The sequence below is a fragment of the Fulvivirga marina genome, assembly GCF_016775155.1.
Taxonomy (GTDB): domain Bacteria; phylum Bacteroidota; class Bacteroidia; order Cytophagales; family Cyclobacteriaceae; genus Fulvivirga; species Fulvivirga marina.
In genome coordinates this window covers 230,687-288,357 of sequence record NZ_JAEUGD010000064.1, presented here as the reverse complement: position 1 = coordinate 288,357, position 57,671 = coordinate 230,687, and the positions used below count along the sequence as shown (strand labels likewise).

Sequence of the window (57,671 nt, the reverse complement as noted above, 5' to 3'; positions counted from 1 at the left end):
GTACTTTGATCTAAAAGTCACGGGTAACACAATACAGCATGATACTATCATTACCTATGACTACAATGATGATTTCGAGAAAGTAGAAGTCAAAACTGTTAATAAAACAAAAGTGCCCGGCGTTAGGGTATTGATCAAGGGAAAAGCAAACCATATGCTGGACCTTTTAAGGAAGAACAGAATAGCGATCAACAATAAACTCAACAGAACTATTCTCCCGTTGCTGGACTTAAGTATCATAGAAAATGACTCTTCAGAACTGTTTTTGACCAACTTGGATAGCGTCCCAGCCCCGCGTTATACTAACTCACCGGACTTCTTCATGCTCCACACCAATTTTCAAAGGCTGGGTCTTCAAAATTCGCTGTTTGTGCAACATAAATATCTCAAAAATCTAAATACTTTAAATATACAAGCATCAAGAGTAGGGAAGGCCGTTAGTATCAAGGGGCAGCTGTTGTTAAACAATGAAGACATCAATGCTTTGATACAATTGATTCGCAACTAAGCACTCACGATAACCCATAGAACCATAAAGCCAAATAGATTAATGTTAAACCACCTCAGCACATTTGGAATACTTACTGATAGTGAAGTCAATCAGGTAAAGCAATACCTAACCTCAAGGACTATCCAAAAAGGGGAATACCTCATCACAGAAGGCAAGGTATGCCAGGAGATTGCGTATGTTGAAAATGGCACATTGAGATCGTTCTACACAAAAGATAATGGTGAAGAGGTCACTTATTGTATCACTTTTGCCGGTAATTTTACAACCGCATACTCTTCTTATATAACGGGTGAAAAAACTCCTGAAAGCATACAAGCGCTGAGTCATGCAGAACTCCTCATTCTAAAAAAGAGAGACATCGAAACAATGGCTGCAAACAGCACTAACTGGGTTAAACTTCTAAAGTTTTTAGCAGAACAGCAGTACGTGGAGATGGAAAAAAGGATTTTTTCCTATCAAAAGGAAAGTGCCAACGAAAGATATCTGGAATTGGTAAAAAACCATCCTGATTATATTCAAAATATACCTCTGCAATACCTGGCATCCTACTTAGGGATTACCCCACGGCATTTGAGCCGAATTCGCAAAGAGTTGAGTTTATAGACATATGTCCTGAAGAAAGAGTAAGCTCGTCCATATTTTTGCCTGCAAAAACAAACAGGTAAAATGAAAAATATTCTAATTATCAACGGGCACCCCGATAAGGAAAGTTTTAACAAGGCATTGGTGGAAAGCTATAAACAGGGAGCGCTTCAGACACATGCCCATGTAGAGGAGATAACCCTTTCGGGTTTAAATTTCAACCCCAACCTACAGCATGGATACCGGAAAAGAATGGAGCTAGAGCCAGACCTCATGGAAGCCTGGCTGAAAATTAAAAAGGCTGATCACTTAGTTTGGGTTCACCCGGTATGGTGGGGAGGGCTACCGGCTATATTAAAGGGCTTCATCGACCGATTATTTCTACCGGGAATGGCTTTCCAACCTAAAGAAGGGTCTGTCTGGTGGGACAAACTACTCAAAGGAAAAACGGCAAGGATTATTACCACAATGGATCAACCCAGCTGGTACTACTGGTTAGTATATGGTCGCCCAAGTATCAACATGCTAAAGAAAAGTACCTTGGAATTTTGTGGAGTAAAGCCAGTAGCTGTATCCTCCATTGGAATCGTCAAAACAGCTGATCAGGCTCAGCGCAATAAGTGGTTAAAAAAGGTGCACCAACTTGGAGTTAAATTAAAATAGCAATTCTGATTTCAAGAAACAAATCGGGGATGTACTGATCAATGTCCCCCTTAGCATCTCAGACCTAGCTAACGATTAAAGCCCGAAACCTTGTGTCGATATTGGCCATAAAGAACAGCGTTCTAAGCCACTTATTTCCCTATTGAAAGGTTAGCCAGCCCTATTTCAATAGCCATAAGTCGTTGTTTTATTTAACAAGTTTTCAACAGCACAAGAAATCATGAGCTTATTTTTTGGGTTTTAGCGGCCTTACCTCAATGTCCACATGATGATAATTGGCCTGAGACTCGAGGCAGTGAATAATAGTACTGGCAATATCCTCAGGCATCATCATACTATCATTAACCTCAACAGAATCAATTTCATCAAAGAAATTGGTCTTAACGGATCCTGGGTAAATGCAAGTTACTTTGATACCAAAGCTTCTTAACTCTTTGTACATGGAGTGAGACAGGCCAGTAACTGCGTGCTTTGTAGCGCAATAGGCAGACATACTGGGTATACCTGTATTTCCTGCAATGGAAGAGATATTAATAATATGCCCTTCATCATTTCTTTTCATTTTAGGGATAACCAGTCTGCTACAGTAAAATATACCATCCACGTTGGTTTCAAACATCTGTCGCCAAAGCTTTGGGTCGAGATCTTCGATCCCCCCTTCATAGCCCAAGCCAGCATTATTGACCAGTATGGCAATATCCTCACCGAGATCTTTAACCGTATTTTCATAGGCTAAATTAACCTCCTCAATATCCCTAACATCAGTTTTATAAAAATAGAAGTTATTATCCGCAATATCTGGAGCCGTTCTTCCCCAGCCTGCCACCTTGCAGCCCTTATTCAATAGCATTTTTACAGTCGCGAACCCTATTCCTTTACTTACTCCTGTAACTATAGCTACCTTATTTTCCAACCTCATTACTTATTTCTTTCAATAGTGAATTGAACTAGCTGACTCAACGATGTCTTATACTGAGAGTCCTCAAAACCTTTCAGAATGTCCATGGCTTCCTGATAATACCTCTGCATTACTTCCTGTGCATACTCCAACCCTCCTGAAGCTTTAACAAAGTCTATGATCTCGTTGATCTTCCGTGTATTATCATTATGATTTTTAACCAGGTTCAATATCCTGCGCTTCTCCATCCACGATGCACGCTCCAAGGCTTTAATCAGCGGAAGAGTCATTTTCTTTTCACGGATATCAATTCCAAGTGGCTTCCCTACTTCAGTTTCTCCGTAATCAAACAGGTCATCCTTAATTTGAAAAGCCATACCTACCTTTTCACCAAAAAGCTCCATTTTCTGAACAGTACCATTCTGATTCCCTGCTGAAGCTGCACCTACTCCACAACAAGAAGCAATCAGGGATGCTGTTTTTTGCCTGATAATCTCATAATATACATCTTCGGTAATATCCAGGCGGCGAGCCTTCTCCATCTGAAGTAATTCTCCCTCACTCATGTGTTTTACTGCATCAGAAACTATCTTCAGAAGATCATAGTCACCGTTATCCACAGACAATAATAACCCTCTGCTGAGCAGATAATCACCAACCAATACAGCTATTTTATTTTTCCACAGTGCATTTACTGAGAAAAACCCTCTGCGATAATTGGCATCGTCAACCACATCGTCATGCACGAGCGTTGCCGTATGTAAAAGTTCTATTAATGAAGCCCCACGGTAAGTGGATTCTGATATATTGCCACACGTACCAGCACTTAGAAAAACAAACATAGGCCGCATTTGCTTTCCTTTGCGCTTTACGATATAACTCATTATTTTGTCAAGCAACAATACTTTAGTCTTCATAGATGCTCGGAATTTCTTTTCGAACTCCTCCATCTCTGAAGCTATTGGGGCCTTGATATCTCGTAGTTTTAAAGCCATATGGACAAATGAGGTACAATTATACTGACGAATTAACCCTAATCAAAATATTAAAATGACTAACTCACTGAAAATACATGATGATATAGTTTTAAACAGTAAACATCATAAAAAAAAGATACTTGTTGATGCCCGGTATATCAGCAACCAGCATAAGAAACCTGTAATAATTTTTATTCACGGTTTCAAGGGATTCAAAGACTGGGGGCACTTCAATGTCCTGGCCGATGAGATGGCCAAAGCAGGCTATGTTTTTATAAAGTTTAACCTTTCACATAATGGCACTACGCCCGAACATCCTGTAGATTTTGTTGATCTTGATGCTTTTAGTGAAAATAATTTTAGCATAGAGCTGGACGACACGGGAACTGTAATAGATTATTTATTTTCTGAAGAATGTGTCATATCCTCTTCTGAAATGAATACCGATAATCTATTTTTGATGGGGCATAGCAGAGGTGGTGGTTTAGCCCTACTAAAAACTGCTGAAGATGACAGGGTAAAGGCTGTAGCCACCTGGGCAGCAGTGGCAGATTTTAACAGATGGACCAAAGCCTTATTAAATGAATGGCAGCAGGATGAAGTTATATATATTCTGAATGGGCGCACGGGACAAAAAATGCCTATGAAGTATCAGATTGTGGAAGATCTTGAAAAGAATCAGGATAGACTAAGCATAAGTAAGGCTGTAAGTAGCCTGGCAAAGCCTGTACTCGTTGTGCATGGTACAGAAGATGAAACTGTTAGCAGCAACGATGCTCAAAAAATTCATGAGCTGGCCAGAGACTCTGCTCTACTTCTGATTGATAAGGCAAACCATGTTTTCGGAGCTAGTCATCCATACAAGGGATGTAAGCTGCCCGCTCATGCTCAACTGGCTTTTGATCGTACATATGATTTTTTTGAATCTTTAAGAAGTATATGAATATAAAAACACTACTACTGGATAGCAATTCCAAATTAATAGAATATATTGTTATCCCCTTTTTGATCCTGGTTATCGCTTTCATTCTATCAAAAGTACTGAGAGCGATATTAAACAAATTTGTTACTGGAGCTTCTTCCAAACTGAATGTTGATCCAACAAAATATAACTTTCTCAAAAACGCAGTCAGCTTTGTAATCTTTACCCTCGCAATTGTAGTCATTTTTCAAACCATTCCCTCTTTACGTGCCTATGGAGTTACACTCTTCGCCAGTGCCGGTATATTGGCGGCTATTGTTGGTTTTGCCTCTCAATCGGCTTTTTCAAATATTATCAGCGGCATATTTATAGTTATCTTCAAGCCTTTCCGTGTTGGCGATCTCATTAACATTGGTGAGACACACTCAGGAACAGTGGAAGACATTACTCTGAGGCATACCATAATCAGGAATTTTGAAAACCGCAGAATAGTAATACCCAACTCTATTATCAGTGAGCAAACAATAACGAATTCAACACTTACCGACGACAAGACCTGCATGTTTGTCATTATGAGTATCAGTTATGATTCTGATATCGAACTGGCTATACGTATAATGCAGGAAGAAGCCATGGCTCATCCTTTCCACATCGACAATCGCACGCAGGAAGATATTGATAAGGGTACTCCGGATGTTATTGTCAGACTGGTCAGTTTCGGTGACAGTTCTGTCAACCTTAGAGCTTCCGTATGGGCAAATCATCCTACTGACGGGTTTGCGATGAAGTGCGACCTGCACAAATCTATTAAGGAACGATTTGACAAAGAGGGAATAGAAATACCATTCCCCTATCGGACCATTATTTACAAAGAGAAAAAGATAGCTGATGCAACTACCTCAAATAAAGAATCTCTCTAAACTTTTAGGTGTAAAAAACCCCAAAGCAAAAGCAGGCATGCCTCCTGGCACCCTTATTTTTATGGGTGATAAGCTGACGGAAAAGTCTCAAGTAGACCTGATTTCGTACAACAGTCAGGACGTTATTGAGTTTTGTAGCAAAAGCTCTGAAGATGTAATTAAACAGCTCTCCCCTGACCGGGTAAACTGGATAAATATTGATGGCCTGCACAACATAAAATTAATAGAGGAAATAGGTGAACATTTCAATCTACACCCTCTTTTAATGGAGGATATACTGAACACAGAACACCGCCCTAAATCTGAAGAATACGAGCATCAGATATTTTTCACGCTCAAAACATTATATAACCTGACTGATCAGGAAATTACTTATGAGCAGATCAGTTTTGTGCTTGGTAGTGACTACCTCCTCTCCTTTCAGGAGAAGGAGGGTGATCTTTTCGAAAGTTTACGTGAACGCTTAAGACAAACAAGCACGGCTAAAAACAGAGCTCGAGGGAGAGGCACAGACTATTTATTTTACAGACTCATTGATACAATAGTAGACAGCTATTATATCATCCTGGAAAGGGTAGGTGAACGGGTAGACGCTCTTGAGGAAGAGGTATATGATAACCCAAGCAAAGAAACTCTGCATAGCATACAACAGTTAAAAAGAGAACTCATTTTCTTAAGAAAAACAGTATACCCCCTTCGAGAGGCGTTAAGTAAGGTAACAAAAGGAGAGTATCACTTTATCAAAAAAGACACCTTGCCCTTCTTTTCGGATGTATACGACCACACTATTCATGTCATAGAAACTCTGGAAACTTACAGAGACCTGGTAACGGGCCTTACGGATATGTACATGACCAGCATCAGTAATAAAATGAATGAAGTAATGAAAGTATTAACCATTATGGCCACTATTTTCATACCTCTCACTTTCATAGCTGGTGTTTATGGTATGAACTTTCAGCATATGCCGGAGCTAAACTGGAAGTATGGATACCCAACAGTATGGGGTGTTATGATAATAACCTGCATTGGTATGATCGTTTATTTCAAGCGAAAAAAATGGCTGTAGTATTGTTAACCCTTCAGCACGCAATGAGGTCCCTATTTCTACAATGAAAAATCAGCCTGAGTCAACACCTCATAAGCAGAAACTTCATTAGCCAGTTTGGAGTTCGTCAGGTAATATTCATCTGGATAATAAATAAACATGCAACTCTTGTTAGCGAGTTTTTTTATGATCTCCTTGTGACCATTCATGGGTATAGACGGGCAGCCGAAGCTTCTTCCTATTCTACCATACAATTTGGTAAATGAAGCGTCTACATAATCAGCACCATGCATCACTATTGCTCTTGAACGCGCATTATTATTAAACCCATGCTCAATTCCGTCTAACCTTAAAGACAACCCATGCTTACCATAATATGTTTCTCCGGTTATATAAAAACCCAGACTACTGCTATTGGAGTTAGGTACATTAGAAAATTTTGTAGCATACTCATTGCCTGTATTGCGCCCATGAGCAACAAGCGAGTGATGGACCACCTTGTTTTGTTTCAGGTCAATGATCCAAAGACGTTTTTTATTGGAGGACAGTCGAAAATCAATAAGAGTAAGCAAGCCTGACCTGGAAAGCCTGTTTTGCTTTTTTAAATTCAGATACCCTACAAGACCCTTTTTATAAATATCGAAATCAGGTTTTTTGCCAACAAATTGTAGCTTACTGTAGCTATTTTGTATGAAGCTGCTTAAAGAAATGTTTTCGTTAAATTTGATGCTGTCTGAAAATGAATTGCTAGCAAGAAGAATTACCACCCCTGCAATAACTAAAACTTTCTTCATAAAGGAATAAGACTTTTCAATTGTTTATTAGGTTGAAACGATCCACCAACCTTGACTGCAACGGTTGCGGAATAAAAAAAATTTCCGTTAGGTGAAATATTTTAAAAAATACTGGATAAACATTCTATGTATACCCCTAAATACCTTAAGTATTTCGCATACTTCTCACTATAGACTTTGGAGATAATATGATGCTGACGCACACAAAGAAAGGGCATTGGAGTTGCTACAAAAAATCTAACAAAACAATTAATTTGATTATCAATCAAGCCTACGTTCTTCCCGCATTTTATATTGTAAGGCTGCTTGCTAATCTATGGCCTAAGTCTAAAACATGAGAAGGTTCAAATTTTGTGACCTTTAACTTGCAAAATGGAACTTCGTCATATATGATTTCAATAATCGTAAAATCAGTCCCGTAAAATTCATTAAAACCCTTAACCTCTTTTTCTAATAAATGAGGTTAAGTCACCATAATCCTAAGCTCTAATTTCTTATTTGACTCCATCTATCAATGTTATTTCAATATTCGGGAACATATCACTAAACCGTTGTATTACGCCCTAGCAGGAGGTACAATAAGGATTATCTTTAATGTTCCCATTATCTTGTCATCTCAAGAAAATAGAAACATGGATATGATATCTTTAACAATCCACATTTTGAAACGCTTTAAGTTGATCCTCCTTTAGGTACTATCCATTTTTCTGAAGGTAGTAACCTCCATTCTTGATAAATGGAGCCAAACTTAAAAATTTGATCTGGGGTACAATTGGCAGATTCAACAACACCAATACTTATCTCTGAATCATCATATTCAACAAGTTTAAAATCAGTTCCTGCCACGGTATTGATTTCATAAATACATACTTCTAATAATTCCTTTCGACCTACTATTGTAAGTCGTGTTTTTTTATTTAATTCCATCTATTAAAATAATTTCGATCCCGGGAAACATATTATTAAATTTCTGTATTATTCCCTGACAGGATTTACAATAGGCAATTTCAGAGACTATCTGTAACTGTCCAGTATGATTATAAAAAACATCGCCTACCCTTGCATTCGGCTCCAACTTTCTAGCTAAATCTGTAAGCATATTATATTCACTATCAATATCCGCAAGGTATGTATAACCACTGCTCGTTTGGACTTCAGAAGCCTGCCATATCCTTGATTGCCCAGAAGGCCTGGGGGTCAATACATTTTGCTCTCCACCTACCCAAGTTCGATGCTCTGAGAATTTAGACACTGTCTTACCATCTATTGAACCTTCCAAACGAGCCACATTGCTATTACTTAAAACATCTGGTCTACTTTTTCTGAAATCGCGTAAATTGTTTATTGCATCTTTTACTTCATTAGGCCTTGCTTTTCTAGCTTTTGTCAACCCTAAATCATTGTCAGCAACATTTTTAAGTCCATTCATAAAAGATTGTTTCCTGCTGGCTTTCAATTCATCAAAAGCAGACTGGATGGCATCATCTGTAATGTTTGGGTTCGCTTTCTTAAAAGCATCCACAGCCTTAACATTATCAACACTTCGTAAAGATGCTTTTCCATTTGATAACAACTTCCAAGGATCTAAATCTAACCCTTGTTCATTAAAAGCTTTGAAGAGCTTCGGTTCTGCCAGATCATCATCCAGCTTTTTCAGCAAATCATCTGTCCAGCCTTCTACATCCAGTTTCTTAAGCACATCATCTGACAACCTGCTAATATTCCTGAACTGCTTAAATTGGTCTGCCAGACTTTTTAAAGCCTTAAACCCAATCTCATCACCCTGCTTCAACAGCTTATACCCACCAATTTCGGCAATTTCTTCTCCTTCGTCAAGGAACTTTACCGGACCAATAGCCCCATCCATTACTTTGGCTATTTCATCGCCCTGCTTGCTGAATATCTTCAGTACATCGTTACCAAAATTGTAACTCAACAAACCGCGAGCGTTCTTTAAAGCCCTGAAGGCATTCCCAAACTTCACCAAGCCCCGAACCAGTTGCTTGCCGCTAAACAGGCTGAGTACTTCATAGATGGGATATACCGGCTCCAAATAGCCGCTGCCGCTGTATTTGTTAAAAGCTTCCTTGCTTACCCTGCCATATTCTTTGGCTATGAGTGCTTTAAAATTGTCGCTGATCTGGCGCCCTGCATTGAATGCTTCTAAAATATGCTCTCGATACTCAATAATACCATCTGCATTGGAAGGATGCAGGGCTACATCTCCCGAAATAATGGCCACACTCTCAATGATCAGCTCAACATGCTTCACATAATCATCCCAGGCATACCAGCCTGCACCGGTTTCGCTGATGCTTTCCGGAGCAGTGTAATACAGGCTTTGTGAATAACCCTCAAAGTAACACCACCTTTTTGCGCCTCTGCGCCTCACATTGACAGGATCAGGGTCAAAGGTCACCGCTTCCTCTCCTTCAATGCCCACATAATCAGGCTTAGGGCAACGGGTACATTGTGCCACGTTGATGGCTTCATCAAGGATGTAAGGACAAACAGCTTCACCGGCATTGTCCATGTTTTCTGCGGTCATTTCGGAAGCATCGCTGATGTTTTCGCCTATGCCCGTAATGGTTTCCCATTCAGGGCTGTCTTTCATTTTAGCGGTAAATTCAGGTATGAGGCTTTCTTTATCTTCCAGCAGGTAGGTTACATATTCTTGTGCCCCTCCTACGGTTTCCGGCTCTTCCGGAAGGCAGCCCGGCAGCCCTTCCGCCCACATCATTTCATAGTCAGAGAGTGGCCCCTTTCCGTGTACTTCAAGCCATGCTTCCATGCTGGTTTTGAAGTCTTCAAGCACCGCTATTACTATCTTTTCTTCTATGGTAAGCTGCTGTTGGCTACCTTCATCAGGAGTGTTACTTCCGTTATTTTGGCCACCTTTTGTTACATTCCCGTCACTATCGACCAGGAAAATATCTCCACTTGAGTCTGTGATTTTCACTGATTTCTTTTCTCCGGTCTCTTCATCAGTTTCCTGCTCATAGGTGGTCTGCATACCATCTTCATCGGTAACCACAATTACACCGTCATCGCCAACAGTTACATCACTGATCTTCCCGTCATAATCAATATCTACACCATCAAAGTCATCGTTGGTATCGCTACTCTCACCATCAGCGTCATTCTCGCCATTATCAGAGTGAGTATCCTCGTCATCTTCCCAAGCCTCAACGAAACCATCAATACCATCCGAAAGAGCAATCACTTCCCCATCCACTACCTGGTACAGTTCATTGACCCTAATATTGTCAAACTTCACCGCGAGATTGACGCCGAGGAAAGGGGTTTCAACGGAGCCATAGCCCGAGAATACCCCGTCACCACCGGTTACTTTGGTGAGCCTCATATTGAAGCCCCCCACGGTAAACACCTCACCACGAATGGCAGAAATAAGCGGTGTGGTATTTAAAGGCTGCTGAACCTCCTGAGGATCACCGCAGGCAAATTCCCGGGGTGGATAGGTGGTAAACCTTTTGGTTTCTGTCCATGAGCTGACAAAGGCTCCCCGTTTGCTCCCAACACGAACCTCGTAGGCCGTTTGAGCCATCAGGTCTTGTAGTACCACATACATGCTGTCAGCCAGTTGTGCATCCGGCGGGAGCTGTAGTTCTTCCACAAACCATTCTGCCTGAGGATTGTCCGCCAGCCTGTATTCTACCGTGTAACCGTCCGGTTCCAGCGAAGGAACCCATGAAGCCATCCCCATGCTCTCATTAAGCCCCCAAGCCTTAAACTCACCCGGTTCAGGGAGCGGCTCTTCATTTTCGGCTATACTGTAAGTACTGATCTTACTGTAACCATTGTTTTTGAAGCGATCTCTCCCACCAAGGTCTACCGCCTGAACCTGCCAGACATATTCCATGCCCGGCACCAAGGGTGGTTCTGCAACACCGTAGAGCAGGCTCGTTTCCGCCGTTTGTAATTCATAGATCGGGTTGGTACTGAGCACAATGTCCGCAGGGTTTCGGTCTTCAGAACGGATTTCATACAACCTGAAAATATAATCCGTTGTGAAGCTGGAATTAGGGGAAATGGCCATTGGAGTCCATTGGAATATCACCGATTGCTGCATCTCGTTCAGCTCAAGCTCAGCGGCACATGCGGGCTGGTTGAGCATGGGTGGGTCAGGGCGAACCAGCCAGAGGTTCTGACAGCTTTGCTGAGAGAGCTGTATTTCAGGGTGGCGGTAGTCGTAAACGGTAAAACAGAACTGGTAAAATCCTTCGGGTAACCTGCCATATCTTTCAAACTCCGATTTGCTGTAGCCACTGAAAATGAGGTTTCTGCTCTCGAACAACGGTGCCAGATCAGTAGCATCCAGCCAGGTGGAAAGTCCCCCTTCGATGGTTATGGGCGGAGGGTTATAGGTTGGTGAAGTTTCTATCCTGACCCCCTGCCCTTCAATCACCAGCCTGATCCTGACATCATAGACCGGTTCGGTAAGGTCACGAAGGAAAAGGTTAAGTTTAAGCTGTTCCGACCCAGGCGCTACATAGTCACTGATGAATACGGAGTATGGAGGTGTTATCTGTGTGGTAGCATTTATGGGATAGACCTGGGAAAATGTACTATGAGCTACTCCCATGAGCATATAAACAGCCATAAATAAGGCTATGGCAAAGGAGTATTGATAGCTGAATGTTTGGCTTTTCATCTTTATCGTTTGTACCCTTGGTTGACCAGCACTTTGACTTTAAAAGCAAGGCTATGCCAGAGCTTTTTCAAGCTTATTGATTAATTAATATGTTATGGGGCTAATTAAGTCAGGTCGTAAGCGTGCTTAAGGCAGTGCAGATAAATTGCACTAAAGTGATTTCTTACATGATTTAAATGATTTACAAAGCTATCGATAATAGTTTATCATAAAAGACCATTATTGCTGATAAACTTACATCTCGTAAAATAATTTTGATAGCTAAGTATATGCTTACCAGGTACCTTCTTATACTGAGCTGGTGCATATTCTCTGCATTGGTTATTGAGTTTGCACCCCTTAATATTTACGATTATTTTACAGTTCTAATCGTCCCTGTTTTTGGGGTGTTTATATACGCACCTGTTAACTGCCTTAACTGAAATTCAAAATTCCGGTATGCTGCTTCGTCTTTATGGAATAGTGCCTGTTTTTGTAAGGCCATGGGTTTAAGGTATTGGCTAGGCCAACCAGGTTTTCTACCGTTAAATTCTGGTTTAGCATCGTATTCATAAAGTTGTTTCCATGCCTCTTCATATGCCATGCCACTACCGGTAAGTTGATCAACTATTTCAGAGGCACGCTTTCTTATATAATAGCCGTAATAGCTGTGGAGATACATGGCATTGGCAAAGCCCCGCCACACGTCCTCCTTGTTAATTTCCCCTGTTCTGTATTTCACAAGCCATTGGATATACTGCCGTGGATTATGGTAGAAATGTTGCTCTACTGCAGTGAATAATGTGGACTTGAAGCCCGCTTTCAAGAGTATAAAGGCGGCCATTAGTCTGGCAGATCGACCATTTCCATCTGCAAATGGGTGAATAAGTAGAATTTCAACATGTGCCTTGATGGATTGTAGTATTGCATCCTGCTCATTGCTGATATCTTCAAACATGCGGTCTATCGCGGAAGGAACTTCAGAAGAGTGAGGAAAGTGACGAAACCGACCTATCTTGACACCTTTCTGGCGAAAGAATCCTTCTCCTGCCAGCAGCGTATGGATGGTTAAAAGCACTTCACGGCCGGGGTAATTGATCATTTCATGATGATGATATACGAGGTAGTCAAATACTTTTTTATATAATGTGTTTTCTATGGGAAAAGAAGCATTATGGTGCTTGTACTCCCGGTGTATCGGTCCGGAAAATAATCCTGGCTGCAAACTGTACTGGTCTATGAATTTCCGGTGCTCATGTAGCCTTGAGATGGCTTCTTCAAGGGGCAGGTCTTCTTGCGGTGGTATATCCAAGGCTCTCAGGTTTATAAGAGTAGAGTAATGGGTTGATTACTTTTGAGCAGTGCCTGATTTCCGTGAAGGACCTGGCCTATATCCGACAACCGGGAACGTAAAACTTGCGCCAGATCATCTCCATACATGAAATAAGTTCCTCTACTCAGTACTTTGTATACCCATTCATGATAGTGAGGCGAATGGCCGAAAAGACTGAATTGATGATGACCGATTAGTCTTACTTTATTGGCGGGGTCGTTAAGTGTCATGCCTGCGCGCTCAAAAAGCTCTTCAAACATTCCGGTAAACTCGCTGTTTTTGTCCGTTGCAATGTGGTGCTTCTGCCTTACATTTTCACTCATGTGGCCATATTTTTTGAAACGCTGAGTGAGTTCTCCTGTCTCGATGGCTTCTCTTAGTGCCATCATTTTATACCGGTTGGCCTGATATGCACCAGCCCTGAGATCATCAATCAGAAAGAGCAAAAACATCAACGGATCAGCAGCATACTGGAATCCTTCACGTTGCCAGCTGTGTAGGTTACTGGCGTAATGAAAGTTGGCTCGCCAGACCGGATCTGCATAGAGGGATGCAGCCTTTTTTACACCCTGAAATGCTTTGGAGGCAGCAAACCCTACAAGGGGTAAGAAGCCCAAATAATCCAGGGCGGTGTGTTTGCCTCTATAAATGTTGAATGAACTTTGAGCTACACCAATAATGTCGCCCCCGATAATGTAGGCTCTTCCTGCCGTTACTGCCCACGCAGAGGCCTTGGCTGCGGTTGCCGTTGAGCCTACCCCAAAACCAAGTGTAACCGATACGGCAATGCCCGCAACAGAGCCTCCGAGGTAAGCTTCAGCATTGATAATCTCTCCATCTTTTCCATGGATGGCTTCACGTAGCGGTTTAGTAAGTCCAAAGGAAATGGTATCGCCCATACCCCGGAGGAAATCCACAGTGCCCTGTGCAATAGAGCGGGCCGTGTTTGATTCAACCTGGTTGACATTCCATTTGTGCGGATAGCCAATGGAAAAGCCATAATTATTACGGCCACCTGACGGAAAGACCGGGTTCAGCCCCTGAGACGCTATTCTTTCTGCCCTTTGTTCCAGCTCATGGCTGGTAATCATCATCATATCTATGCGCGGGCCTGCTGGTACAAAGAATGACCATAACTCTTTGATGCGCTGTTGGTCACGTTCTGATGATCTAACTGCTCCCGGACCAATGGTTCTCCCAAACAGGTCACGGTCTCCTTCAGGAGCGCTAAGCCAATAATCGATGACAACCTTACCCTCAAAATCTGTGGTAAAAAGTGTTGTGCCTTTGTAGTCTGAGCGGTAATAAGCATGACCGATAACCATGTTGTTTTCGTCATAGGAGGTGGCAGATAACCTTGTATTTATTCCTGGAATGCCACTGAAATACCGGACAATATTACCGTCGCTTTCATATTCTGCCACTTTTTGAGCGCCATCATACAGCGTGATTCCATAAAGTGTGGAAGGAAGCCCCGTACCCTGTGACATTCTGAATAACTCCTCTCCTTCAGGTCCATAAATAAACCGGGTTAAAAATTCAAAACTATGGTTGGCTGCGGGCGTATCTTCGGGGGTCATGCGGTTGGTGCTGGTCCTTATTTCTGTGCGTTCTCCCAACACAGTCATTCTTCCCATAGCATCATGGGCGAACCTTCTGCGGTTCTGGAAGTTTTGGGAAACGACATCTGTGCCTGATCCATGAATATTTTCCTGCACAAACTTCCTTTCGGTAAGGGCACCTTCAGGGCCAAAATAAGTATTGGTCTCTACAAAACCGACAGGATCATCTTTGGGGCTAACGGGTGTTCTGACTCCTGAGCGTTGGATAACCATTCCCGGAGATCCGAATGGCATGGTTTGCGTTACAGTAAAGTTACTTTCTGATTGAATAGCTCCCCCGTCATAATTGTAATCCCTGATATTTCGATAAGAATTCCTGGCTGTTCGCAGCGAATTTGTAACAGCGTACCGGCTGTCCATGAGCAATTCGGGAACAGACTTAAATTGGGTTACAGAAGCGATCTGTTGCCCTACTCCGTCGTAGGCGAGATCCTGGGCAAACATGTCGATGGGGTTATTGACAGGGTCTTCTGCAAAATGCCTTTTCAAGGTCATCCCTCTTAGCATGGGTACCTTATCAGGAAGTAAATCTTTGTCATTAGCACTCCATGGAGTAGCCTGCTCCCAGCTTTCCTTCTGGCGAGTATTGTAGAATAACCGCTGGTGAGACAATATCTCATCCTGCCCTTCCTTTCCGGACTTTTCTATGATGCCGGTAAGATTACCTTGCGGGTCATGATCATATGAAGTTGTATTGGCGAAATCATTGCCAGCAACACCCAGCATAGGGCGTCCTACTTTTTTAAGCGTTCGCCCATGATTATAAGCAAACAGGTAGCTTTCGTAAACGCCTCCCTCAATCTTTCTAAGAAGTTTATTGGCATCGTATTGATATTCCTGGGTAGTTTCAAACGGAGTGCGACCTACCGGAGAAAGCTTCACTTTAAATTTTGTTCGCAGGTCCGCATCATTGTATTCATATTCCTGTCTGGCAATCTCCCGGTTTCCACGGAAGTATTTTTTCAATTTTAACTTGCCGAAATCTGAATATTCCTGCGTTACGCTGAAGTTGTTCTCAAAAGGCCCCGCTACACTGTCGTTTCGAAGATATTTATATTCCAGTAGCTTATGATCCCAATCGTAGGTGAAGAGTATACGGGTGTTCGATTGGCTACTGATGTATGTAGCCGTTATTTGTCTGTTGTTATCATCGTAAACAAAGGAATGAGTAATACGTGAACCTATGGATTTTGCGATAATTCTGCCCAATGCATCATAGGTGACCTGTTCCATAACTCCATCTCTTCTTCTATGGGTTATAAGTCGTTTGAATGCATCATATTTTTTCTCTTCCCAGCCATCTGCATCCCGCTGCTTACTCACCTGACCGTGCCAGCTATAATCTATTAGTGAATTAAATTGTTTTTCTTCAATATGAGCAGCGTTGGAAGCCTGAAACTGACTCCACTGAATATTTGACTTTTGCTGTCGGTTATATATCGTAATGGCAATAGGTTTGCCGGAGCTATCCAGGGTGAGGTTAGTTTTTGTGCCATTCAGATCAATTTGACCAACATTTCTTCCATAACTATCGTATTTGTTGACTTGCTTCAGGTCTGCCTGCATCTCCCCTACATATTTTTCGGTTACAAGCCCTCTCCTATTAAGAATGATCTCTGAGGTGATGATCAGCCCTCCTTGATTCACTGCTTTTGATGGATCCTGACTGGATTCAACGATTTTGGAGGTCCTGCTGGACAAACTTGAGGATGCATCATTGTTTCCAAAATCCTGAAAGACTACTTTTTTCGTGGTGTTACCGTAGCTATCTTTAGCTTCTATCTGGCGGTCGAGTTCATCGTAGATAAAAACTGATTTAGGAGTTTCGCCAGGGTTGAAAGTACTAAATGAAGCCGGGTAATTCTCCAGTATATTGCCGTTGCTATCCAGGGTAATTTTCTCAGACCGTTCTTTACTTCCCGCTTTTTCAGTGACTTTATACTCTCTGCCCCACTGGTCTCTTTTGTAAGATTCGGTATGAACCAGCGTTGTGCCATCATAGGTTTCTAACCGTGAGCGTTCTCCCCAAATGTCATAGTAATACTTGGCTGTTAGAGGGCTGAGACTTGCTCCGAAGCTTTCTTTTTTCTCCGAAACCCTTCCCTTGGTATAGGTTTGTTCTATGGTTTTTACCAAATATGCCTGAGGGTCAAAAATCGGAGATTTTACTGCGGGAATAGTATATCGTTGCTCGTAGGCTTTGCCATTGGGGTCATCATAGCTGTAAATATCGGTGAATATATGTGAACGATAGCGAGCAGCCCTTGTATCTGGTTCAGGATAATCAGCCCTTACAATACGGTTAAGCTCATCTATAACCAGCTCGGTGACGGTACCATCGGGGTTGGTTTTCTTGCTCAGGGCACCTGTTTTATGGTACTGGCTAAATGTTTTATGAGCAGATTTGTCGCGGTATTCAATGATTTCTCCATGTTTGTTGTACTTCCACTCTTCATAACCTCCCTGACCATAGAGACTTGTAAGGTTATGCAGTCCGTCATAATGCCTGGTTGTTTCTGCACCGTATGCACTGCCCAGATAGGTTATAATGGCGATCTCTTTGACTTTGCTACATAACCCTATTGAATTGTATTCATAGTCAGTTTCGCTTCCATGAACAGGATCATACGATTTTGTGGTCCTGCCCATTTTGTCATAAGTCATTTCCCAGGTGAGTGTTGTTTGTTGGGTAGGTTCGATGGTCTTTTCAATGGACTTGCTTGTTGGTAGTTTTAGCCCATGAAGATCTCGCTGACCTTCACCATATTTAAAGGAAGTGACAATTCCGCGCATGTTGGTTTGCTTTTCCAGTAAGCCTGAATTAGCATTAAAAATCCATGTTTCCTTGACGGGTTGGCCATTGGCCTCGGGAGCTGGGTAAATTACCTCTTCAAACAATAGCCTGGAGTCATATTTATATTCAATATATGCCGGGGTGTTGGTATCGCTGGTCTTTTTTGGGTTGTACTTTTTCCATAACTGATAGTTTGAATTGTATTCGAATTTTAATTCAATTTCATCCGGCTCTATCCGTTTGGACATCAGAAATGTAGTGTTATTATCACGCCCTTCGTATTCAAAAGTGGTTATATTCTTATGTATATCTTCTACCCGGGCAATCAGTTTTGTTTTCATATGATACCCATACCGGCCGACCGGCAGCGTTGGGAGTGATATTCCTGAGGCCAGCACCTGATCATAGTTAGGCACTCCCAACAATTTGTAGCTGACGGGGTCTTTGTGCTGGGGTACATAGGCAAGCGCAATAACGGCCATCTCTTCAAAATGAAATTCATAGACGAACTCAACGTTTCCGGGGTTTCGGTATACTACCTCTTGTTTATCAGCGCTCAGAGGTTTGTATCTCCATAAATGCTCTCGGGCGTCATCTGCCTGGGCCTTCTGGTTTCGCCCAAGACGCCCCCAAAACCATTCTGCTACATTTTGGGGAATCCGGTGGAACCAGTTTCCATCGTAGTATTCATAAAGGTTTGCTACGTCATTAGGGTCTTTGATCGATCGCAGAAATGTCCCGGGGTCTGTTAAGTATAATTCACCCATTTTGTCGTAATACTCAAACTTCCAGGCCGGGTTACTGGCAACACTCACCTGTTGTACGCGACCCTGGGCCAAGTCAATATAAGTGCGGTTATTGTCAGGGTGTAATATGGTAGCATAGCCGCTATATGTTGAGTTATCAGGAATTTCACGAATAATGGTCTCCCGGCCACTTGAATCTTTCACGGTAAGGTGGCTTCCGGCTTTATCAAGTGTTAGCGGGTTCATTCCGGAACTGCCTTCAATATGTGGCGTGGTGATTTTTATGAGTGCTCCATTTTTGTCAAAATGCCATTGCTTACCGTTAATGGCTTTCAATTCATAGGTGACATCTCCATGGCTGTCTGTCTCCCTCTTTAATTTAAGTGAATGCCCGATTTCGGCATTACCCATCCAGTGCTCGCCCGGATACACCAGTTGATAAGTAACCGGAGCATTACTGTCGGGCTGGCTCGCTGGTGGTAAATTATTATCATTTGTATCTTCAACCGAGGAATAGGCTACAAACTGAATGCGATTACCATCAGGACAAACGAGTTCGGCATATTGATCGAGAACCAGGCCGTTGGGCGTTCTGGGTTTAATATATTCTTTAATGTAAATACCGTATTCATGGCTCCAACCTTTGCCTATCGTATTTTCGCAGTAGTAATCCCGGACCTGACTTTCGGTAAGGCCATTCAACACTTTCAGCATTCCCAGACTGTCCTGATAGCTGGCTTGCAAACTGTTGTATGAAAGGCTGATAATAAGGTTTTCGCCATGACCTCGCGTTTCAAATACAGGAATATTTAAATAGACGTTGCCGTTTGGGATATTATGCATGTCACCGGCATTGCTGATAAGCTGAAATCCATTAGATGCCTTGGCGTTGCCCAAATCACGATTATAAACCAGTAAATTGACCAAAGGAGAAAGGTCCTGACGTTCCACTTCTGTGGTTGTTTCCTCCGATTCTTCAGTAGTATCTGTGTCGTCAGGACAAGAAAGGGTATCAGGAGGTTTGTTTACAAAATGTATAGGAACAGCCTGACCTTTGAGACGCATTAGATTTTCATAGTTGATGTTGATCAGGTGTATGGCATGAATATCCTTTTCCGTATTAAGCTCAACTTTAGCTTCCATAGGGCTCTGCGGATCAATCTTCACATATGGAGGTCCGCTGAAATCATCATAATCGTCCGACCCCAGGCCAGGCGAAAAGTCCTTATAATAGGCTCTTAGTGTAAGGTCTTTTGAAAATGCCAACTCCAGGGGAATAAGAAAGCTACCTGCGAACTTTTTGCCTATGACAGTTGCTGAAGAACCGCCAGAAGCTCCGAGAGCGGGCTCGATCAACATTTCTGCAGCTAACTGGGGTTTTTGCTCCCGTAACTGATAGTAAGGTCTATCCACGTGTTTTTCCAGTCCACTGCTATAGGACCCTAATCTCCTGATTTTCCACTGAAGTTGATCAGCAGTTTTGAAGAACACCTTAATATCATGCAAAGCGTAGGTAAGCGGACAGGACCGTCCGCCAAGCATATATTCTACTTTAACCGTATAAATTCCGGATGTATCTACTTTTAGTTGAGCTGTGGGACTGGTGTTCCATGCAACAGGTGTTATATCGGCCTGTGCATCTCTATTGGGTTTGGCGATGACAGACCATTGGTAATAGCCTGGCCCTGCTGTAGGTGTAGAGTCAGGCAACCCTATCGCTTTTAGGGTGATTGTCTCATTTTTATTTATAGTAACACAATCATCACTGTCAATCTCCACGCCGAAGATATCGATATCATTTCCACAGCATTGATATGTAGAATTCAATATCTCATCATGTTCGCCTTTTAATAAGCCATCATTATCCCAGTCATATTCATTGCCACCGTAGTAGTGTTTTGTGACCCAGTAATTTTTTACAGGTTTGTCGGTGAGAAATGTAGTTGCACCCTGCTTCTCGAGGTCTGTAGACCTGATGTCTTGTCCTCCCGGATAGTTAGACGTTACTGTAGCCTGAATGGTAGTGCCTGCCCGGTCATCATTCTCGACTTTGGTTCTGGTTTTACAAGTCATTCCCAGTGCAAAAACCTGATTTTCCTGGTGGTTTTCAGCTATTTTTATACAAGGGTTTTTCAGCGCATTGTAATAAGCAGCTTTAATCTCCTTTTGCTTGTTCAAAATGGCTGAAGCATGGCCCCCGTGAGGGTTATGGCTCGCATTGAAGATCAAAACGGCCAGTTCTTCCTTTAACTTCGTTATAGCATCCCATTGATCTTTGGTAAACGAAATGAAAACATTGGCCCAATCAGTTCCTGCTCGGTGAATGGCATTAAGGGCAATAAATTTGATGATGAATTCTCCTATACCTTTAAAGAGAACCACTCGGTTGTTAAAGTTATCTTCACCTGGAATTTTGGTCTCAAAGGTTGTGTCAGTAAATTCCTGGTTTTTTAAAAGACTAACCGGGGCGTCATTATTGATCTGCCACTGTAAAGCTTCTGTCTCCTTAAAAAAGTCAAGTTGTGACCCTTTGAATTGTACTTCAACTTCGAAGTATTGGTTTATGAATTCATCCAGTTCTATAGAATCCGATACATATTGATTATAGCCTTGTTCCAGCTTACGGAGGTGCACTTTATAATGGTCGGCATCCAAACAATGATCGACTGTTGGGTCAGGTGAAGTGATTTTAATAAACGGATGGGGTTGAATGAGTGGAGTGGTTGTGACCGGACCACTGGTTGTGCCGCCTTTTACATGCTCTACTTTGTAGACATGTACCTGTTTTTCTAATTTTATAACCTGGCCATAATTGAGGTATTGTACGCTGATTTTAAAAACACCCACGCTTAAAGCAAGAACCTTAACCTGACAATTGTCTTCAAAAGTTATTTTGGCAATCGAAGGATTATCAATCTTCCAATTCCTGCATTTGCCATCCGGGCAGTTTTGAGAAATTACTTTGTATGTGTGTATCTCGTCAACGCAAACACATTCAGGACCTACCAGTTTGGCTGTACATGGTTCATAGGTTGTTGTTTCTGTAGTTTCTTCAGAGGTTTCCTCCGTTTGTTCGGTTTCTTCAGTAGCATCAGTAGTCTCAGTATCTTCCGTTGTTTCCTCAGTCTCTTCTGTGTTTTCCATTGTTTCTGTCTCTCCTGTCCCCCCTGTTTCTTCAGTAGATTCAGTTGTCTCCGTTTCTTCCTTCTGTTTCAGAAGCTTACGAAGCAGCTTGATGATGTTATGCCAGAATGTCCCTATGCTGTTGAAAGGAGAACGGTTTAGACTGGGTGCTTCCCCGGTTTTTATATCTAAGGGAGTTTTAAGAATAGCACTTTCGTAAGCCCTTTGCAGGTTGGATACATTATTAGAGGAGTTACTTTCGTTTAGATCACGAGCATTATCACCCTCCCCGGGTGTAGTCGGTTGCTCTTTCATAGGCTTACTGGTTTAGTTTTAATCCTACAGAGTCATTTCAACGGCTCAACGGCCTGAACTTAAATTAGGTCTTAGATATTATAAAATCAATACCCAAGGTTGGGTATTTTATCCAATCGTATGTATACCATGCTCTGTCAAATGAGTCAAATGGTTATAGCTTGCGGTTGTTATGGTGGCCTAAATTGAAAATTACTTTCTATCTCATGATGTGTAAATCATTCATTATCAACTGAATTGGTGTTAACGTGAACACCTCTCCTTATCCACGCTGCCCCATAGGCAAAGAGGCTAATGGTTTCTCCCCAAAAAATGGCTCCTTTAAATAGCTCTTTGCCCTCTTTAATAATTTCATAAAAGACTGAGAATATAGCGAGTGTCAGACCTACCATAACCATAACTCCCAGAAATAGATAAAGGGACCGAAACATATCTTCCTGTGCGAAGAATTTTAGCACTATGTAGCCCAGTATAAAGATAAAAACTGCGGCGGAAAGGTTATGTATTACACCTCTCCAAAGTAAGCTGTTGTGAGCGTATAAGGTGGTGCTACCGGTAAACATGGTTGGAACTATTGCCACAACCAGGGCTAATACACCTGCAATATTTGTTAATTTGTTTTCCAACTCCCACTTACCTCTGTAGGTAAATAAAATCAACCCGTAGCTGATTAAAATACCTGTAAAAATGGTACTCATTTTTGTATAGTAGTAGAAGCTTATGGAATGCTCGACTTCAAAAAATGCTTTTTCATGATCGAAAAATTGACTGTATAAAAATAGTAATACTGGCAGGGCTATACCCAGGTACCCTATTAGTCTTCTCAATTTTCTATACGATAGATTGTTAAGGTTAAGTCTGTCCATGATTTCTTTTCTTTTATAGAAATTAATCATTTGCATCAATTGAATCAATACCCAACCTTGGGCATTTTTCAATAACATTTGAAGAGTAATGGTATATGAAGGAAATATGTTGCAGGTTGTAAACCTCCCTATCGCCTCTTGCTCTTTGAAGCTTTATGTCCGTCTTCCCTTTTTCCAGGTTTTTTAAGTAAGAGGTTGTAGATCAGCTGTCAGGTCCGCCTCATGTTAATTGAAATTTTCACATCAATTAACTTAATCATGTTAAAGATATCTCTATTTTAAAGCTATATTCAAAGCTGATAAAGTTTCATGTGAATTTCTTTTATGAGAAAAATAAAACTTACTGTAGGTAATACTCCGGTTGGGGAAGCACTTACCTGGGCCTACCCCGCCGGAGATGGCAAAAAACTCTTTTTAATTCCCACTTATGAACTCCATGTTCGTGGCACTGACGATTCCGGGAAGAACATTGAAGAAACCTTTGAAGTCTTCCGGTTTGGGGTTCAACAAAGAACTACAACGTCGTCTCCCCGAGTAGTGGGACTTGCGGATGAACAAACTCATATTATCAAAGCGTGGCTTCCTGAATATTCAGTGCATAGCGCTCCATCAACAGAGGATGGAGCATGGCAGGTATATGGTAATTTTTTGATTCATGATGGTCCGGATGTTCCTCTCTCTCAAAGTAATGGCGCTTATGCTTCTGTAGGCTGTATCGAAATTTGTGGTGTGAAAGGATTTGAAAAGTTTAATAATCTGATGATTAGGCTTGGAGGTGCACCAGGCAATGATCGTTCGGCTAAGCTTAATACAATTGGCTCCTCCCAACAGATGGAGATCACCTATAAAAAAGCATCCAGACCGCCCTTGAAACACTATATCCAATTAGATGGGTCGGCCAGTCCTGAAACTTCACAGTTTTTTGAATCATATCATCAAATCAATAGCGAAGATGAAATTAGGCAGTTAGTAGCCAGTACTCTGCAAGATAGTTTATCACCATCTATGGCGAATATAGCTCCGGAATTTAACCTTACGCTTCAGGACTTTGCTTTTACCTTGTTAAATCAAAATTCTTTAAAGTTTACCTCATCAGCATTGGGGTTTCCCTTTGAGAATTTAAACGTGAGTGGTTTGATAACGGAAGAAAATGGTCGCCTCAGGGTTTTGTTGGTGGGTGTCCCCAAGTCTGAAGGTCATCACCCGGGAGACCTCCCAGGTATATTAGGGCAGTTATTGACTCCCTTCAATTTCCTCACCATCCAGCAATACGGAATTATTCTGAGCAATGACTTTATTCCCGGTAAGGAACTTATACACTTCGGCCAAGCGGCAGACGACAAAATGATTTTGAAGCCAGGCTTGAACATTGCATTGCTCTCTCAACTTTCTGATAGCGATGGGGTTTTGGGTGATTTACTGTCCGTAGTAGAGGGCATCATAGGTGATGGTACTCATTTCATTGTGTGGAATATAAGAGATACAACCCCGGATTTTTCACTGGATATCAGGATTCCGAAAGATATTGATCTTTCTATCGGAGGTATAAATATATTTGGTTTGATAGACCCTGAGGTAAGTCTAAGCGCGATTCCACCAAGTGTGGAAGTGAGTGGTTTGATTAATTTTAGTTTGCCGCCATTAAACATAGCGCTTCCAGGTAGTATCCGTTTAGGGGCAAACAGTATTTCCGGTAGTTTTTCTGTGGAGAAAGAACTTGAAAGCTTTCCGCCACCTTTTGGTTTTCCCGGTATACATTTATCCACGCTCCAACTTATGATTCAAGCCCAATTGAATCCATTTAATATTAATATTGGTGCCAGCGGTGCGTTCTACATTGGTCCGGATAAGCCTTCTAATTTGCCAGAAAGTGTAACTCCGCTGAGTCCGGAAGAAATTCCGGGCAACAATGAGTTTTCGATTATATTTACAACGCAGGGAGGCGCCACCGCTCCAATTCTTCTATCCATGTACCTTGATGAATTGAGCCTGGATACTTGCATAACGGCAGTGACGAATAAAAATCTGGATTTACCCGATTTCCTCAATGCCATTAGTTTCCATCAGGTTATGCTTTATTGGTGTGGATCCCCTACTCCACTTCAACAGGCCAACGGGGCACTGGCCTATCCTGGCTTGGGTCTAAGTGGAATAATGCAAATTTTTGGGACTCATGTTTACTCAGAATTAAAAATCACATCTGAAAAAAACATAAGTGGGGCCTTTATTCTAGACCCTATTCGGGTAGGTGGTAACCTCCTGGAGATCACTGGTAATGGTAAGGGAACGCCTACCGGTTATCAAGGTGCTGCAACGGTTTCTCCAGGGGGTGCTATGATGCAATTCGACACGCAACAGAGTCCATATTTCACCTGCTCGGCAAATGTTTCTGTTTTAGGCCTTGTTGAAGCAGGTCTTGATGCGGAGATAGGCAATGACGGCATCATGTTCGAGCTCAGAGAAAACATTGCCGGATTGTTTAGTCAGTCTTTAAAAGTATCGTTTAAGAGTATTACTGATTTTGAAGCAAACTCGGAACTGGATATACAATTGACTGGGATCTCCATAGCCCTTCCTTTGGATTTAGGTAATATAAAGCTGAATACAGCCGTTTTTGGAGGCTTTGGAGCCAGCTTTAAAGATAATAGCTTCAGTAGCTATATATCCGCAAAGTTTGAATGGAATGGAAAAACATTCAACCTGGGAACCTTGACTGTTGAGGTTACTGATGTACGTAAATTACCAGAATATCTGGTTCAATATATACTTGAAAACGTTGCTAAGATATTTGAAGATCTTCTTCAGAATGCCCTGGAGTGGTTGGAGGCCGTACTGGACAAAGCCATTGAATTTGTTGGCGAAGTTATGGAAAAGGTTGGAAAAGCGCTGGCTCACCACTTCGAAGAAACACTGGAAGCTTCAGCTAAATTGATGAAGAATGTAGGCTACATCGCAATCGACACGGGGAAAGCGCTTAAGGCGGGATTTGAAAAATCTGCACAAGAAATTGCTAATGCCATGAAAGAGGCCGGATACCTGGCGGAAGAAGTTGGTGAAGTTCTTAGCGAGTTGTTTGAAATGTCAGAGCAAGTTATTGCAGGAATACTCAATGCAATCGGATATACTGCCGCTGAAATCGCTAATGTTCTTAAAGTAGTACTTGCTCAACCCATAAGGGCTGTTGCAGAAATTTTAAAAGGCATTGGAAAAACAGCCGAAGAAGTTGGTTCTGCATTAAAAGCAATTGGAGAACCCGTGAATGTTGTTTCGGATGTGCTAAAAGGTGTTTTTGATCTGGGTGACAATGCCTTAAATGATATTCTTAAGGTAGTAGGCTTTCCTATTAGTGTCGTAGATGATCTATTACCACACCTTAAGCATATCAAAGCGCCTCATATCAAACACATTAAAGCACCACATATTAAGCACGTTAAGTTGCCTCATGTGAAGGTTTTTTGATTAATTACTGCATAAATAATATTCAATGGCGTTAGAAGTTAGACCATTTGGTGTGAAATGTAACATAGCGTGTCAATATTGCTACCAAAACATGCACCGTGATGCTGGTAACGGAGGAAGTCAATATCATCCGGAATTGGTCAAGCAGAGAATCCTGGAAGACGGGGAACCTTTTCATTTATTTGGAGGTGAGCCTTTACTGATGTCTATGACAGCATTGGAAGATCTGCTTCAATGGGGACACCAACAATTTGGAGAAACAAGTGTCATGACCAATGGAGCACTTATTAATGAGGCACATATAGAGTTATTTTTGCGGTACAATACAAAGGTTGGTATTTCTATTGATGGTCCGGAAGAGTTGAATGATGTGCGATGGGCTGGAACCATTGACAAAACTCGTCAAGCGACAAAAAGATCAATTAAGGCCATTCATCAATTGAGACAGGCCAAAATTCCAATAGGATTACAGATTCAGGTTACTCGGAGTAACAGCAGCCCGGATCGTCTCCCCAAGATGTTTGAATGGCTTAGAGAGATGGATGCATTGGAAATTGCTTCTGCGCGACTTCATGTACTGGAAATTGACCATCCTGCTATTCGAAAAATCTACAGTTTTTCTGCCGAAGAGAATATTACAGTGTTTTCAGCATACAAAAAGTTTGAGAAAACCTTAAAGCATCTCAGGTTTGACATTTTTCGGGATGTGCACCAAATGCTTCTTGCTGAAGATGAACATGGAACCTGTACCTGGCGAGCATGCGACCCCTATTCCACTGAAGCAGTCAATGGAATTGATGGTGAGGGGAATTTGCACAATTGTGGTCTTACTGACAAAGAAGGGATCAACTTTCAGCAGCCAGCAAATATGGGGTATGAGCGTTATATAGCCCTTTATCATACTCCTGATGAATATGGAGGATGTCGTAATTGCCGTTTCTTTCTGTCCTGCAAGGGGCAATGTCCCGGAACAGCAATTGATGGTGAGTGGAGAAATAAAAGTGAGAATTGTGGTTTATGGAAATACCTATTTGAAGAAGCTGAACAGGAGATGTTGAATGAAGGCTTGTCTCCAGTTTCGCTACACCCTCAAAGAAAGCAGATTGAGGAGAAACTGATTAACCATTGGGCTAATGGTCAGAACCCTACGCTACAGTATCTAATTCAAAACTTTACGTAAATGATAGCTTGGGACAAAATAGCCTTTCCACAACCAGACCACTATGACTTAGAGGTGATTAAAAGGTTGAAGGACACTTCGCTAATAAGACCAAAAGTAAAATCAACGTCAAAGGTATTATTTACATGTTTTGACAATCGGGTTGCAGTAGGTCATTATCACCACGAATGTCCCTATTCAGGAATGTATAACCATACTCCCGAAGACGTAATGATTTCCAAATCAATCGATTATCTTTTGGATTGGCCTGAAATGAAAGAACAGTTTCCATTCTTTGTGTCTTTCATCAATCCCATTCAATTAGAATTTTTTGAGTCAAATCCTTTTGGATCTTCTTCAGGGTGCCACTGGGATGAACCAGGATTAATTTATTTGACCACCAATGATCCTTTTCCCCTCGCTGAAGCTATGGTGCATGAAATGGCTCATTTAAAGCTTTTTTCATTAGGAATTACGATGAATTCTGCTTCTGAATGGATTAGTAACCCTGCGGAAGCAATGTACTATAGTAGTATCAAGGATACTGAACGCCCTATGGCTGCAGTTCTGCATGCTCAATATTCATTTATACATATACTCTACCTTGACTTAATTTTATTGAAGAAGTATCCCACTCACCAGGATCATGAAACCTGGAAAATATTAACCAATGATACATTGAAAAGAATGCAAACAGGACAAGAAGTCCTTGAAAGGAATATTAAGCCCACAAAACTAGGGGAACCCTTTATTGAGAGTTTCCTATCCTGGTCCAAAGACACCATTGCTAAAGGAAGGGCATACTTTACACCTATTCATTAATTATGACGCGATTAGAGTTTACAATGCCACCTTTCCGCAGGTTAAGCTGGGCTAGCTTTGAACTTAAAAGAACCTGGGAATATAGGTTTACTGAAATTGCAGTAGCGATTAAAAAGCTGTTTCAAAGTGAAGAAGGCCAAAAGCTATTTCCCGTTCAGTTTCATAATGTTGAAACCCATGGTGTGTATCAGTTTAAAAAAATACTGGAAAGCTCAGGTCTTGTTGCTGAGGTAGTACCTGCTTCAAGTGCCTCATATATGCTTAACGTAGCCAGTACAACCACAGTCAGAGGTGCAGACTATACATGTGTTGTAGCAGGAAAACGGAAAGCAGTAAGAGCTTTTTTAAATGATGGCATTCGGAATTGTGGTCTTCCTTTTTCAAAAGCATACTGGGATGCCTGGCAGGAGTTTAGTGAACAGAACATTAGAGATCCCAAATGGATATATCTTGCTGATATCATAAAAGAAAAAGAACAATTCTTAAAGGTTCAACAAGATATTCATACCAACTATTTTTGGGAGGATTGGGGCATTAGCCTTATGCCATTCCGTGTCCCAAAGTTACAATCAGAAGAGTTTGTAACCCTAGGCAATGAAATATTGAAAATTGCTCAAAATCAATTGACCCCACAACTTTACAACTTTTGGCTGGAAATTCTTTCATGGCCCGTTGAGTGGACCGCTATGCATGGCATTGCAGAACTAAAGACCCCTCTATTCAAAACATCCTATGATACGTTACCTACCGGAGAAAAGTTTGTGATCCAGTGTCATTCCGAGGTTTATCCGGAAAATAGCCCCAGCGGATTGCTATTCCCCTATAAACACCCGCCCAAAAAGTATTTCTCGGAATCAAAATCATTTACAAAAGGGCTTGAATTTGGAACCATTTTAAGTCCGAAGGCTTGAAATGTATTATGGAGCCAAGTCATCCCGGCTCTAAAGACTTGAACAGATCAGTAGTAAAAGTTAATTTTTTTAGAGTACGTGGTAATGATCGGCTCTTGTTATCATTCAGTTGTCTGATAATGCAGTTATCTAAAGGTTTACTTTAACCTCTGATACCGATTCTTTTTATTTGTCGCTGTTATTAATATGAAGAATAAATAATATATTTATTAGGTTAAAATTTTAAAAATTATGGACCCATTTCTACAAGCAGCGATAGATCAAGCAAAAAAAAGTCTGGACGAAGGAGGAATTCCGATTGGCTCTGTTTTGGTAAGAGACAACAAGATTATTGCCAGAGGGCATAATAAGCGGGTTCAGGAAGCTAACCCTATTTTACATGGAGAAATGGACTGCCTGAATAATGCAGGAAGAATAGGCAGTTATAAAAATACCGTGATTTACTCAACCCTTATGCCCTGCTATATGTGTGCAGGAACCATTGTGCAGTTCAACATCCCTAAAGTAATTGTGGGCGAATCACGCACATTTCCGGGAGCACGTGAATTCATGGAGTCTCATGGCGTTGAAGTAATCGATGTGGATGATCCAACATGTATTCAAATGATGGAGCAGTTTATTCATGATAAACCTGAGCTTTGGAATGAAGATATTGGAGAGCTTTAATTAAGGATGGGTTTGAACCAAGCAATATATGGCTATGAGCCATATGGGGGGTAGTGTTAAATCAGCGATCTCCCACCTGCTGTCCCACGCTTATGATAAAGTCAGACAAATCAGTATGAGTAGTATACAGAATACCTACTTCGTGCATAAAAGTGGTTTTGGGGTTATTGAGGTGGAGCCTTTTACCCTGAGCGTTGGACACCAGCAACCCCAGTTCTTCGAAAAATAATCGTGTTGCGGCAAAATCCCAGATACTCCCGCCTCCTTTTTGCTGTTTGGGAAACTTAAAATAACATCCAATACCTGAGGTCATTGCACCTAATGCATTTCGAACTGCTCCAAAACCCGAGTGGTATTTTATTCCGGTTTTGTGGGTTGCTGCCCATTCACTCAGCCAGTTGCTTACCAGGTCAAAATATACTTCAGATTGGAGACTTCTATCCATAAATATATGAATTGTATCATTAGCTGCTTTCTCCCGAACATAGGGTCTGTGGTTTAGCCATACCCCCGATCCTTTAATGGAGGTATAACACGCTGCTAAGTCGGGCACGTAAACCACACCAATTACAGGGTCTCCCCCATTTGTGATCAATGAAATTGAAACGGCATAGCCCGTCCGTTTTTCTGTAAAGGGTAAGGTTCCGTCCATTGGGTCAATGCACCAGAAATAACGTTTCTCTCCTCTTGACTGATCGTCAGCAGTTTCTTCAGTCAACAACCCGAAATCATAGTTTTGAGTGGCATTACCCAAATGTTTGAGAATGATTTCCTGAGCTCTTACATCTATGTCTGTTACTACCTGAGAAGCCAGGGAGTTACCACCTGCTTTGTGTGTTTTAGTATAATGTTTATTAAACTGGGATTGAATATATTCGCCAGCTGCTAATGCAGCGGTGGTTGCCGTCTGACAAAGTGATTTTAATTCTTCTTCTCTGAGTATCATTTGATCTTTAACTCGTCAATCACCTGCCTGGTGAGTCGTTTACTATAATCGTGCATTTTCCAATGACCAGGACTCCAGCCGTCAAGAAACCGGTAGAAATCCGCCCAGGCATAAGGATAGAGTAAACGCCACTCTTCTTTAACTTCTTGATAATCAATATTGTTATCTAGTGTTGTTTCAAGTTGTTGAAAGTAATGATTGAGTAGCTCCTCTTCATACTTTTCACACGCTTCTTCTTCAAAACAGCTGCTGATCAAGTAAGCAACGTCTTTCATGCCACACCCCTTACCTACATACTGGAAATCTACGGCTGCTACGAGACCGGTTTCGCTGAAGCAAAAATTAGCCAGTTTGGCATCCCCATGAACCAGTGTTTGATATTTGGCATGTTTAAGCCGGCTATCTATGGCCTTTGCTGCATGTTTCAGTGATGTGTTTCTCATCCGCGCCCATTCATCAGGACGAGTATCCAGGTGCCAGTAAGTACCTGTGGGCCATAATCCTAGGGGTGCTACATTCATGAATTTAGCGTGAAAATGTGCCAGCCAGGCAAGACAGCTTTTAGCGTCTTCCAGGGTCACATCATCAGGATCTAACCGGATGGTGTACCCACTCGCATCCAAGTCTTCTATGATCAATAACAGTTCATTCCCCTCTTCCACAGCATGATAACTATGAGGAACTCTGCAAAGGGTAGCTGTCTGTTCTGCAAAGTCTTGATACCATTTCCTTTCTACCTCATAAGACTTCAGCTTTCGCAGATGCGATAAGGGCGTGTTCCACCCCCTGGGATGCTGACTTCCTTCTGGCAACTGAATGTGCTTTACAATAACACTTGGGTATTCTCCTCCCTCTAAAAAATAGCGTTTAATCTCCCCATAACCGCTCCATAGTGTTTGCACGGATACTGCCCGGATGATAGCCGAAGCACGGGTGGTTGCAAGTATTTCGTTATGTATATCCAACATACAGGTTCAAAACTGATCTTTTTTGGTGGGATAGCCAAATGGGTTTGGAAATTGTAATTGAACTGAATCAATCAGCTTTTAGCTCGATTAGGGGTGGCTATTTACCACTTTATATCCTCTAATGGGGTATTTTGGGATCAGTAGCATTATATCTCAGGCGGTCCTTGCACTTTCCTGTAGAGTCTCTGGTAGAAGGTCTAATATAATGCTTTCAAAAGCCTTACTTCTATTTCTGTTCGCGGAGAGGCTGAATACTCTCGGTTGCTCTGTGAAGATTTGAGGATGATGTGCTTTTTTAGGTCTTCCTTAGGAAACAAAGGAGGTCTGAATTTTCGAAAATTTTGAAATTAACCTCTATTTTAGAAGTATGATAGAGATAGAACCCCACTACAAACCGATATTACTGGAGGCACTGGAAGATATGATGTATAAACTTTCGCTTCAGTTAAATGAACTTAAAGGCAAACCTTTAGATAAGGAACGTAAAGCACTTACACAAAAGCAGTCTGAGATAGAAAAGTTGCAGCATATTATTTCTATCTATCCGGGAGAAGCAGATAATTGATTGATCAGCTAACCTCTACTTTATCTTTGATTGTTTGCTCATAGAAGTGATGAATGTCAAACATTTGCTGTGCGCCAAACTTTTGTCCCGCCTGACTGGCCAGGTACAACAGCAATGCAATCACACTTAGTAGCGGAATCCCCCAAAGAATAGTGGTATCCTTGCCTAAACTCCATAAGCTAAAGCCCCAAACCCCAACAAAAAGTGCCAGTAATCCTAAAATAATATATCCGAAAAAGAAAACGGCCCAGAGTGAGGGGTTAGGACCATATAAACCTCTGATAACTACGTTTTCGCCTTCTTGTTCAAAGGTTAAGTGTAACTGGGGCGACCAAAAATGGAGATTGTCAGGATGAATCCTGATATAAATATGACCGGGAAGGTGATTGAATACAAATTGCTTTTCATTGGCCAAAGCAGTATGAATCTGCTGCTCTATATCTGCCTGATGCCCCAGAATGAGCTGCTTAAACCGGGGCCTGATCCTTAAACTTGACATTGAAGCAACTTAGTGAGCATTTGTAAAAACTACAATGATTTTTGTCAGAGATTGATGGTTGAATACTGAAAGGTCAGGAATATGGCTTTGTTTGAGCAAATCCTGTGTATTTCCTTCGCTGCTCATACTTCCCAGTAGAACCTCTGAGCGAACTCTGTGCCTGAAGAACCCAATATTACTTTCGTGAGGAAATAAGTGAGTGTTTAAAGTTCTACCCCCCACCCCCAATTGCTTTGATTTCTGTAACTCTTAAAAAATGAGGCAGATATGGTCTAAATATTGGCATATTCATATTATGGGGATATTTAAGTCACGGTCTGTTTATTAAAAAAGCCATCGCATTGTTACAAAATGTTACTATTTTATGCTTGTTAAGCTTTAAAAATTCAACCATGGAAACACACGAAGTATTCAACCAAAGTCCAATTCTTGAGAATATAAACCTGTTCGAAATTGATAAGCCACTTCAACATATGCTAAAGCAAGCTCATGTTGATTTGGGAGCATCAAAGGTTAGTGAGTATGGTAAATCCATGGGTACCAGACAAATGATTGACAATGGAAGACTGGCCAATAAATATACACCTGTTTTTGAGACGCATAATTCCCGCGGTTTCAGAACGGATGAAGTTGAGTTCCACCCTGCATATCATGAGTTGATGACTCAGGGCATAGAACATGGGGTACACGCCCTCCCCTGGTCTGAACATAAACCCGGAAATCACCTGTTAAGAATGGCGCTGTTTTACTTACACGGTCAAAATGAAGCAGGCACCTGCTGCCCTATCACTATGACTTTTTCTTGTATTCCTGCCATACAAAAGCATTTTCCAAAAGCAGATGAATGGATCCCTAAAATTCTGTCAACAACATACGATCCATCGAACCAGCCTTATTATGAAAAACAAGGCTTAACTATAGGCATGGCCATGACCGAAAAACAGGGAGGCTCTGATGTAAGGGCCAATACAACGGAAGCAAAGCCTGTTGATCAAAGTGGTGCAGGGGAATTGTATCAGCTAACGGGTCATAAATGGTTCTGTTCAGCTCCTATGAGTGACGCTTTTTTAACCTTAGCGCAAACGGATCAGGGTATTTCCTGTTTTCTACTCCCCAGGTGGCTTCCTGATGGCTCTAAGAACAACTTCCGTGTTCAAAGGCTTAAAGACAAGCTGGGGAATCGTTCCAACGCCTCTTCGGAAATTGAATTTGATGGTGCACAGGCATGGTTAATGGGTGATGAAGGCAGAGGGGTATCCGTTATTTTGGAGATGGTAGCGCTAACTCGATATGATTGTATGATTGGCTCTTCTGCATTGATGCGCCGGGGACTAACGGAAGTACTTCATCATATACAGCACAGAAAGGCTTTCGGCAAGCTGCTGGCAGACCAGCCTTTGATGCAAAACGTCGTTGCCGACTTATGCCTGGAATCGGAAGCGGCTCTGGCGATGACCTATCGTACTGCACTTTGCCTGGAAAATGGTACCAAAGAAGAAGAAAAACTGCTGCTGAGGCTATTAACACCCATCGGAAAGTACTGGATTACCAAACGTTCTATCCCTTTTCTGGGTGAAGCTATGGAATGCCTGGGAGGCAATGGCTATGTAGAAAGTGGCGTGCTACCGCGATTGTACAGAGAAGCTCCTGTAAACGCCATATGGGAAGGAAGTGGCAATGTGCAATGCCTTGATGTAATGCGCGCCATTGCCAAGTCTCCGGCGGCTCTGGATGCTTTTATCAGTGAATTGGAATCTGCAAAAGGAAATTTGTCGCTCTATGATAGCTTTATCGAAAAGCTAAGCGCAAGTCTTAGCAAACTATCTGAAGGTCAGGCGCGACATTTTGTAGAGCAGTTTGCCAAGGCAGCTCAGGCATCAGCGCTTATCAAATCAGGCCGAAACCATATGGCTGAAGCCTATTGCCTATCCAGACTTACAGAAAGTTCTACAGGATGTATGTTTGGCAACCTTTCGGAGGCTGCTGATAGTAAGGGTATTGTTGAGGAATTTTTGTTTTGAATGTTTAACCGTTTCGATGAGTTGGGTTGTTGGAGTTTTTCTCCAACAACGGCGTACCGATTACCTATCCCAAGTACCGGACATTTTAGATGCTAAAACAAATCTCAAACAACTCTGGACTCGGAATACAAGTCATATGCCGCTACCAGTGATTCTCTGCTGTTCAAAACTTTATGCTTGGCATAGTCATCTAACTGATCCCTATTCTCAAGATATACTGGTTGGTAATCTGACTCAAAATCGTCCCAAATGATTAGCAGGTAATGGTAGCTGAGCTTGCTCTGCCTGCCATTCTCTAACCACGTATTAAAAAGCTCCTCATCAAGTGATTTGGGGTAATCTAAACCGTCAAACATAGAAAATATTTTAGGGAAATCGAATGCAAGTTAGACAACTGCATCTGGCTAAACAAATCAAATATTTTCAGGGGTGAAATATGATGGAAGTATTCACGGACGGGTTTAACGGTTAATATGAGCTAATACTTCTCCCTAATTATTTTGATAGGAAAAATAGGTAGTTTAATACCGAAAAATACATAGTAATAATCGGCATTGGGGTTATACATGCCGTTTAGTGAAAGTGGTATAAAGGTCGTTTCCCAGGTTAGCTCCAGGCCTATCAGGTGGTCATAGTTGAAAAGTGGTAGCATGTACGTTGGTCCAATGCTTATCACGGTGGAATTATTCCATGTACCTATAGCCGTCGAAAGTAATAGGTATGAAGTGAAACCACCCTCAAGGTTGATGAAGGTGTAACTCGCACTGATATCATATAGAACCTTTTGCCTAAAAAACCTTGCATCAAAACCTATAGGGAACATTTGTGTGCTCATGGCCCGAGCTTTTTCGAATATTTCATACCCACTATAAAAATTGATGTGGGTACCAATATAGGTCTTTGTTGGGGCGCTTAAAAAGACCATGTCTTCCGGGCTATATAGGGTGCTATCTTTTTGCGCATAGCTATAGCAATTCATCAATGAAAGCACCGTAATTAAACGTATTAACTTCATCTTTTTCTTTTCTTAGAATGTCACCAATAATTCGCATAGAGTTTAAGCTTGATTCCCTGAAATCTTCTTTACTGACAGGAAATCCAATGAGCATATTGTTTAAATGTTGACTGCATATATCAAGGCTATTGATTAGTTTAAGGTCTGATGTTGTATCGGCAGGGTCAAGGTATAAATAAGCATAGTATTGAGATTGATTGAGTTCCTTGACCAGGTTAATCAGGCTGTCTTGCTGTGCTTCAGACCTGCCTTTAGGGTTGATTGAAATTTCAGTATCAATTCTGGATAAAATTCCTGCCATATTTTTTAAGATGGCAAATCGCTCATCATAGTAGGAAAGGTTATATTTTCGAACATCTTGCACGTATTGGTTGTAGGAATATTGAAATAGCCCCATGACTACACCAGCAATTGAAACCAGTATAGGCAATAGCTTAAGGAAGTAATCCCAAAGAGTATTGTTATCACGCTGCTTTTTCGCTGAGGATGATCTATATATGGCAGCTTGTGCCTGCTTCAACCGGTCAATCCGTAATTGGTTCAATTTTATACTTATAATTTGTCCGAGCTATTTCTTGCATTAAAAAGACTGTGTTATTGAAAATAAAACACTGTCTAAATTCCCATCCCTCCAACCTGATCAGTACCAGGTTGGTCCTTGGGTTTAAAGAAATGTTCCAATAGCTTTTTGAGCTATCTCCTTTTGAATAGTGGTAGAGGTTGTTCACCTTTCGAACTGGAGAGTCAAATTTGGAACTGTCATAATCCATTGATTCCAGGGAAGCTTTATAGAACCTTTGAACTTTCCAGGCTTTATAGGGAAGTAACCTTTCCAGTTCTCTGCAGGTTTTATTTTCGCTGCTTTGACCGTGCAAAGAACCGCAGGCAATTATTAGAATGAAAGTAATGAGCGCCTTCATGTCAAATAATTGAAAACTAGTGTATTATAAGTTATGAATTTATTGGCAGGTTGTCAATACCCAAGGTTACATATTTTGTAAGAAAACAATAATTTTTGTGCTTTAAAAGATAATAATTGCATTGAATAATTAAATTTTTATGAAAAAGGTGTTATGCTGGGCCGGGTTTTGATTTATGTCTAAAAGGGTCTTTTCCTATGGTCGTAGCAGTAATAAAATTAGATTATAGATTTGGTTGGTGAAATTTCTCTGAGCGGGTCTCTTTCATCAATGTAGTGTTGTTTTTCGATGAGATAAGACAGGATCGTGCTTAGGTAGTTTTATAACAACACATGTGCCTATACCTTCATGGCTGTGCACCTGCATTGTACCGTCATTAAGGTGAATAAAGTCATTGCATAGAATAAGTCCCAGACCACTACCCACTTCCTCATTCGTACCTGGTGTCGATGTCTTCATAGATAAATCAAATAGCTTAGAAAGCCTGTTTTCAGAGATGCCCACACCAGTATCTTCTACAATTATTTCTACATGATTATCTACAGTATCACGGGTGTACACCTTTATGGTTCCGGCGGAAGGTGTGAATTTTATAGCATTTGAAATTAAATTTCTAATCACTGTCTTGACCATATCGAAATCGGCAAATACATTGACGCTTTCATCGATCTCTGACTCAAACACCAGTTTTTTGCCGTCAATTAGGGGCTTGAGAAGTTCATAATTCACATTTACAATTTCCTTGAGATTAGAGGGAACCTTATTTACGACAGCTCCTTCCAATTGAGTTTTAGACCAGGTTAAAAGGTTGTGCAACAGGTTGCTGGTGTTTTGAGATGCCTTTTTAAGGTATTCGATAATAGTGCCAATTTCCTCCATGTCTCCTTTTTTAATAGAAGATTCCAAAAAATCAATCAGTGACTGGATATTGCCTATTGGACCTCTTAAATCGTGTGATACTATTGAAAAGAACCGGTCTTTTTGAGCATTAAGTTCTTCCAGTCGCTCTTTTGATTTTTTTAATCGTAGTTCGATTTCCTTCTTATCCTTAATGTTCCTGATGCTCCCCTGAAGGCTAACTATTTCTTTCTTTCGGTTATAAATAGGTGTTCCTATACCCTCAACCCATACCGGATGCCCATCCTTATGGATCATTCTATATTCCAGCTTAACGGTTTTCCCTCTCTGAATATCTTCCCTAACCCTGTTGAGAGATTCCATGTCTTCTTTATAAATCAGGTTATTGGCCTCTGTTCCTATTAATTCTTTGGGTTCATATCCTAGTATTTCTTTGACCGCTTCTGATACAAACTCCAACTTACCATTCATATTTTTAATCGTGATCATGTCACTGGAGCGCTTGGTAACACCTCTGTACATGGCTCTTTGTTGTTGCAATTCATCATTTACTTTGATCATCATAGCATTATGGATATTAAGCCTTTCCTCATTTAAAAAATGTACTCTGCTATGTGTTTCTATATTATATTTAGCGAAAAGCGCGATAAAGTAGTTCAGGCTCAGTACAATGGTTAAGTCTATCTTTTGGGACAGGTCATAATCCATAATGAGCCATGAAAATAATAATGATGCAACTATCACTATAGGGCCGAAGAAGAGTAATAAATCTTTAAACCTAATACCCAGAAAGATAAATGTACCATACATGATCAAGGACACGTTATGTGTAATCTGGGTATATGAAAAGGAGTTTAACAGCACAATGATTATCTGATATGAAATGGTCAATAAGCCAATTGTAACAGCCAGGTATTGGAAGCGTTTTGGGTTGGTTTTGAACAATGGCTTATTGGCAATGAAATAACACAATGCAAAAAATGGAACAATCACGAATAGCCTGAAGTATGCGGTATCGTAATAATTTGAGACGTAATCCTTAATGATATAAAAGCTATGAGCAATAAGAGCAATTAAACAAATAGTTCGGCAAGTTTTAATGTTGAAAGCCAGGGTTTCAAGCCCATACTTTTTCTCTTGTGCAGGATCCTTGAATTCTAACGTCATGCCTTTCATTGCTCCCTATGGTTTTACACCTGATGTTATAAGATAAAAATAAATTACCTAATACCATTATAAGCTTACAGATAATGTTGGAAGACTAAGCATTAAAGTTGATTAGAGGAGTGGTCAAGAACTGAAACTCTTGGGTTTATGCCTGTAGAAAGCTATTGTCTGAAAATTATACCGCTTACTCTCCTTTCAACAGCCCAAGAAGATGTGTAAGCCCCGTATTATCATTGTACTTGTTCCAAACTGCAAACAGCTCTGTTTTATGTTTGATCTCTTTTAACTCAATATATCGTACCTTATAGTTAAACTTATCTACCAATGAATTAGGAACTATGGAAATTCCCAGGCCACTTTCTACCAATTTAAAGATAGTTGGGCCATGTATGGATTGGTGCGATATCCTGGGGGTGAAGCCGTGTTCTTTGCATAGGGTCATAATCTGACCAAAGAACAAGTGACTGCTTTCATTAGGAAACAGAATATATGATTCATCTGCTAACTGTCCTATGTCTACAAAATTCTGCTCCGTGATGGCATGATTTTCAGGAAGTACCAATGTCAGGTTTTCCTTGAATACGGGTAAACTATGCATATTGGCCATGAGGTTATTGGACCTCAAAAAGCCTATGTCCAGTTCCTTTTTGTCTAGTGCCAGAAGTTGGTCCTTGTTACTTAATTCTTTCAAGTAGAACTTGATGCGGGGGTATTTGGACGTAAACTCTTTCAATAACTTAGGTAAGTAAATCTGCATAGCGGAACCTACAAAACCAATTCTCACTATCCCCTCTCCTCCTTCAACCCTAAATTGCCACTGCTCCATGCTCTTTTTCAGTTGCATGAGTATAGCTTCAGCTTCCTCTTTCAATAGTTCGCCAGCATGACTGAGAATAACTTTCCTGTTCGTTCTAACAAACAGCTCTTGTCCGAGTATAGTCTCCATACGCTGGATTTGCTGGCTTAAGGCCGATTGGGTAATAAAAAGTCGCTCAGCGGCCTTGCCATAATGTAAAGTCTCGGCAAGAACCAGGAAATACTCAAAATGCCTGACTTCCAATTGATTAGTTATGCTTATCATTCGATATAAATTGTTAATTGAAAGTAATTCTTTTAACTCATAATTTTGCATCATGGGTCAATTTTTTAATGAAATGGTGAGCGACCGTCACCACATTTTTTAGTCATCACAAACATTTTAATAATCACTACGATATGAATTTTGACAAGGATTCTTCACTTGATAAGATTTTAAATGCACTGTTCGAACCTTACAAGCATAGTGTACCAGAAGTAAACAAGATCAGTGATGCTATGATCGAAAAAGGTATGATTGCTGAGGAAAGCGATATTATAAACGACCATATTGCATTTCGCACCTTGGGTGTACCCAATCTTGGTATTGCTTCTTTTGAAAAGATCTTTCTGCATTATGGATATAAGAGAAGAGAGCCTTACTACTTTCAGGAGAAGAAGTTGAATGCGTTTTGGTATGAGCCACCAGTAGAAACTTATCCCCGAATATTCATCAGTGAACTTAGAGTTGAAGACCTGTCTCCCAAGGCACAGAGTATCATCAATAAGTATGTGGAACCTATCACCGAATGCCCTGTAGATGGTTTGGACTTAGATAACCCTGAAGAGGTGGGTTCATTTTTCTATAAACCGCTTTGGGACTTGCCTACGCTGGAAGATTATAAGACACTGTTACAGGAAAGTGAATATGCTGCCTGGGTAATTTACAACAGGTATTATCTCAACCACTACACCATCAGTATACACGAGTTGCCTGATGGTTACAATACGCTGGAGCAATTCAATGCTTTTTTAGAGTCGATTGGTATTGTACTCAATAGTGCCGGAGGAAAGATCAAAACCAGCGAAGATGGTCTTTTGAGACAAAGCAGTTCAGTGTCGAAAATGCAGCCTGCAACATTTTCTGATGGTGAAACCATGAGGATTTCTGGTAGCTACGTAGAGTTTGCAGAGCGTTCAGTACTGCCTCAATTTAAGAGTATTCCAAAGGAGCAGATTTCTCGCGAGCACCGAAGAGATGGTTTTGAATCAGCTAATGCTGATAAGATTTTCGAAAGCACTTATCTGGAGCAAACCTCTATGGCCGAAGTTTAAATTTTGGTTAGCTGGTTGTTAGACCTCCTATACCAGACCTCTATGGTTTTTAAAACCATAGAGGTCTTTGTTTTTATATAGTAAATAAGTTTAAAACATATGATAATGAGTAATATATAAATTAAAATATAAAGTATTACTTTAATAAAAAGTTGCTTCAATCAGAAGATATTGAAGAGGTGAAATGAAGAAGTAAAGTTGTACTTTATGATAGGCAATTTGATGAATGAACAGGCTGCAGTGGCTCCAATCCTACCCTTGGGATTGTACCTTGAATGTCATTGATACCAGCTTTTCTAACCAGGCTATCACGATATCATTATCACGTACAAACAGAGGTATTTATCCAATCTCATTTTGGGGTAAATACCTATTGAAACCTCTGTCATGTAAATCTATAAAACCAGTTGTAATTGTATGTATTTGCAGTAATTTTGCAGTTCAATTTTTTGATCCATGACAGAAACACCAGAATCACTTAATTTTTTAGAGCAAATCATTACGGAAGACCTCGCTAACGGCCTGTCGGCTGATAAATTGCGCTTTCGTTTCCCTCCGGAACCAAACGGTTATTTGCATATTGGCCATGCGGCATCAATCTGCCTCAACTTTGGGCTGGGGAAAAAATTCAATGCACCGGTAAACCTGCGTTTTGATGACACTAACCCTTCTAAGGAAGAGCAGGAGTATGTGGATGCGATAAGACATGATATTGAATGGCTGGGTTTCCAATGGGACAAAGAATGCTATTCATCTGATTATTTTCAGGAGTTATACGATTGGGCTATAGAGCTTATCAAAGCAGGCAAAGCCTATGTTGACGGGCAGTCTCCCGAGCTAATTGCTGAACAGAAGGGAACTCCAACAACACCTGGCACGGCCAGTCCTTTCAGGGATACCAGCATTGAGGAAAACCTTGAGTTGTTCCAAAGAATGAAGGAAGGCGAGTTTGAAGCAGGTACTTATGTACTTCGGGCTAAAATTGATATGAGCTCTCCCAATATGCTGATGCGTGATCCATTGATGTATCGTATAATGAGAAAGGCCCATCACAGAACCGGAACCGACTGGTGCATCTATCCGATGTATGACTGGGCTCATGGACAATCAGACTATTTAGAACAAATTTCGCACTCTCTATGTACACTGGAGTTTAAACCTCATAGAGAGCTGTATGACTGGTGTCTTGACCAGATATATAATAACGATAAACTCAGACCTAAACAGCGCGAGTTTGCCAGACGCAACCTGAGCTACACGGTTATGAGTAAGCGAAAGTTACTAGAGTTGGTGCAATCTAAAACCGTTGCGGGCTGGGACGATCCCCGAATGCCAACAATCTCCGGGCTAAGACGCAGAGGGTATACTCCTGCATCCATTAGAAAATTCAGTGAGCTATCTGGTATTTCTAAAAGGGATGGTGTTACTGATGTGTCGCTATTAGAGTTTTGCATAAGAGAAGACTTGAATAAGACGGCTACCAGGGTAATGGGAGTTTTAGACCCTGTGAAGCTGGTAATTACCAATTATCCTGAAGGAAAAGAGGAAATGCTGGTCGCAGAAAATAATCCTGAAGACCCTAACGCAGGTACACATGAGGTGCCGTTCTCCCGAGAGCTATACATCGAGCGTGAAGACTTTAAAGAAGAAGCCGGAAGCAAATTCTTCCGACTGACTTTAGGTCAGGAAGTGCGCTTAAAGAATGCCTATATCATTAAAGGGGAATCAGTAGTAAAAGACGAAAACGGGAATATAACAGAGATCCATTGTACCTGCGACCTTGATTCTAAATCAGGAAGCGGAACTGAAGCCAGCATGAGAAAGGTAAAAGGTACTTTACACTGGGTGTCTATACAACATGCCATCAAAGCAGAAATTCGCGAGTATGATCGCCTGTTTTTAGATGAGGCACCAGATAGCCACGAAGACAAGGATTTTAAGGAGTTTATCAATCCTGACTCGCTAAAGATCATCAAAGAGGCATATCTTGAGCCATTTTTGCAAGAGGCCAAGTTAGATGATAAATTCCAGTTCCAGCGTCTCGGTTATTTCACTCTGGATAAAGACGCTACTTCTGAGCGTCTGATATTCAATAAAACCGTGGGGTTAAGAGACACTTGGGCTAAGCAGCAGTCTCAACCTGCACAGCAAGGCAATAAGCCAGTAGCAAAGCCATCTAAAGGGCAGCCTCAGGGGCAAAGAAGTGCTATCAATGAGATTCAGAAAATCAGTAAGAAATACACCAATTTATCAGGAGATAAGCTGGCTAATGCCAGGGTTAACATCATGAATCTGGCTGAAGGTGTTACTTATGAAGAGTTGCAGCCACTTTTTAACACTGCAGCGAAAAAAGTAGGTACCCGGATTGGCGTTATGATCAGCCTTGGCGTACTGCTGAACAAAGGCTTGGAGCGCAATGCGGAGATCGATGCCTTTATCGAAGCGGGATTGAATGATGGTAATGAGCTTCTTTCTGAAGAGGCTAAGGCTATAAAATAATTTGGTATTACTGTAGTAGTACGCAAGAGTCCTCTGAGGGTCCTGAAGGAGACTCTGCTAAGGAGCGGTAGAAATCTCAACAGAACTAAATAGCGGCTTTACTAAACTTTTGAAATCGGTAGAGCTTACCCCTTAAACTAAAATGAGCATGTTGGAATAGTGTAATTTACTCCAACATGCTCATACCTAATAAATCTCATAAAGATTTACTCCTCTTTCAAACTATCCACTGGGTTTGCCCTGATCACTTTTTGAGTATGATAGCTTAGGGTTAGGCCTGTGATCAGTAAGGCGACAATGGCCGCAATTAGCAGATTTACCCAGTCAAAGTTCGTCCTTAAGACAAAGTTTTGAAGCCAACTGTTACCAAAATACCAGGATATGGCTACAGATACTATAAATGCCGCAGCTAACAGTGTGAAGAAATCCTTTACTAGAGTAAAGTAAAGTGTAGAATTTGTGGCTCCCAGCACTTTTCTGATGCCAATCTCCTTTGATCGCTGCAAGGCAGTAAACGATACGAGGCCGAATAAACCCAGGCAGGATACCAGGATTATGAGGGCTGAGCCGAATACCATGAGCCTGTAAAGCCTATCTTCTTTACCAAGCAGGTTGTCGAGCTGTTCATCCATAAAAGTGTATTGAAAAGGATAAGAGGCACCATAGCTTTTCCACATTTTTTCGATAGCCTGGAGTGTCTCTGATTGGTTTTTAGAATGTATCCGTATGCCCATAAACCTCCTGCCCCCATTATAGTATGCTATACACAGGCTTTTAAGAGGCTCACTGGCAGATACCATACGGAAGTTATTAACTACCCCTATAATGGTTCTATGCTCCTCGTCTTCACCTGGAAATTTAAATCGTGCTCCGACAGCATCTTCCGCAGTTTCATATCCAAGAAGTTCTGCCTGATAAACATTGATCAGTATACTTCTGAAAAAGCTATCCGCTTCAACAAAAGTTCTTCCCGCCAGAAGCTCAATGTTCATCGTTTCCAGGTAGTTGTCACTGACCTCTATGATCTGAGTAGGTGCCGATTCAAATTCCCCGTTAGGTTTTTCTACCATAATGCTAAACTCATTAATACCGCTTAGTGGCACATCATTCATCCGTGTTACATTTTCAACACCAGAGATGCTGCTGAGGTCATGTTCAAATTTTTTGATGTTACTTCTTACCGTTTCGTCGCGCAGATCAACCAGCACCAGGTTGTCCTTATCAAAACCCAGGTTTGTCTTTCGTACATAGTTTACCTGATCAATGACAACAAGCGTTGATATGATCAGTGATACTGAGATGACCTGCTGCACCATTACCAGTACTTTTCTAATACCTAAATTTCCCTGAGAAAACTTGCTTTGTCCCCCTTTAAGCACTCTGGCAGCCTCCAGAGATGAGAGGTGGAATGCCGGATATATGCCTGACATGAACCCGATACATATACCTATCAATAGTATACCTATGATCATCAACGGGTTGGTTAAGAAATTCAGTGTTAACTGCTCCCCTATCAATTGGTTGAAAACCGGGAGGATGGCCTTGGCAAAAGCAATGGAGATAACCGAGGCAATTAGTGCTGTTGTGACCGATTCGACTATAAACTGTACACTCAGGCCATAACGACTGGCACCAAGTGCCTTCCTCACGCCTACTTCTTTTGCTCGTGAGAGGGAGCGGCTCAAAGTCAGGTTCATATAGTTGAAACCTGCTACCAGCAGTAAGAATATGCCCACCAGGCTAAATACGTAAACGTTTTGTTTACTACCATGAGGAAACGGTTCCCAAATATATTCAGGAGCCAGGTGGAGACTTGTTAGGGGTTGAAGTATAATTTCTGCGGTACCATTGAGTTCGTCGAAAGTAGACTTCATATACTTTTCAAAGAAGGGTTTCCAGTGGTTATTAACGTCGGCCGGTTTGAAGGTCGATGTGGTTCTGATGTAGGTGTATACATGAGCGCCATACCACGAGTCATAATCTTCGGTCGCGCTGAAATAGGTACGATAAGAGATAAGGACATCAAGGGGTAAATGTGTTGGTTTATTAAAATCATCGAATACCCCGGTAATGATAGCTTCCCTTCCTTCCTCAAGCCCTACCCTTTTACCCAGAGCGGATTCCGTTCCATATAGCTTTTGGGCGATAGATTTTGAGACCACGATGCTGTTGGCATGGTTCAGTACAGTGGCTGTATCTCCTTCCAGTAACGGCAACCTGAATACTTTGAAATACGTGGAATCTGCCAGAAAGGCATTCCTGGTAATGATGTAATCTTCCTGTTCGTTCCACAGTAATCCCTCATGCACTTGCAGTCCGTTGTAGCCGTATAACCTTACAGAAGCTTTGATGCCCGGGTATTCTCTCACTAAAGTCTCTCCCATGGGTCTGGGAACGTTGGAAAATATATCCTGATGATCATCCAGTGTAAAATCTGCTGTTATCCTGTAGACATTTTCCGCTTCACTGACATGTTGATCATAGCTTAGTTCGTGAGATACATATAGAAATAACAGGAAAGCAAAACTAATCCCTAAAGTAAGCCCCAAGACATTAATGAAAGTATATACCCTGTCTTTAAGCATGTTCCTGATCGCTATTTTCAGTAAATTGAATTTCATATTGCTCGTGTTGTAATTATTGATCCGGCTGCAATAAAAGGGCTTTAAAAGGGCTTAAAAGACTTAAAAATAATTTGAGACTAATTAATTTAACCTGAAGCAGGGCTTTTTAAGAGACTTTTCCTGAATTGTGAAGGTGTTACTCCGGTGTACTCTTTAAATAGCCTGTTGAATGATGCCTTGGAGTTAAAACCGGATTGATAGGCCAGCTCCATAATGGTGACCCGCGAATCAGATTCGGTGCTTACCAGACGCTTAAATTCACTGACCCTATACTCATTAATAAAATCATTGAAATTCCTTCCCATATTCTGATTGATAAAACTCGAGAGCTCTGTCAATTTCAGTCCTGTTGCTTTGGCCAGATCACTTAGCGTAAGTTCAGGGTTAAGATAAACCTTGTCCGCTAGCATGGCTGTTCTTAGCTTTCTTTTTATTTCCTCTTCATAATTCACTGACTCATGGATTTGTTCTATCTCTTTGGTTAGAGCCTGAGCTTTTAGAGGCGGCTTAATAAGAAAAAATGAAACCAGAATAAAGTATAGCCCCGCTGATGTCTGAAATACCATCATAATCTGGTGATTTTGAAGGTTAGACATGGGAAGGGCCAGCCGAAATACCAACAGGAAGGCCGTTCCTACCATAAGGGTCTTTAAATAATAAGCAGGGTATATCGCTTTGCTTTTGCTGAGTAAAGAAGTTCTGTAAATTTCTGTACTGCTTAACCATAAGTATACACACACTTGTATCAGATATAGGCCATCAAATATTCCCGTCACCATCTGAGCAGGAATCAGTGGATAAGCGGCAAGCCAAAGTAATGGAGCTATCAGATGGATAAACCATTCTTTCGGCACCTTTGAAGTCCTTTGAACGCATGTGAATAAATAAAATGAAGGCCATATCAAAAGGCTGGAAAGCTCATAAAACAAACTTGGACCTTTAACAACAGCGACAGCCATGGCGAGAGCATGGCTTAGCCCGCATACTCCTAAAATGGTCAGTACGGGTCTTGTTCTTTGTGATATGAGGACCAACAGGCTGAAAACCCCAATATACCCTGATATAACCAACAGTATTAAGTTAGTAATCGAGATTGAGATGTTATGATCCACGCCCATATCTCGCGAAGATAATCGATTTATGGCGAAATATTCCCTTGCTGAGATACGCAAAGTCCCATTTGGGAGATGCTGTTTGCAAAGAGTAAAGGCGAGACTGTCTTAAAAGCCTGTCTACTCTAAACCGTCATTCTGAACTTGTTTCAGAATCTTCTCCTTGGTTGCTGTAGAACTTCAACATAGCACCAAAGCAAAGTTTGAATAATCTTAGACTTTTAAGAACAATCTCAGGGGGGATTAAACAAGTGATTCAGCTTGTTTTTACGGGTAACTCAGTTTTTTCATATTGTCCTCTGGCTTTCTATCCATAAGCTTGTGGAGTGGATCGATCCCTGCCTTTGAAGGCGCCTGACTTACCGTTATTTCAAGCTCTGATACTTCATCAGATATCAGATGCTTTTGTAAATAGATCAACTGGTCTTGTGCATAAACCCCTACATCTATCCAGTCTTCCAGAGAGGCTAATGTTTCATTACCCACAGGTCATTTGTAGTAGCTGCGCAGCATATCAAAAGCATAGAAGGTAATATGATCCATATCGGAGATACTACTGTCTCTGTAGGAAAGGTGAATGTCAGTAGATTGCTGGGACTCTAGATGTAAAACAGGTCTGTGCTCTGATTCATGGATTTGAGGATGGTCAGGGTTTTAATAGGCTTAGGGTCTATAGCCCTACTACTTTAATTCAAAACAGGCATGGTAAGTATTATCTTTTACATGTAGTTTTAAGCCGTCAGAATGGTGTAATTTGAGTATTTCATTAATGATTTCCTGTCCAAAACCCACTTTATGCTTAATATCAAATCCATTGGATGAAACAAGCTCATCTACTGTATTGGAGAGTTCCACTTTAACATGACTATTATTCAGACTTTTCAGTGTAGCAGTTACCTGTCCGCCATAGGGCGTATACTTGGTGCAATTTGATAGCAGGTTGTCAAACACCTGTAGCATACGATCTTTATCTGCTTCCAGTGTTATTCCTTCTTCAACCTCCAGTTCCCAGTTCAGTTCCTTGTCATTTTTAAATGACTTATAGTATTCGCACCGTTCTTTAAAAAGTGCAGAAAAGTCATGGCTTGCCATATTGAGTTTTATTTTACCGCTACCCATTGCAGCAGTTTCCAATATGGTATGAACAAACTCTAAGGCTCTTGCTGAGGATGCTCTGATCATTTCAATGATATCGGCGTATTCATTTGAGTCAATGAAAGAGGTTAACGTTTTAATATTGCTCAGCGGGGCTCTCAAGTCGTGGGCTACGTAGCCCACTAACCTCTTCATGCGATCATTAGAATTATAAAGGTCCTTTTCTTTTTTTTCGAGCATGAGAAATGCGCCAATAGCGTTGGCCATCATGGCAATCAGGTCACGTTCATGCTCTGAAAAACCGTATTTACGGGGCTGTGTTGACGAGAAGTTTAAAGTTCCGAAGAGTACCTCATCCACATATATAGGAGCGCTTATGTACGATTCCAGTTTCATATTGATGTAGACAGGGTGCGTTTTCATTTCCTTTAGTAATCCCACATGTGGTAAGCCTATCACACTGTTGGTTTTAACTACCTCTCTACAATATGTACCTTCCAAAGGAAAGATAGTACCACTTTCAATTTGTTGAATTTGGGAAATGCAATTGCACACCAGATATTCTGCATCATTGATTTTGGATACAATACCAATCTTCATATTAAAGATCTGTAAGCCAACTTTTAAGTAGCTGGAAATAAGCTCTTTAAAATCTGTAAAATGGGTGGTGGTCAGTCGTTGGATACTTTTAAGGTTGTTGGTCAGTGCAAGCAACTGCTCTTTCTCTGTTTTGGACGAATCCATAGCAAAGAAGGTCTTATTATCTATGAATTGAGGATATTGCATGATTACCTTTATCCTTATAATTTAATAAGATATTGTCATTATTCTCAAGATATTTCACAAATTATTAAGCTAGCTACTACAGTTTTGACTCCTGCACGCTCATCAAAAGGTATTGATTCTCACTCAATTTGTCATGAATTAACCATGCAGATAACGAATTATGCATTAGGTTTGCATCTGAATTTTGAACATTAAAACATCGATTATTATAGATGATAGCCATTGTATCTCCTGCCAAAACGCTAGATTTTGAAACAGAGTATAGCCATGAGCATACACTTCCAAGATTTCAAAAGGAAGCACTTGAGTTGATTGATGAACTCAAAAAGCGATCTGAAGAAGACATTTCGACGTTAATGTCCATCAGCGATAAGTTGGCCGAACTCAACGTGGAGCGGTATCATAACTTTACCAAAAAGAAGGATCCCGCTCATGCAAAGCAGGCTGTTTTTGCATTTCAGGGAGATGTTTATCAGGGGCTACAGGCAGAAACCTTTAGCCAGGAGGAGCTTGAGTATAGTCAACAGCATTTTAGAATACTTTCCGGTTTATACGGACTGATCCGCCCGCTAGACCTGATTCAACCCTACAGACTGGAAATGGGCACCAGACTAAAGGTCTCCGAACACGCCAACCTGTATGAGTTCTGGCAGGATAAAATTGCTAAACAGCTCAAGAAAGACTTGAAGGCTCAGGGTGACAACTTATTGATTAACCTCGCCTCAAATGAATACTTTAAGTCCGTAGACACCAAACAGCTTAAAGCCAGGATTATTGATGTAGACTTCAAGGATCACAAGAACGGTGAGTACAAGATTATTTCATTCTATGCTAAAAAGGCCCGTGGACTCATGAGTAGATTTATCATCAAAAACCAGCCTACAACCGTAGAGGAGCTTAAAGCTTTTGATTATGAGGGGTATTATTTCGATGAAAAGAATTCTACGGAGGATTTGCTGGCGTTTAAGAGAGGGTAGTATCCATCTCAATACGGGAGAGGTCGAACTTCTTGTCACCAATCTATATGATATGACCAGCAAGATATTACTACTGAGGATTTAGGCGAATTATATCATTTGCTATGGGGAGTAGAAGAAGGGGTTAAAAGTCTGAAGCCCAAAATCAAAATAGAGCAATTCGGGAGCGAGAAAACAGAAGGGATATTTCAGGAGTTCTATGCCATATATTTTGTATGAATATGATAGGACTGACGGGCAGTTTAGCCAACCGGAAAATTATACATAATACAAAACACCGTAGGCACAGGTATAAATACAACTGGAAAAAAGCTTATCGGTTCCTGAGGGAAAAAACATCATTTCTTTCAACTTTAAGAAATTCAACAATGGTTCAACAGCCTAATTGAAGAGATTATAACACCTGTGGTGGCTATAAAACCGGGAAGAAGTTTTGCACGGGACATGGATGCTAGAAATAAAAGAGGAAGGATTACCCACTACAACAAATAATACATGATATAGACAAACAAAACTTCAAACGCCATATTGCTCCAGCAAAACTCCTTGCAAGCAAGGGAAAAGAATTTTATTGACCAACTCAAAGGTAAACACTTCTTCAAAGCGATTGCCTGCAAATGGAAAATGACCTTTGAGACAAAATTAAACCTCCCTTTAACTTAATAGTCATTGAGGGAGTGTACCTTCATCTGATAAGTAACTAAAGCACACTTCCGGATGCAACACCCTCTGTCCTACGGACATCTCCCACATGGGAGAAATTAGCGTGCAGAAGTTTGTTAGCGAGTAGGTCAGGTTTAGCTTGTGCTTTTAAGCTGGGGATTCCGGATATTTTCTCCGCTGCTCTGCGAAAATTTTAAGTTGACGCGGTATTTATTCATACCATTCTTAGCCTTGGATGGTCTTTGTTCTCTGAAAAATTTTATGGTATTATATCTATCCCCTACTTATCTTTTAAGCCACTAGTTCTATCCCTTATAGGAGAATCTATCCCAAAAAGGGACGTTTTAAATTTCCTTAAAAAATACAACTCACTGATTATTAAGGATTTATGATTTTGGTGTTTATATTGTACAGCTACATTTATTACACGCCTAATTGCAACTATAAAACTATAACATGAAAACAGTATTAGTAGTAGACGACTTTGTCAGCATTCGCAAAGCCATTGTCGACACATTAAAACGCCATGGGTTTAATACAGTTGAAGCTACAGATGGCAAAGATGCGCTTGACACACTCAGAAGCCGGATATTTTCTCCGCTGCTCTGCGAAAATTTTAAGTTGACGCGGTATTTATTTATATCATTATTGACTTTGGATGGTCTTTGTTCTCTGAGGAATTTTATGGTATTATATCAATTCCCCTACTTATCTTTTAAGCCACTAGCTCTACCCTTTACAGGAGAATCTATCCCAAAAAGGGACGATCTGCAATTCCTTGAAAAAATACAACTTGCTGATTATTAGGAATTTATGATTTTGGTGTTTATATTGTACAACAATATTTATTACATACACGCCTAATTGCAACTATAAAACTATAACATGAAAACAGTATTAGTAGTAGACGACTTTGCCAGCATTCGCAAAGCCATTGTCGACACATTAAAACGCCATGGGTTTAATACAGTTGAAGCTACAGATGGCAAAGATGCGCTTGACACGCTAAGGAGCTCAGAAGCCACTATCGACCTCGTCTTATCCGATTATAATATGCCGGTGATGAATGGTTTCCAATTACTGCAGGCAGTAAAAAGTGATGATGAACTAAAGCATTACCCCGTAGTATTACTCACCTCCGAAAAGGCCAACGATAAAAAAATGATGGCCAAGAAGGCAGGTCTCGATGCCTGGGTCGAAAAGCCATATAAGATTGACAACCTCATTAACCTCCTGAATTATACCATAGAGAAAAGTAAGAAGAATGACTCAGTATGATCAAATGTTTAGGGAAGAGGGTAATGAGCAGTTAGAGATAGCTGAACAAGCCCTTCTCTCTTATGAATCGCATGCAGATATTCGTTATATAGAGGAAGCTTTTCGCGCTCTACATACTTTCAAAGGCGGGGCACATATTTTTGCCTTAACAAATTTGGGTGATTTTGCTCATATGATCGAATCTGTATTGGATGGCATACGTCATGAGCTCCTGACAGATGAACCACGCATTGCTGATAAGTTATTGAAGTACCTTGACCACCTCAAAAAGCTGATGAATGATCCTGAACTGAAGGATTCACAAATTCAGCTTAAAAACAACCAGTTGGTCAAGGAAATAAAGGCCCTTTCTTCAAAAATATCTGATGCCATCAAGAAAAGTGATCAAAGCAAAGAAACAGCGTTATTGGAGGCCTTCATTGAGCAGGAAGATGAGGAAAATATCAGCACTTATTATCTGACTATTCAACCTCTTATTGATATCGAGACCGGATCAGGGCACCCCGTATTTGGTATATTGGACGACATTCAGGAAATGGGCGACCATAAGATGAAACCGGCATTCAAAAATGATAACAGCATTGTTGTGCGATGGGATTTGTATGTAGCTTGCCAGGCCACGCGTGAGGACTTGGAGGCTCAGTTCATGTTTATAGAAGATGAAGTTGAACTTACCGTACATAAAATAGCCAATTTTAACCTTTTCAATGAATTAGGGTTCGAAGAGCTTCTAAATGTCCTTGACAAAACCCCTACTGATCAAAAACTCACGGAATTAACGGGTTATGTTGAGTCTTTAAAAGAGACATTAGTTGCGGATAGCGCAGACTCAGACACTACCGGCAAGGGTAGTAAATCAGGCAGTATAAGGGTTTCGACATCAAAAATAGATGTGCTGATGAACTTAGTCAGTGAGTTAGTAACTGACCAGGCCGGCCTTAAAATGATGGTCTCTTCCTCCCCTGACCCTCAGTTTGAGGGACTGGTAGAAAATATCGAAAGGCACATCAGACAACTCAGGGATATTGCATTTGAAATGACACTGGTACCTATTGACAGGCTCATGGGGAAATTCAGAAGACTGGTAAGGGACTGTTCCATTTCTATTAATAAAGAAGTAAATTTTAAAGTAACAGGTGAAAATACAGAATTAGATAAGATATACATAGATACCTTATCCGATCCGATCATGCATATTTTAAGAAATTGTCTTGATCACGGCATTGAATCACCAGAAGAACGCAGTAAGAAAGGGAAACCCGCTATAGGAACGATATCATTAGATGCTTACTACTCGGGAGCCTATGTACATATCGAGATCAGTGATGATGGAAGGGGGTTAAACATCCAAAGTATCCAAAATAAAGCCTTGGAACTAGGCCTGATCAATGAAAACGACAAACCATCAACTTCTGAGATATATGAACTGATATTTCAGCCCGGCTTTTCTACTGCCCAAAATGTAACCAATGTTTCCGGCAGAGGAGTGGGTATGGATGTGGTCAAGAAAAATATTGAGGACATACACGGTGAAATAAACATCAGCTCAGAGGCTGGAAAAGGCACAAAGTTCACCATTAAAGTGCCTTTAACCCTTTCTATTATCGATGCCCTGCTGGTTAAGGCAGATCATTCCCACTTTGTGCTGCCATTGCAGATAGTGCATAAGTGCTATGAACTCAGGTACGATTCCCTAACCGATGATTTCAATAAACTGCTGGTACTTGATAATAAGCAAATACCATTCATTGATCTGAGGACTGAGCTTTCTTTAGATAAAACACCCGTGCCAGAATATTGCAATGCTATAGTAGTGAAGTGCAGAAAGATGGAGTTAGCAATTATCACTGATGAGATCATCGGCGAGTACCAGGCGGTATTGAAGTCGGTAAGTGAATATTATAAACACCAGGAGTTTGTCTCCGGGGCTACCATTCTCGGCGATGGATCAGTGGCACTTGTACTTGACGCGGACAAACTTGTGGAACAAAAAACAAACTAGCATGAATTATGAAATAGATACTGCAAAAGCACTTAAATCCTTTCTGAGCTTTAAGTTGGCTGATAAAACCTTTGCTCTGGAGGTAGAAAAGGTGATAGAAATAATAGAAGTACCAAAAATCACTTCTATTCCCAAGGCCCCTGCTCACATGAAAGGGGTGATCAACCTTCGCGGACAGGTACTACCACTGATAGATACCTGTGTAAAATTCGGACTACCTGCAATAGAGCCCGACCTGAATACATGCATAATAGTAATAGACCTGCTGCTAAAAGAAAAAACCATTCGTTTTGGCGCCATGGTATCCCAAGTACTGGAGGTCCTTGAAAAAGAAGAAGACCATATCCATGCTTCACCTAGCATAGAGGCCAACTATAATCTGGAATTTGTAAAAGGCATAATTAAGGAAAATGAAGACTTTATAGTGGTCCTGGATATAGACAAGACTTTTTCGGTGGAAGAAGTGAAGTTAATGAAAAATGCAAATGAGAAGAAAACCGAAACATCTAAGACGAAATAAATTATCTGATATGAATAGAAATCAATATAAAATATTACTGCTGTCTACAGCATTCATTTTGGCGATAGATTGTGCCCAGGCCCAGTTAAATGTAAGTGCCAATTTCAGGGCAAGATCAGAGTATCGTGATGGTTCACGGATATTACTTGATGATACTCGCGAGCCAACATTCGTTTCTTCCCAAAGGACCCGTCTGATCACTAATTACAAAGACGACAGGTTTGAAATTAACATTGCAATTCAAAATGCAAGAATTTGGGGTGTCGATGATGAAAGGGGTAATGTACCCAATATCAACCTGGCCGAAGGCTGGATAAAATATTACCTGAGTGAAGACAAAGAAGGCTTTGCTATCAAAGTTGGAAGGCAGCACCTGGTATTGGACGATGGCCGTATCTTCGGTATGAGAAACTGGAACGACATTGCAGTTTCTCACGACCTGGCTATGCTCGAGTTTAACAAGTCTGACTGGGACATAAAGCTTGCGGGTGGGTATAACAACGATGGCAATAAGTACCAGGAAAGTGCCTATGATGTAAATTATTACAAATATCTGGCAGTATTATGGGCCAACAGGCAGATTAGCAACAATCTTTCGGCGTCAGTACTGACATCAGTGGATGGCAATGAAGACCCTGACGATTTCAAAAAAGTGTATCCACGCTATACCTCCGGTGTTTACCTGAAAGGGGGTAATAAAAAATCAGCTTTTGGGGTACAAGCTTCTTTTTACTATCAATACGGCGAGCATACGTCGGGACTGAAGCAGCGAGCTTACATGTACTCGGTAATCCCTACTTACAATATAAATGACAAACTTAAAGCTGTTGCGGGTATAAATTTCTTTAGTGGCAATGACCAGTTAGACCCTGATAATACCAACAGATCATTTAACAAGCTATTTGGAGACGGCCATCGCTACTATGGCTATCTGGACTATTTTCTGAATATAGAAAGCAACACCAAAGGCAGCGGGGTTAGAAATACATTTGCCAGCTTATTTTACAAATTTAGCAACAAATCAGAGCTGGAGTTTTCATACCATAATTTTGCATTTGGAGGCAACTATATGGATCCTGTAACATTAGATGCTGCAGACAATCAGCTAGGCAACGAAATTGACCTTCAGTTAAAACATAAAATAAATGGATACCTGAGTACGCGGTTTACCTATGCAACTATGTTTGCAACTCCGTCCATGGAGCTTATCAAGGGAGGTGACCATAATCGGTACCAGCAGTGGATTGCAGTCATGTTGATCGCTAAACCACAATTATTCTCATCAGACAAAAAAGATCAATAATACATTATCATGAAACAGACAAAATTCACAACGAACCAGCGTATAATCGGAATTTTCGCCTTCGTGCTGTTTATTTCCGTAGCGGGTGCCATCTATAACTCGTTGCAAACCCAAAAGTTAAAAGCTGAAATAGAGAAAATCTATAATGACAATTTATTGAGCATAGACTATCTCATTGAGGCGGACAGGGATGCCTACCAGTCGAGCATAGCCATATCACATGCATTGTCCGAAAGTGTACAAGTCAATGAAAGCGAGTTTAGCACGGCAATGGTGAATATAAAAACCAACCTGGAGCAGGTGCATGAGCGCTATACCAATTTCTTTAAAATCTCAGCTTTCACAAAATTGGAAAAGAACAATGCCTATGACACTTACGATACGCAATTCAGAGAAAAGTACGATGAATTAACCGTGCTGACCAACCAGATAATGTCGCTGCTTAAAAATGAAGATTTCGCAAAAGCTAATGAGGTATATTACGGCCCATATATGGCTGCCTTCGAACCTATGAGATCAGCTATGGACAAGTATACTGATTTAAGCCTTACTTCTTCTGAGGAAGCCTACCAGGCAGGTATGAGGCTAAGCGAGGGTATTTTCAGAAACTCTATGATCGTCGTACTGCTTGTGATGCTTTTCATTATTGCAGGAGGGTTCTACCTCAAAAACAGCATTTCAAGACCACTGAACGAGGCTATGAACATTGTGGATAAAATCGCTGCCGGTGATTTGAGAATAAAGATTGAAAAGGAAAAACATAATAAAAAAGACCAGATCGGATTTTTACTACATAAGATGGACGATATGCTAAAGAGCCAGCGCAATGTAATAAAAACCGTAATGGAGGGGGCTGAGTATATCAATAAAGCCAGTGTAGAATTGAGTGAATCTGCCGGACAGCTTTCTCAGGGTGCTTCGTTGCAGGCCAGCTCGGTGGAAGAAGTGTCGGCTTCTATGGAGCAGATGACCTCTAATATCATGCAGAATACTGATAATGCTAAAGAAACTGAACAAATTGCACTGAGTTCAAACAACCAGGTAAAAAAGTCTAACGAGGCTGTACTGGAAACCGTGGACTCGATGAATACCATCGTTAGAAAAAACTCAATAATAGGAGAAATAGCCAGACAAACCAATTTACTGGCCCTTAATGCTGCCGTGGAAGCTGCGCGTGCAGGTGAGCACGGAAAAGGTTTTGCTGTAGTTGCTGCGGAGATCAGAAAGCTGGCAGAACGTAGTCAAAACGCAGCCAAAGAAATAGATGATATTTCCAATAGCAGTGAAAAAGTGGCTCGTACGGCTGGTGACATGTTGAGCAAACTAGTGCCGGAAATTGAAAAAACCAGCAACCTTGTAGCTGAAATCAGTGCAGCCAGTCTGGAGCAAAATGATGGCGCCAACCAGATAAATGAAGCGATTCAGCAGCTTAACTCTGTGGTTCAGCAAAATGCAGCCAGTGCAGAAGAGCTAGCTTCTAATTCTGAAGAGTTAAATAACCAGTCCGACACATTAAGAAAAGCTATTTCGTTCTTTAAATTAGATGAGGATGAGCTGGATACCCGTGCCAATGCGACAAACGAAGTCTCTGCCCAGGTAAAAGAAAATAAACCTTCTACAAAGCAGACTAAAAAGGAATATGGCCATGCACAAAAGAAAGGACAGGAAAAGTCTAAGGGCTTTGAACTAGTCCTTAAAGATCCTAAAGATGACCTTGATCGTGGTTTTGAAGAATATTAATGTTATGTTTCAGTATACCCTGCTGACCTGCCTGTTGGTAGCGTCAGCAGGATCATCAGGTATTTAGTATGGGGTTACAGACAATACGAGGATTTATTAAATTGGGCAATCCAATAGAGCTTAATGATAAAGAGTTTTACAAACTGAGCAAATTTATCTATGATAACTATGGAATAAATCTGCCTATCACTAAAAAAACCT

At 41.0% G+C, this 57,671-nt stretch carries 44 protein-coding genes (2 of these 44 running past the window's edge); 23 read left to right on the top strand and 21 right to left on the bottom strand.

Annotated elements, in window-relative coordinates:
- The 3 genes from JMN32_RS20120 to JMN32_RS20110 all read left to right on the top strand — a co-directional run.
- Positions 1-508: the end of a hypothetical protein gene (locus JMN32_RS20120; protein ID WP_202858168.1), read on the top strand. It extends 845 nt beyond the left edge of the window; the window shows 508 of its 1,353 coding nt (coding positions 846-1,353); its start codon lies beyond the left edge, outside the window; it ends in the stop codon at positions 506-508.
- Between the two features lie 42 nt (positions 509-550).
- Entirely contained in the window at positions 551-1,114 is a 564-nt protein-coding gene (locus JMN32_RS20115) for a Crp/Fnr family transcriptional regulator (protein WP_202858167.1), read from the top strand.
- 63 nt (positions 1,115-1,177) lie between these two features.
- Positions 1,178-1,756, top strand: a complete 579-nt coding sequence (locus JMN32_RS20110) for an NAD(P)H-dependent oxidoreductase (RefSeq protein ID WP_202858166.1) — start codon at positions 1,178-1,180, stop codon at positions 1,754-1,756.
- Positions 1,757-1,982: 226 nt separating this feature from the next.
- On the opposite strand, the gene JMN32_RS20105 is transcribed toward JMN32_RS20110, so the two are convergent.
- On the bottom strand, positions 1,983-2,675 hold the full coding sequence (locus JMN32_RS20105) for an SDR family oxidoreductase (protein WP_202858165.1): 693 nt from the start codon (positions 2,673-2,675) through the stop codon (positions 1,983-1,985).
- On the bottom strand, positions 2,675-3,649 hold the full coding sequence (locus JMN32_RS20100; RefSeq protein ID WP_202858164.1) for a polyprenyl synthetase family protein: 975 nt from the start codon (positions 3,647-3,649) through the stop codon (positions 2,675-2,677). Before JMN32_RS20100 ends, JMN32_RS20105 begins: the two co-directional genes overlap by 1 nt.
- A gap of 55 nt (positions 3,650-3,704) precedes the next feature.
- On the opposite strand from JMN32_RS20100, the gene JMN32_RS20095 reads away from it, so the two are divergent.
- From JMN32_RS20095 to corA, 3 genes are read left to right on the top strand one after another with little or no spacing between them, the layout of a single operon-like run.
- Positions 3,705-4,574, top strand: coding sequence for an alpha/beta hydrolase family protein (locus JMN32_RS20095; protein ID WP_202858163.1), 870 nt, complete (start codon positions 3,705-3,707; stop codon positions 4,572-4,574).
- Positions 4,571-5,473, top strand: a complete 903-nt coding sequence (locus JMN32_RS20090; RefSeq protein WP_202858162.1) for a mechanosensitive ion channel family protein — start codon at positions 4,571-4,573, stop codon at positions 5,471-5,473. The genes JMN32_RS20095 and JMN32_RS20090 overlap by 4 nt, the downstream gene beginning before the upstream one ends.
- Positions 5,442-6,542 carry a magnesium/cobalt transporter CorA gene (corA, locus tag JMN32_RS20085; RefSeq protein ID WP_202858161.1) on the top strand — a complete coding sequence of 367 codons (1,101 nt, stop codon included), beginning with the start codon at positions 5,442-5,444 and terminating at the stop codon, positions 6,540-6,542. The genes JMN32_RS20090 and corA overlap by 32 nt, the downstream gene beginning before the upstream one ends.
- Positions 6,543-6,580: 38 nt before the next feature.
- Here corA and JMN32_RS20080 read toward each other — a convergent pair whose 3' ends face one another.
- The 6 genes from JMN32_RS20080 to JMN32_RS20055 all read right to left on the bottom strand — a co-directional run bounded on the left by JMN32_RS20080 (position 6,581) and on the right by JMN32_RS20055 (position 22,765).
- Positions 6,581-7,315, bottom strand: coding sequence for a murein L,D-transpeptidase catalytic domain family protein (locus tag JMN32_RS20080; protein WP_202858160.1), 735 nt, complete (start codon positions 7,313-7,315; stop codon positions 6,581-6,583).
- 672 nt (positions 7,316-7,987) lie between these two features.
- On the bottom strand, positions 7,988-8,242 hold the full coding sequence (locus tag JMN32_RS20075) for a hypothetical protein (protein ID WP_202858159.1): 255 nt from the start codon (positions 8,240-8,242) through the stop codon (positions 7,988-7,990).
- Positions 8,229-11,987, bottom strand: a complete 3,759-nt coding sequence (locus tag JMN32_RS20070) for a deaminase domain-containing protein (RefSeq protein WP_202858158.1) — start codon at positions 11,985-11,987, stop codon at positions 8,229-8,231. The genes JMN32_RS20075 and JMN32_RS20070 overlap by 14 nt, the downstream gene beginning before the upstream one ends.
- A gap of 352 nt (positions 11,988-12,339) precedes the next feature.
- Positions 12,340-13,278 carry a Fic family protein gene (locus JMN32_RS20065; protein WP_202858157.1) on the bottom strand — a complete coding sequence of 313 codons (939 nt, stop codon included), beginning with the start codon at positions 13,276-13,278 and terminating at the stop codon, positions 12,340-12,342.
- 11 nt (positions 13,279-13,289) lie between these two features.
- Entirely contained in the window at positions 13,290-21,899 is an 8,610-nt protein-coding gene (locus tag JMN32_RS20060; protein WP_202858156.1) for an AHH domain-containing protein, read from the bottom strand.
- 218 nt (positions 21,900-22,117) lie between these two features.
- Positions 22,118-22,765: a DUF7103 family protein gene (locus JMN32_RS20055; RefSeq protein WP_202858155.1), complete on the bottom strand. Its 648-nt coding sequence runs from the start codon at positions 22,763-22,765 to the stop codon at positions 22,118-22,120.
- 324 nt (positions 22,766-23,089) lie between these two features.
- Between JMN32_RS20055 and JMN32_RS20050 the strand changes: the two genes are divergently transcribed.
- The 5 genes from JMN32_RS20050 (at position 23,090) to JMN32_RS20030 (ending at position 29,782) form a co-directional block, all read left to right on the top strand.
- Positions 23,090-26,224, top strand: coding sequence for a phage tail tape measure protein (locus tag JMN32_RS20050; RefSeq protein WP_202858154.1), 3,135 nt, complete (start codon positions 23,090-23,092; stop codon positions 26,222-26,224).
- Between the two features lie 25 nt (positions 26,225-26,249).
- The gene (locus JMN32_RS20045) at positions 26,250-27,404 is read left to right on the top strand and encodes a radical SAM protein (protein ID WP_202858153.1); all 1,155 of its coding nucleotides are present in this window, start codon (positions 26,250-26,252) and stop codon (positions 27,402-27,404) included.
- Positions 27,405-28,205, top strand: coding sequence for an aKG-HExxH-type peptide beta-hydroxylase (locus tag JMN32_RS20040; RefSeq protein WP_202858152.1), 801 nt, complete (start codon positions 27,405-27,407; stop codon positions 28,203-28,205).
- Positions 28,206-28,207: 2 nt separating this feature from the next.
- Positions 28,208-29,116: a hypothetical protein gene (locus JMN32_RS20035; protein WP_202858151.1), complete on the top strand. Its 909-nt coding sequence runs from the start codon at positions 28,208-28,210 to the stop codon at positions 29,114-29,116.
- Positions 29,117-29,347: 231 nt separating this feature from the next.
- The gene (locus JMN32_RS20030; protein ID WP_202858150.1) at positions 29,348-29,782 is read left to right on the top strand and encodes a nucleoside deaminase; all 435 of its coding nucleotides are present in this window, start codon (positions 29,348-29,350) and stop codon (positions 29,780-29,782) included.
- Between the two features lie 61 nt (positions 29,783-29,843).
- Here JMN32_RS20030 and JMN32_RS20025 read toward each other — a convergent pair whose 3' ends face one another.
- Both JMN32_RS20025 and JMN32_RS20020 read right to left on the bottom strand, forming a co-directional pair.
- Positions 29,844-30,728: a 3'(2'),5'-bisphosphate nucleotidase CysQ family protein gene (locus tag JMN32_RS20025; RefSeq protein ID WP_202858149.1), complete on the bottom strand. Its 885-nt coding sequence runs from the start codon at positions 30,726-30,728 to the stop codon at positions 29,844-29,846.
- The gene (locus JMN32_RS20020; RefSeq protein WP_202858148.1) at positions 30,725-31,696 is read right to left on the bottom strand and encodes a phosphotransferase; all 972 of its coding nucleotides are present in this window, start codon (positions 31,694-31,696) and stop codon (positions 30,725-30,727) included. The genes JMN32_RS20025 and JMN32_RS20020 overlap by 4 nt, the downstream gene beginning before the upstream one ends.
- Before the next feature lie 367 nt (positions 31,697-32,063).
- Here JMN32_RS20020 and JMN32_RS20015 point away from each other — a divergent pair, with 367 nt between their 5' ends.
- The gene (locus JMN32_RS20015) at positions 32,064-32,261 is read left to right on the top strand and encodes a hypothetical protein (RefSeq protein WP_202858147.1); all 198 of its coding nucleotides are present in this window, start codon (positions 32,064-32,066) and stop codon (positions 32,259-32,261) included.
- Between the two features lie 4 nt (positions 32,262-32,265).
- Here the strand turns inward: JMN32_RS20015 and JMN32_RS20010 are convergent, their stop codons facing one another.
- Positions 32,266-32,760: a hypothetical protein gene (locus tag JMN32_RS20010; protein ID WP_202858146.1), complete on the bottom strand. Its 495-nt coding sequence runs from the start codon at positions 32,758-32,760 to the stop codon at positions 32,266-32,268.
- 392 nt (positions 32,761-33,152) lie between these two features.
- Between JMN32_RS20010 and JMN32_RS20005 the strand changes: the two genes are divergently transcribed.
- Positions 33,153-34,781, top strand: a complete 1,629-nt coding sequence (locus tag JMN32_RS20005) for an isovaleryl-CoA dehydrogenase (protein ID WP_202858145.1) — start codon at positions 33,153-33,155, stop codon at positions 34,779-34,781.
- 104 nt (positions 34,782-34,885) lie between these two features.
- Here JMN32_RS20005 and JMN32_RS20000 read toward each other — a convergent pair whose 3' ends face one another.
- The 6 genes from JMN32_RS20000 to JMN32_RS19975 form a co-directional block, all read right to left on the bottom strand.
- Positions 34,886-35,137: a hypothetical protein gene (locus JMN32_RS20000; protein WP_202858144.1), complete on the bottom strand. Its 252-nt coding sequence runs from the start codon at positions 35,135-35,137 to the stop codon at positions 34,886-34,888.
- A 122-nt stretch (positions 35,138-35,259) separates the two neighbouring features.
- Positions 35,260-35,796: a hypothetical protein gene (locus JMN32_RS19995; protein WP_202858143.1), complete on the bottom strand. Its 537-nt coding sequence runs from the start codon at positions 35,794-35,796 to the stop codon at positions 35,260-35,262.
- Complete coding sequence (locus tag JMN32_RS19990; protein WP_202858142.1) at positions 35,747-36,340, bottom strand: hypothetical protein; 594 nt, start codon at positions 36,338-36,340, stop codon at positions 35,747-35,749. The genes JMN32_RS19995 and JMN32_RS19990 overlap by 50 nt, the downstream gene beginning before the upstream one ends.
- Positions 36,321-36,716: a hypothetical protein gene (locus tag JMN32_RS19985; protein ID WP_202858141.1), complete on the bottom strand. Its 396-nt coding sequence runs from the start codon at positions 36,714-36,716 to the stop codon at positions 36,321-36,323. Before JMN32_RS19985 ends, JMN32_RS19990 begins: the two co-directional genes overlap by 20 nt.
- 267 nt (positions 36,717-36,983) lie before the next feature.
- Entirely contained in the window at positions 36,984-38,750 is a 1,767-nt protein-coding gene (locus tag JMN32_RS19980; RefSeq protein WP_202858140.1) for a PAS domain-containing sensor histidine kinase, read from the bottom strand.
- Positions 38,751-38,925: 175 nt separating this feature from the next.
- Entirely contained in the window at positions 38,926-39,822 is an 897-nt protein-coding gene (locus JMN32_RS19975) for a LysR family transcriptional regulator (protein ID WP_202858139.1), read from the bottom strand.
- Positions 39,823-39,956: 134 nt separating this feature from the next.
- Here JMN32_RS19975 and JMN32_RS19970 point away from each other — a divergent pair, with 134 nt between their 5' ends.
- Together JMN32_RS19970 and JMN32_RS19965 are read left to right on the top strand one after the other, a co-directional pair.
- Positions 39,957-40,871, top strand: coding sequence for a DUF1338 domain-containing protein (locus JMN32_RS19970; RefSeq protein ID WP_202858138.1), 915 nt, complete (start codon positions 39,957-39,959; stop codon positions 40,869-40,871).
- 456 nt (positions 40,872-41,327) lie between these two features.
- Complete coding sequence (locus tag JMN32_RS19965) at positions 41,328-43,370, top strand: glutamine--tRNA ligase/YqeY domain fusion protein (protein ID WP_202858137.1); 2,043 nt, start codon at positions 41,328-41,330, stop codon at positions 43,368-43,370.
- Between the two features lie 206 nt (positions 43,371-43,576).
- Here JMN32_RS19965 and JMN32_RS19960 read toward each other — a convergent pair whose 3' ends face one another.
- From JMN32_RS19960 to JMN32_RS19945, 4 genes are all read right to left on the bottom strand, one after another.
- Positions 43,577-45,991: an ABC transporter permease gene (locus JMN32_RS19960; RefSeq protein WP_202858136.1), complete on the bottom strand. Its 2,415-nt coding sequence runs from the start codon at positions 45,989-45,991 to the stop codon at positions 43,577-43,579.
- A gap of 89 nt (positions 45,992-46,080) precedes the next feature.
- On the bottom strand, positions 46,081-47,112 hold the full coding sequence (locus tag JMN32_RS19955) for a helix-turn-helix domain-containing protein (protein ID WP_202858135.1): 1,032 nt from the start codon (positions 47,110-47,112) through the stop codon (positions 46,081-46,083).
- A gap of 261 nt (positions 47,113-47,373) precedes the next feature.
- Positions 47,374-47,592 (bottom strand): hypothetical protein, encoded by a 219-nt coding sequence (locus JMN32_RS19950; protein ID WP_202858134.1) that lies wholly within the window; start codon positions 47,590-47,592, stop codon positions 47,374-47,376.
- 195 nt (positions 47,593-47,787) lie between these two features.
- Positions 47,788-48,945: a GAF domain-containing sensor histidine kinase gene (locus JMN32_RS19945; protein WP_202858133.1), complete on the bottom strand. Its 1,158-nt coding sequence runs from the start codon at positions 48,943-48,945 to the stop codon at positions 47,788-47,790.
- A 254-nt stretch (positions 48,946-49,199) separates the two neighbouring features.
- On the opposite strand from JMN32_RS19945, the gene yaaA reads away from it, so the two are divergent.
- The 8 genes from yaaA to JMN32_RS19905 all read left to right on the top strand — a co-directional run.
- Positions 49,200-49,964, top strand: coding sequence for a peroxide stress protein YaaA (yaaA, locus tag JMN32_RS19940; RefSeq protein WP_202858132.1), 765 nt, complete (start codon positions 49,200-49,202; stop codon positions 49,962-49,964).
- A gap of 1,119 nt (positions 49,965-51,083) precedes the next feature.
- On the top strand, positions 51,084-51,434 hold the full coding sequence (locus JMN32_RS19935) for a response regulator (RefSeq protein WP_202858131.1): 351 nt from the start codon (positions 51,084-51,086) through the stop codon (positions 51,432-51,434).
- A 78-nt stretch (positions 51,435-51,512) separates the two neighbouring features.
- A complete protein-coding gene (locus JMN32_RS19930) occupies positions 51,513-51,905 on the top strand; it encodes a response regulator (protein ID WP_202858130.1) in 393 nt (130 codons plus the stop codon).
- Complete coding sequence (locus tag JMN32_RS19925) at positions 51,892-53,907, top strand: chemotaxis protein CheA (RefSeq protein ID WP_202858129.1); 2,016 nt, start codon at positions 51,892-51,894, stop codon at positions 53,905-53,907. Before JMN32_RS19930 ends, JMN32_RS19925 begins: the two co-directional genes overlap by 14 nt.
- A gap of 1 nt (position 53,908) precedes the next feature.
- Positions 53,909-54,427, top strand: a complete 519-nt coding sequence (locus tag JMN32_RS19920) for a chemotaxis protein CheW (protein WP_202858128.1) — start codon at positions 53,909-53,911, stop codon at positions 54,425-54,427.
- A gap of 10 nt (positions 54,428-54,437) precedes the next feature.
- The gene (locus JMN32_RS19915; protein ID WP_202858127.1) at positions 54,438-55,730 is read left to right on the top strand and encodes an alginate export family protein; all 1,293 of its coding nucleotides are present in this window, start codon (positions 54,438-54,440) and stop codon (positions 55,728-55,730) included.
- A 9-nt stretch (positions 55,731-55,739) separates the two neighbouring features.
- Positions 55,740-57,470, top strand: a complete 1,731-nt coding sequence (locus tag JMN32_RS19910) for a methyl-accepting chemotaxis protein (RefSeq protein WP_202858126.1) — start codon at positions 55,740-55,742, stop codon at positions 57,468-57,470.
- A 68-nt stretch (positions 57,471-57,538) separates the two neighbouring features.
- A protein-coding gene (locus tag JMN32_RS19905) for a CheR family methyltransferase (protein WP_202858125.1) crosses the window boundary here: on the top strand, positions 57,539-57,671 show its 5' portion. It continues 740 nt past the right edge of the window; only the first 133 of its 873 coding nucleotides appear in the window; its start codon is at positions 57,539-57,541; the stop codon falls past the right edge of the window.

Bases quoted from the DNA above. Each gene is read 5' to 3' on its own strand.
- JMN32_RS20115 (WP_202858167.1), top strand. From the start codon at position 551: ATGTTAAACCACCTCAGCACATTTGGAATACTTACTGATAGTGAAGTC.
- JMN32_RS20110 (WP_202858166.1), top strand. From the start codon at position 1,178: ATGAAAAATATTCTAATTATCAACGGGCACCCCGATAAGGAAAGTTTT.
- JMN32_RS20105 (WP_202858165.1), bottom strand. From the start codon at position 2,675: ATGAGGTTGGAAAATAAGGTAGCTATAGTTACAGGAGTAAGTAAAGGA.
- JMN32_RS20100 (WP_202858164.1), bottom strand. From the start codon at position 3,649: ATGGCTTTAAAACTACGAGATATCAAGGCCCCAATAGCTTCAGAGATG.
- JMN32_RS20095 (WP_202858163.1), top strand. From the start codon at position 3,705: ATGACTAACTCACTGAAAATACATGATGATATAGTTTTAAACAGTAAA.
- JMN32_RS20090 (WP_202858162.1), top strand. From the start codon at position 4,571: ATGAATATAAAAACACTACTACTGGATAGCAATTCCAAATTAATAGAA.
- corA (WP_202858161.1), top strand. From the start codon at position 5,442: ATGCAACTACCTCAAATAAAGAATCTCTCTAAACTTTTAGGTGTAAAA.
- JMN32_RS20080 (WP_202858160.1), bottom strand. From the start codon at position 7,315: ATGAAGAAAGTTTTAGTTATTGCAGGGGTGGTAATTCTTCTTGCTAGC.
- JMN32_RS20075 (WP_202858159.1), bottom strand. From the start codon at position 8,242: ATGGAATTAAATAAAAAAACACGACTTACAATAGTAGGTCGAAAGGAA.
- JMN32_RS20070 (WP_202858158.1), bottom strand. From the start codon at position 11,987: ATGAAAAGCCAAACATTCAGCTATCAATACTCCTTTGCCATAGCCTTA.
- JMN32_RS20060 (WP_202858156.1), bottom strand. From the start codon at position 21,899: ATGAAAGAGCAACCGACTACACCCGGGGAGGGTGATAATGCTCGTGAT.
- JMN32_RS20055 (WP_202858155.1), bottom strand. From the start codon at position 22,765: ATGGACAGACTTAACCTTAACAATCTATCGTATAGAAAATTGAGAAGA.
- JMN32_RS20050 (WP_202858154.1), top strand. From the start codon at position 23,090: ATGAGAAAAATAAAACTTACTGTAGGTAATACTCCGGTTGGGGAAGCA.
- JMN32_RS20045 (WP_202858153.1), top strand. From the start codon at position 26,250: ATGGCGTTAGAAGTTAGACCATTTGGTGTGAAATGTAACATAGCGTGT.
- JMN32_RS20040 (WP_202858152.1), top strand. From the start codon at position 27,405: ATGATAGCTTGGGACAAAATAGCCTTTCCACAACCAGACCACTATGAC.
- JMN32_RS20035 (WP_202858151.1), top strand. From the start codon at position 28,208: ATGACGCGATTAGAGTTTACAATGCCACCTTTCCGCAGGTTAAGCTGG.
- JMN32_RS20030 (WP_202858150.1), top strand. From the start codon at position 29,348: ATGGACCCATTTCTACAAGCAGCGATAGATCAAGCAAAAAAAAGTCTG.
- JMN32_RS20025 (WP_202858149.1), bottom strand. From the start codon at position 30,728: ATGATACTCAGAGAAGAAGAATTAAAATCACTTTGTCAGACGGCAACC.
- JMN32_RS20020 (WP_202858148.1), bottom strand. From the start codon at position 31,696: ATGTTGGATATACATAACGAAATACTTGCAACCACCCGTGCTTCGGCT.
- JMN32_RS20015 (WP_202858147.1), top strand. From the start codon at position 32,064: ATGATAGAGATAGAACCCCACTACAAACCGATATTACTGGAGGCACTG.
- JMN32_RS20010 (WP_202858146.1), bottom strand. From the start codon at position 32,760: ATGTCAAGTTTAAGGATCAGGCCCCGGTTTAAGCAGCTCATTCTGGGG.
- JMN32_RS20005 (WP_202858145.1), top strand. From the start codon at position 33,153: ATGGAAACACACGAAGTATTCAACCAAAGTCCAATTCTTGAGAATATA.
- JMN32_RS20000 (WP_202858144.1), bottom strand. From the start codon at position 35,137: ATGTTTGACGGTTTAGATTACCCCAAATCACTTGATGAGGAGCTTTTT.
- JMN32_RS19995 (WP_202858143.1), bottom strand. From the start codon at position 35,796: ATGAAGTTAATACGTTTAATTACGGTGCTTTCATTGATGAATTGCTAT.
- JMN32_RS19985 (WP_202858141.1), bottom strand. From the start codon at position 36,716: ATGAAGGCGCTCATTACTTTCATTCTAATAATTGCCTGCGGTTCTTTG.
- JMN32_RS19980 (WP_202858140.1), bottom strand. From the start codon at position 38,750: ATGAAAGGCATGACGTTAGAATTCAAGGATCCTGCACAAGAGAAAAAG.
- JMN32_RS19975 (WP_202858139.1), bottom strand. From the start codon at position 39,822: ATGATAAGCATAACTAATCAATTGGAAGTCAGGCATTTTGAGTATTTC.
- JMN32_RS19970 (WP_202858138.1), top strand. From the start codon at position 39,957: ATGAATTTTGACAAGGATTCTTCACTTGATAAGATTTTAAATGCACTG.
- JMN32_RS19965 (WP_202858137.1), top strand. From the start codon at position 41,328: ATGACAGAAACACCAGAATCACTTAATTTTTTAGAGCAAATCATTACG.
- JMN32_RS19960 (WP_202858136.1), bottom strand. From the start codon at position 45,991: ATGAAATTCAATTTACTGAAAATAGCGATCAGGAACATGCTTAAAGAC.
- JMN32_RS19955 (WP_202858135.1), bottom strand. From the start codon at position 47,112: ATGGGCGTGGATCATAACATCTCAATCTCGATTACTAACTTAATACTG.
- JMN32_RS19945 (WP_202858133.1), bottom strand. From the start codon at position 48,945: ATGGATTCGTCCAAAACAGAGAAAGAGCAGTTGCTTGCACTGACCAAC.
- yaaA (WP_202858132.1), top strand. From the start codon at position 49,200: ATGATAGCCATTGTATCTCCTGCCAAAACGCTAGATTTTGAAACAGAG.
- JMN32_RS19935 (WP_202858131.1), top strand. From the start codon at position 51,084: ATGAAAACAGTATTAGTAGTAGACGACTTTGTCAGCATTCGCAAAGCC.
- JMN32_RS19930 (WP_202858130.1), top strand. From the start codon at position 51,513: ATGAAAACAGTATTAGTAGTAGACGACTTTGCCAGCATTCGCAAAGCC.
- JMN32_RS19925 (WP_202858129.1), top strand. From the start codon at position 51,892: ATGACTCAGTATGATCAAATGTTTAGGGAAGAGGGTAATGAGCAGTTA.
- JMN32_RS19920 (WP_202858128.1), top strand. From the start codon at position 53,909: ATGAATTATGAAATAGATACTGCAAAAGCACTTAAATCCTTTCTGAGC.
- JMN32_RS19915 (WP_202858127.1), top strand. From the start codon at position 54,438: ATGAATAGAAATCAATATAAAATATTACTGCTGTCTACAGCATTCATT.
- JMN32_RS19910 (WP_202858126.1), top strand. From the start codon at position 55,740: ATGAAACAGACAAAATTCACAACGAACCAGCGTATAATCGGAATTTTC.